This is a genomic window from Citrobacter sp. CK188, assembly GCF_030333525.1.
GTDB lineage: Bacteria > Pseudomonadota > Gammaproteobacteria > Enterobacterales > Enterobacteriaceae > Citrobacter_B > Citrobacter_B koseri.
The window spans coordinates 1-57671 of record NZ_JAOWFU010000032.1 but is presented as its reverse complement, the minus strand read 5'-3'; the positions used below and the strand labels follow the sequence as shown (position 1 = coordinate 57671).

44 protein-coding genes, 1 tRNA gene and 1 CRISPR repeat array (1 of these 46 running past the window's edge) are annotated in these 57671 nt (G+C 54.3%); of the genes, 28 read left to right on the top strand and 17 right to left on the bottom strand.

The window, feature by feature from the left end; all coding sequences use genetic code 11:
• The 7 genes from gspK to OGV67_RS11245 all read left to right on the top strand — a co-directional run.
• Nucleotides 1-380, top strand: the end of a protein-coding gene (gene gspK, locus OGV67_RS11275) for a type II secretion system minor pseudopilin GspK (protein ID WP_286465544.1). Its footprint begins 637 nt before the window's first position; 380 of the gene's 1017 nt are visible here — the last part of the coding sequence; its start codon lies beyond the left edge, outside the window; its stop codon occupies nt 378-380.
• A gap of 15 nt (nt 381-395) precedes the next feature.
• Entirely contained in the window at nt 396-1541 is a 1146-nt protein-coding gene (gene gspL / locus OGV67_RS11270; protein WP_115614908.1) for a type II secretion system protein GspL, read from the top strand.
• A complete protein-coding gene (locus OGV67_RS11265; RefSeq protein WP_115609441.1) occupies nt 1538-2023 on the top strand; it encodes a type II secretion system protein M in 486 nt (161 codons plus the stop codon). Before gspL ends, OGV67_RS11265 begins: the two co-directional genes overlap by 4 nt.
• Nucleotides 2020-2817, top strand: a complete 798-nt coding sequence (locus OGV67_RS11260) for a prepilin peptidase (protein WP_286465543.1) — start codon at nt 2020-2022, stop codon at nt 2815-2817. The genes OGV67_RS11265 and OGV67_RS11260 overlap by 4 nt, the downstream gene beginning before the upstream one ends.
• Nucleotides 2818-3081: 264 nt before the next feature.
• The gene (locus tag OGV67_RS11255) at nt 3082-5790 is read left to right on the top strand and encodes a glycosyl hydrolase family 18 protein (RefSeq protein ID WP_286465542.1); all 2709 of its coding nucleotides are present in this window, start codon (nt 3082-3084) and stop codon (nt 5788-5790) included.
• A 133-nt stretch (nt 5791-5923) separates the two neighbouring features.
• Nucleotides 5924-6367, top strand: coding sequence for a type III secretion system invasion protein IagB (iagB, locus tag OGV67_RS11250; protein WP_012133066.1), 444 nt, complete (start codon nt 5924-5926; stop codon nt 6365-6367).
• A 145-nt stretch (nt 6368-6512) separates the two neighbouring features.
• Nucleotides 6513-8333 carry a glycoside hydrolase family 19 protein gene (locus OGV67_RS11245; RefSeq protein WP_286465541.1) on the top strand — a complete coding sequence of 607 codons (1821 nt, stop codon included), beginning with the start codon at nt 6513-6515 and terminating at the stop codon, nt 8331-8333.
• A gap of 150 nt (nt 8334-8483) precedes the next feature.
• Here the strand turns inward: OGV67_RS11245 and OGV67_RS11240 are convergent, their stop codons facing one another.
• The 4 genes from OGV67_RS11240 to poxB all read right to left on the bottom strand — a co-directional run bounded on the left by OGV67_RS11240 (nt 8484) and on the right by poxB (nt 13795).
• Nucleotides 8484-9497 carry a 3-beta-hydroxysteroid dehydrogenase gene (locus tag OGV67_RS11240; RefSeq protein WP_012133064.1) on the bottom strand — a complete coding sequence of 338 codons (1014 nt, stop codon included), beginning with the start codon at nt 9495-9497 and terminating at the stop codon, nt 8484-8486.
• A gap of 98 nt (nt 9498-9595) precedes the next feature.
• On the bottom strand, nt 9596-11026 hold the full coding sequence (locus tag OGV67_RS11235) for an SDR family oxidoreductase (protein ID WP_049009768.1): 1431 nt from the start codon (nt 11024-11026) through the stop codon (nt 9596-9598).
• A gap of 10 nt (nt 11027-11036) precedes the next feature.
• Complete coding sequence (ltaE, locus tag OGV67_RS11230) at nt 11037-12038, bottom strand: low-specificity L-threonine aldolase (RefSeq protein ID WP_024130490.1); 1002 nt, start codon at nt 12036-12038, stop codon at nt 11037-11039.
• Between the two features lie 38 nt (nt 12039-12076).
• Entirely contained in the window at nt 12077-13795 is a 1719-nt protein-coding gene (poxB, locus tag OGV67_RS11225; RefSeq protein ID WP_115614905.1) for a ubiquinone-dependent pyruvate dehydrogenase, read from the bottom strand.
• Nucleotides 13796-13948: 153 nt separating this feature from the next.
• Between poxB and OGV67_RS11220 the strand changes: the two genes are divergently transcribed.
• The gene (locus OGV67_RS11220) at nt 13949-14383 is read left to right on the top strand and encodes a DoxX family protein (RefSeq protein ID WP_024130489.1); all 435 of its coding nucleotides are present in this window, start codon (nt 13949-13951) and stop codon (nt 14381-14383) included.
• Nucleotides 14384-14472: 89 nt separating this feature from the next.
• Here OGV67_RS11220 and hcr read toward each other — a convergent pair whose 3' ends face one another.
• From hcr to aqpZ, 4 genes are all read right to left on the bottom strand, one after another.
• Nucleotides 14473-15441: an NADH oxidoreductase gene (hcr, locus tag OGV67_RS11215; protein WP_115614904.1), complete on the bottom strand. Its 969-nt coding sequence runs from the start codon at nt 15439-15441 to the stop codon at nt 14473-14475.
• Nucleotides 15442-15452: 11 nt separating this feature from the next.
• Complete coding sequence (hcp, locus tag OGV67_RS11210; protein WP_115615342.1) at nt 15453-17105, bottom strand: hydroxylamine reductase; 1653 nt, start codon at nt 17103-17105, stop codon at nt 15453-15455.
• A gap of 145 nt (nt 17106-17250) precedes the next feature.
• Nucleotides 17251-18150, bottom strand: coding sequence for a LysO family transporter (locus OGV67_RS11205; protein ID WP_012133055.1), 900 nt, complete (start codon nt 18148-18150; stop codon nt 17251-17253).
• A gap of 175 nt (nt 18151-18325) precedes the next feature.
• Entirely contained in the window at nt 18326-19021 is a 696-nt protein-coding gene (gene aqpZ / locus OGV67_RS11200) for an aquaporin Z (protein ID WP_024130486.1), read from the bottom strand.
• 290 nt (nt 19022-19311) lie between these two features.
• Between aqpZ and OGV67_RS11195 the strand changes: the two genes are divergently transcribed.
• The 3 genes from OGV67_RS11195 to macB all read left to right on the top strand — a co-directional run bounded on the left by OGV67_RS11195 (nt 19312) and on the right by macB (nt 24177).
• Nucleotides 19312-20970, top strand: a complete 1659-nt coding sequence (locus tag OGV67_RS11195) for an ATP-dependent endonuclease (RefSeq protein WP_115181774.1) — start codon at nt 19312-19314, stop codon at nt 20968-20970.
• Nucleotides 20971-21136: 166 nt separating this feature from the next.
• Entirely contained in the window at nt 21137-22234 is a 1098-nt protein-coding gene (macA, locus tag OGV67_RS11190) for a macrolide transporter subunit MacA (protein ID WP_371417097.1), read from the top strand.
• Entirely contained in the window at nt 22231-24177 is a 1947-nt protein-coding gene (gene macB / locus OGV67_RS11185) for a macrolide ABC transporter ATP-binding protein/permease MacB (RefSeq protein ID WP_115614903.1), read from the top strand. The genes macA and macB overlap by 4 nt, the downstream gene beginning before the upstream one ends.
• 136 nt (nt 24178-24313) lie before the next feature.
• Here the strand turns inward: macB and cspD are convergent, their stop codons facing one another.
• Nucleotides 24314-24535, bottom strand: a complete 222-nt coding sequence (cspD, locus tag OGV67_RS11180; protein WP_000447499.1) for a cold shock-like protein CspD — start codon at nt 24533-24535, stop codon at nt 24314-24316.
• A gap of 150 nt (nt 24536-24685) precedes the next feature.
• Between cspD and OGV67_RS11175 the strand changes: the two genes are divergently transcribed.
• The 9 genes from OGV67_RS11175 to cas6f all read left to right on the top strand — a co-directional run bounded on the left by OGV67_RS11175 (nt 24686) and on the right by cas6f (nt 36454).
• Nucleotides 24686-24760, top strand: coding sequence for a hypothetical protein (locus tag OGV67_RS11175; protein WP_213164981.1), 75 nt, complete (start codon nt 24686-24688; stop codon nt 24758-24760).
• Between the two features lie 98 nt (nt 24761-24858).
• Nucleotides 24859-25179: an ATP-dependent Clp protease adapter ClpS gene (gene clpS, locus OGV67_RS11170; protein WP_012133050.1), complete on the top strand. Its 321-nt coding sequence runs from the start codon at nt 24859-24861 to the stop codon at nt 25177-25179.
• Nucleotides 25180-25209: 30 nt separating this feature from the next.
• Nucleotides 25210-27486 carry an ATP-dependent Clp protease ATP-binding subunit ClpA gene (gene clpA, locus OGV67_RS11165; protein ID WP_012133049.1) on the top strand — a complete coding sequence of 759 codons (2277 nt, stop codon included), beginning with the start codon at nt 25210-25212 and terminating at the stop codon, nt 27484-27486.
• Nucleotides 27487-27728: 242 nt separating this feature from the next.
• A CRISPR array of direct repeats spans nt 27729-28297; the repeat unit is 28 nt; unit sequence GTTCACTGCCGTACAGGCAGCTTAGAAA.
• Between the two features lie 113 nt (nt 28298-28410).
• Entirely contained in the window at nt 28411-29388 is a 978-nt protein-coding gene (cas1f, locus tag OGV67_RS11160) for a type I-F CRISPR-associated endonuclease Cas1f (RefSeq protein WP_114848458.1), read from the top strand.
• On the top strand, nt 29385-32615 hold the full coding sequence (cas3f, locus tag OGV67_RS11155) for a type I-F CRISPR-associated helicase Cas3f (protein WP_115614902.1): 3231 nt from the start codon (nt 29385-29387) through the stop codon (nt 32613-32615). Before cas1f ends, cas3f begins: the two co-directional genes overlap by 4 nt.
• Nucleotides 32616-32632: 17 nt before the next feature.
• Nucleotides 32633-33955: a type I-F CRISPR-associated protein Csy1 gene (csy1, locus tag OGV67_RS11150; RefSeq protein ID WP_115614901.1), complete on the top strand. Its 1323-nt coding sequence runs from the start codon at nt 32633-32635 to the stop codon at nt 33953-33955.
• Nucleotides 33943-34878, top strand: a complete 936-nt coding sequence (gene csy2, locus OGV67_RS11145) for a type I-F CRISPR-associated protein Csy2 (RefSeq protein ID WP_286465534.1) — start codon at nt 33943-33945, stop codon at nt 34876-34878. Before csy1 ends, csy2 begins: the two co-directional genes overlap by 13 nt.
• 10 nt (nt 34879-34888) lie before the next feature.
• Nucleotides 34889-35890 carry a type I-F CRISPR-associated protein Csy3 gene (csy3, locus tag OGV67_RS11140; RefSeq protein ID WP_049011448.1) on the top strand — a complete coding sequence of 334 codons (1002 nt, stop codon included), beginning with the start codon at nt 34889-34891 and terminating at the stop codon, nt 35888-35890.
• Between the two features lie 9 nt (nt 35891-35899).
• Complete coding sequence (cas6f, locus tag OGV67_RS11135; RefSeq protein ID WP_115614899.1) at nt 35900-36454, top strand: type I-F CRISPR-associated endoribonuclease Cas6/Csy4; 555 nt, start codon at nt 35900-35902, stop codon at nt 36452-36454.
• A gap of 261 nt (nt 36455-36715) precedes the next feature.
• Here the strand turns inward: cas6f and OGV67_RS11130 are convergent.
• The 3 genes from OGV67_RS11130 to OGV67_RS11120 form a co-directional block, all read right to left on the bottom strand.
• Nucleotides 36716-36803 (bottom strand) — tRNA-Ser (locus OGV67_RS11130).
• A 147-nt stretch (nt 36804-36950) separates the two neighbouring features.
• Entirely contained in the window at nt 36951-37628 is a 678-nt protein-coding gene (locus OGV67_RS11125) for an isochorismatase family protein (RefSeq protein WP_012133047.1), read from the bottom strand.
• Nucleotides 37629-37649: 21 nt separating this feature from the next.
• Nucleotides 37650-38516, bottom strand: a complete 867-nt coding sequence (locus OGV67_RS11120; protein ID WP_058668951.1) for a pirin family protein — start codon at nt 38514-38516, stop codon at nt 37650-37652.
• 108 nt (nt 38517-38624) lie between these two features.
• Between OGV67_RS11120 and OGV67_RS11115 the strand changes: the two genes are divergently transcribed.
• Entirely contained in the window at nt 38625-39536 is a 912-nt protein-coding gene (locus tag OGV67_RS11115; protein WP_012133045.1) for a LysR family transcriptional regulator, read from the top strand.
• Nucleotides 39537-39969: 433 nt separating this feature from the next.
• On the opposite strand, the gene infA is transcribed toward OGV67_RS11115, so the two are convergent.
• The 5 genes from infA to trxB all read right to left on the bottom strand — a co-directional run bounded on the left by infA (nt 39970) and on the right by trxB (nt 45792).
• Nucleotides 39970-40188, bottom strand: coding sequence for a translation initiation factor IF-1 (gene infA, locus OGV67_RS11110; protein ID WP_001040187.1), 219 nt, complete (start codon nt 40186-40188; stop codon nt 39970-39972).
• Nucleotides 40189-40472: 284 nt separating this feature from the next.
• The gene (gene aat / locus OGV67_RS11100; protein ID WP_071259513.1) at nt 40473-41177 is read right to left on the bottom strand and encodes a leucyl/phenylalanyl-tRNA--protein transferase; all 705 of its coding nucleotides are present in this window, start codon (nt 41175-41177) and stop codon (nt 40473-40475) included.
• 44 nt (nt 41178-41221) lie between these two features.
• Complete coding sequence (gene cydC / locus OGV67_RS11095) at nt 41222-42943, bottom strand: heme ABC transporter ATP-binding protein/permease CydC (protein WP_115614898.1); 1722 nt, start codon at nt 42941-42943, stop codon at nt 41222-41224.
• Complete coding sequence (gene cydD, locus OGV67_RS11090) at nt 42944-44710, bottom strand: heme ABC transporter permease/ATP-binding protein CydD (protein ID WP_112002309.1); 1767 nt, start codon at nt 44708-44710, stop codon at nt 42944-42946. It abuts the gene before it with no gap.
• Nucleotides 44711-44823: 113 nt separating this feature from the next.
• Nucleotides 44824-45792, bottom strand: a complete 969-nt coding sequence (gene trxB, locus OGV67_RS11085) for a thioredoxin-disulfide reductase (RefSeq protein WP_012133038.1) — start codon at nt 45790-45792, stop codon at nt 44824-44826.
• Nucleotides 45793-46339: 547 nt separating this feature from the next.
• Between trxB and lrp the strand changes: the two genes are divergently transcribed.
• The 7 genes from lrp to OGV67_RS11050 all read left to right on the top strand — a co-directional run.
• Nucleotides 46340-46834, top strand: a complete 495-nt coding sequence (gene lrp, locus OGV67_RS11080) for a leucine-responsive transcriptional regulator Lrp (RefSeq protein ID WP_000228469.1) — start codon at nt 46340-46342, stop codon at nt 46832-46834.
• A 134-nt stretch (nt 46835-46968) separates the two neighbouring features.
• A complete protein-coding gene (ftsK, locus tag OGV67_RS11075) occupies nt 46969-50889 on the top strand; it encodes a DNA translocase FtsK (protein WP_115614897.1) in 3921 nt (1306 codons plus the stop codon).
• A gap of 122 nt (nt 50890-51011) precedes the next feature.
• Entirely contained in the window at nt 51012-51623 is a 612-nt protein-coding gene (gene lolA, locus OGV67_RS11070) for an outer membrane lipoprotein periplasmic chaperone LolA (protein WP_047457794.1), read from the top strand.
• 10 nt (nt 51624-51633) lie between these two features.
• Nucleotides 51634-52977 carry a replication-associated recombination protein RarA gene (gene rarA, locus OGV67_RS11065; RefSeq protein WP_115614896.1) on the top strand — a complete coding sequence of 448 codons (1344 nt, stop codon included), beginning with the start codon at nt 51634-51636 and terminating at the stop codon, nt 52975-52977.
• Nucleotides 52978-53068: 91 nt separating this feature from the next.
• Nucleotides 53069-54361, top strand: coding sequence for a serine--tRNA ligase (gene serS, locus OGV67_RS11060; RefSeq protein ID WP_012133033.1), 1293 nt, complete (start codon nt 53069-53071; stop codon nt 54359-54361).
• Nucleotides 54362-54602: 241 nt separating this feature from the next.
• Nucleotides 54603-57047, top strand: coding sequence for a dimethylsulfoxide reductase subunit A (gene dmsA / locus OGV67_RS11055; protein ID WP_047457787.1), 2445 nt, complete (start codon nt 54603-54605; stop codon nt 57045-57047).
• Between the two features lie 10 nt (nt 57048-57057).
• Nucleotides 57058-57671: dimethylsulfoxide reductase iron-sulfur subunit DmsB (locus OGV67_RS11050; RefSeq protein ID WP_012132456.1), on the top strand; the 614-nt coding region annotated here is incomplete at its 3' end.

The window sequence follows — 57671 nt, the reverse complement described above, 5'->3', positions numbered from 1 at the left end:
GCAAGGTGCTGTGCGCGCTGCCTGATACGGAGAGCAAAGTGGATGTGAATACCCTGAAGCCCGGGCAGGCACCGCTGTTGTCTGCGCTGTCTGCGGGGACGTTAAGTGAGGATGACGCAGCACGGCTGATTGCCTCGCGCCCGGAAGAAGGGTGGGCGTCGGTTGATGCGTTCAGTAAAACGCTCGAAACAAACTATCCGCAGAGCAAAGCGATCCTCGCGCAGATGCAGGCGTTTGTTGCGGTGAACAGTCACTATTTCCGGGTCGAGAGTACCGGTAATACTGATGATTTAACGCTGCGCGTTGTCAGCCAGATTCATGTCGATCGTGACTCTGGCGAGGTGAGAACCTGGCAACGCCGTTACCGAATGATTGAATAAGAAAAGTCATAGTCTATGAAACAGGTACTTTTTATTCGTCCCGATGCAAACGTGGACGGGAAAATCGAGTGGTGCGTCTCCGGTAGCCAGCAGGTGGCAACGCTGGAAAGTCGGGATGCGCTGAAAACGCTTGCCGTAAATCCCCTGGCGACACGCGTTTGTTTGCTGTTGCCCGCCAGTGAGATGGTGTTCCGTCATTTTACCCTGCCCAAAAAAGGGTTATCGACGGCCTCCACACCGTTTTCATGGCTGGCGGAAGAGACGCTGATCGGCGATGTGGACTCGCTGCACTGGACGGTATTGCGGAAAAAAGGGCGGGAAGTGGATGCCGTGGCTATTGACGCCACCTGCTTTGAGCGCTGGCTTGCGCTGTGCGAAGAGGCCGGACTGAAGGTGATTCAGGTATTGCCGGACGCCATTCTGCTGCCGGTAAACGAAGGCGGCAGTACGCTGGTTTCCTGTGACGAAAGCTGGTGGCTGCGCTTTCCGCCGTTCGGCGCCTGCGAAGCGGATGCTACGCTGCTGCCGCTGTTGCTGGCGCAAGGCGGCGATGGCGAAGTGCGCTGCTATGGCGAAGCGCCTGCGGGTATCAATGTCGCTGAACAACTGCCGTGGCAGCATCCGCTGGTGTTGATTCAGCCGCAATGGAAAGCGTGTCGTGCCAATATGCTGCATGGCGCATTTGCCGCCTGCGGCAAAGAGGTGGGGCGATTTCGTCATCTGAGGACAGCAATGGCGGTGTCTGCGCTGCTGTCGATGGGGTTGTTGATTGGCCCACGCGTGGCAATGGCATGGATGTTGGTTCAGCAGGAAAATCAGGTACAGGCCGAGATTGCCCAGGTCGCTCAACACTATTTCCCGAGTCTGCGGCAGAAAACCAATATCAAATACCATTTTGGTCAGAATATTAAAAAACAGAGCAAAGGTATTTTTCTGCAACTTGAGGCGCTGGGACAGGTTAAACAGTCTGTGCCTGCTATTGAGATAAATGAAGTGGAATATGACAACGCGCAGAATGTGTTGACGCTGAACGCGGCCTCGCCGAACGCGCAGGCGCTACAGGATTTCGTTACACAGGCCACTCCCCATTTTGACTTTGCGTTACAACCGGTTTCGGACCAGTCACCCTATACGGCGATCGTGACGGGGAAATATAAATGAAAGAGCGAATTGCACAATTAAAAGCGCGCTATCAAAACTACAGCGATCGCGAGCGTGGTCTTATTACGCTATGTGCGGCGGCGATGTGCTGCGCGGTAATTTATTACGGCGGCATTATTCCGCTGGATCATATGATTCAAAACAGTCAGTCCACGTTAATGCGGCAAAAAGAGACGCTGCGCTGGATGCGGGACGAAATCGATAAAAATCATTTACAGGCGAAAGTCTTAAAAACGAACAACCCGCGAACGGTTATTGAAGAGAGCGCGAAAGAGATCCATCTCGCGTTGTCTGATATTCGTCAGGATGAACGCTCACTCTCTTTTGTTGTTGAACAGGTCAATATTTATGAACTGAAAAACTGGCTACGTGAAGTGAATGTTACGTCCGGCGTTCAGTTGCAAAAAATGGATTTGCAGCCGGTCGATCGTCAAAGCGACGTGAAAGCCAATATTACGCTGAGCTGGAATAAAAACGCATGAATACGATCATGTTGTTTCGGGAAAGCTGGCCGATTGGGTTTTGCATAATGAGCGCCTGCCTGGGCGGAATCCTCGGCAGTTTTCTTGGCGTAGTCAGCGAGCGCGTTCCCGCAATAGTGATGGAAAAGGAAGGGGCGGGGAATTTACTTTTTCCTGCCTCGCACTGCGCGGACTGCGGGCATCAACTGGCCTGGTGGGAAAATATTCCGTTATTGAGCTGGTGCTGCCTGCGCGGTCGCTGCCGTCATTGCCAGTCTGTGATTCCCCTGCGCTTGCTGTTGGTGGAGTTAGCCAGTGCGCTTTTTTTTGCGGCAACGGCGGCGGCGCTCCCTTCCTTTGTCACGCTGATCGCGCTGTGGGTTTTATGGTGCGGTTTGCTGCCGCTCACGATGATTGATGCGAAATATATGCTGTTGCCGGATTGTCTCACGCAGCCGCTGCTGTGGGCTGGGCTGCTGCTGCATTGCGTTTTCCACACGATGCCGTTGGCGAGCGCGTTATATGGCGCCGTTGCAGGGTATCTCATTCTGTGGCTGGTGTACTGGAGTTTTCGCCTGCTGACGGGGCGGGAAGGGCTTGGACAGGGCGATTTTAAGCTACTGGCGGCGCAGGGGGCGTGGTGCGGCTGGCAGGCGTTACCGTTATTAATTCTGGTTGCGGCATTAAGCGGTATTGTGCTGTATGGCCTTTTTTACTCTGGCGTAAATAAAGCGGGGCAAATTCCTTTTGGTCCCTGTCTGGCCTTTTCGGGAATGGCGATGTTTATCTTCCAGACATTGCAATTCACATTCTGACGCGGCTGGTCAAGTGTTTTTTTAAATTCTTTCGCCGAGGGAATAAAGGGAACTTATTTATTTTCCAGATTATCATTGTCGCATAAGTTAATAGAATTAATGCTTATGCCATTTTAGGGAGGAGCGTAAAGCGAAATAGATTATTTCATTTTTATAATGGGTTGGTTTCCGTTGTCTTAAATAAATTACTGTTTGAAATTCGTCCATGCTCTAAGGAATGCATGGCTGTTAAATATTCACGAATAAAATTATCAGGAATTAATAATGAAATTTATGAAGCCTAAATATCTGGCACTTTTTGTGGCAGCAGCGACAAGTCCGGTTTTTGCCGCTGCGCCGGGTACGCCGTCTATTACCAGCGGCAATGATAAATTCGCCATTGTGGAAGTGGATCAGGCTGCGCAGGATTATAACAACCTGGTGAAAGTTCATAACGATGGCGTGGACGTCAAGGTGGAATGGAACGTCTGGAGCGGCGATGCGCCGACCTCCGCGAAAGTGCTGTTGGATGGTAAGACCGTATGGTCTGGCGCAGGTAGCGCTGCCGGTTCTGCGACCTTCAAAGTCAAAAAAGGCGGTCGTTATCAGGAGCAGGTTGAATTATGTAATACCAGCGGGTGTACGAAAAGCGCCAGCAAGCTGATTATTGTGGCGGATACCGACGGTAGCCATCTGCTGCCGCTGAATACCACCATAAAGGAAAACAATAAAACGTTTGCTCAGCATACCGATAAAGTGGTGGGCGCGTACTTCCCGGAATGGGGCGTGTATGGCCGTAATTTCCCGGTGGATAAAATCCCGGCGGCTAACCTGAACCATATCCTGTACGGCTTTATTCCCATTTGCGGCGGCGACGGTATCAATGACAGCCTGAAATCCATCGAAGGTGGCAACAGTTTTGAAGCGCTGAAACGCGCCTGTAATGGCCGACAGGACTATACCGTGGCGATCCACGATCCGTGGGCGGCGCTGCAAAAACCGCAGGCTGGCGTCTCTAACTGGGATGACCCGTATAAAGGCAACTTCGGTCAATTGATGGCGCTGAAAAAAGCGCACCCGGATCTGAAAATCCTGCCATCGGTTGGGGGATGGACGCTTTCCGATCCGTTCTTCCAGATGCATGACAGCGCGATTCGCGCGCGGTTTGTTGCTTCCGTTAAGGATTTCCTGAAGACCTGGAAATTCTTCGACGGCGTAGATATTGACTGGGAATTCCCGGGCGGCGGCGGTCAGAATGAAACGCTGGGCAACCCACAGCAGGATAAAGCGACCTACACGGCACTGATGCACGATCTGCGCACCATGCTCAACGAACTGTCTGCCGAAACCGGTCGGACTTACGAGTTGACTTCCGCTATCGGTTCCGGTCAGGACAAAATCGAAGACGTGGACTACGCCCAGGCGCAGCAGTATATGGATCACATCTTCCTGATGAGCTACGACTTCTACGGCGGCTGGAGCAACACCGATCTGGGGCACCAGGCGGCGCTGCACGGCGCAGAGTGGAAACCGGACACCAAATACACCACGGAAAATGGCGTCAATGCGTTGCTGGCGCAGGGCGTGCAGCCAGGCAAGATCGTGGTGGGCGCGGGGATGTATGGCCGTGGCTGGACTGGCGTGCATGGCTATACCGGCGACAATCCGTTTACCGGTACGGCTACCGGCCCGGTGAAAGGCACCTGGGAGCCGGGCGTGGTTGATTATCGTCAGATTGTTAATGAATACAAAGGCAAACCAGGCTGGGAATATCGTTACGACGCTGCGGCGGAAGCGCCGTATATTTTCAATAAATCCACCGGCGACCTGATTACCTATGAAGACGCCCGCTCTGCGGCGGCGAAAGGTAAATACGTCCTGGCTAACAACCTCGGCGGCCTGTTCTCCTGGTCTATCGACTCTGATAACGGCGACATTCTGAACGCGATGAACGAAAGCTTGCTGGGTGGGGGGTCTACGCCGGTTGAGCCGGTTGTAACCAACCATGCGCCAGTCGCGACCGCAGTTGACCAGGTCGTAACCGGCCCGGCGACGGTCACGCTGGACGGTTCTGCCTCTACCGACCCGGATGGCGATGCGATCACCTATAAGTGGACGCAGATCTCCGGTCCGTCCGTAACGCTGAACAAGAGCACCAGCGCGAAAGCGAGCTTTAACGTCGCCGCTGTCTCCAGCAATCAGAATCTGGCGTTCCGTCTGACCGTTACCGATGCGAAAGGTCTGAGTAACGCCATTGACGTTCAGGTCGTGAACAAAGCGCCAAAAGCGAACCAGGCCCCGGTTGTGAATCCGCTGGAAACGGTGTCGCTTGAAGCAGGCGCAACCTACACGCTGAATGCGCAGGCTGCCGATCCTGATGGCGACGCGTTGACCTACGCCTGGAGCGTGCCGGGCGACATGAACGCGACGGGGACGGACACCTCCAGCGTGACCATCACCGCGCCGGAAGTGAGCTCCGCCTCGACTTACACCGTCAGCGTCGTGGTCAGCGATGGTAAAACCAGCGTGCAGTCCAACGTGCAGATTAACGTTACGCCAAAAGCGGGGCCGGTGCCGTCCGACGAAGGGACAACACCGTCTGATGAAGGCACCACGCCAGCCGATGAGGGGACGACGCCGTCTGATGAAGGCGCGGCAACCGGCGGTTGCGACAGCCCGGTTGATGCCAATGCCAGCCACTACGCGGCATGGGACGCCAGCAAAATCTACAACAATGGCGATACCGTCAGTTTTGATCACCTGGTGTGGAAAGCGAAGTACTGGACGCAGGGCAATCAGCCAGGCTTTGGCGTGGACGCGTGGGAACTGGTCAGCCAGGTGAAATTCAACTGGCGTTCCGATGTGGTTTACAACGGCGGTGAGACTACCACCTATCAGGGGTCTGTATACCGCGCCAAATGGTGGACGCAGGGTGATAAACCCGGCAACAGCGATGTGTGGGTGAAAGAAGGCGCCGCCGCAGACTGTCAATAATTCTCTTACCTTAATAATGCGGATACGTTATCTATCCGCGAAGGGTAGCCGCCCCTGTCTGGGGGCGGCCATCTCTAAAAAATAATGTGCATAACGAACAAGGAGCAGATCACCCCGACAACCGGATGAAAATATGAAACGTTTAATTTTGTTGTTATTGATGTTAAGCCAAAGCGCGTTTGCCAACTGCTGGGACAGAGCCGCAAATTATTATCATGTTGACCCTTATTTATTATTTGCCATTGCGCAAGTCGAGTCTGGCATGAATCCCTATGCGGTAGGACGAAATCACGACGGGACGAGAGATGTCGGGTTGATGCAAATAAATAGTTCGCATTTTTCAGCGCTGGAACGCCGTGGCATTGATGAGTATCGACTGATGCTGGAACCCTGTACATCTATTATGGTCGGCGCGTCGATCTTATCCGATATGATCAAAGTATATGGTTATAACTGGGAGGCGGTAGGCGCATATAACGCCGGGGTTAAAAAAGAGAATTACCCGCAGCGCATGATTTACGCGCATAAAGTCTGGGAAACATACCAGCGTATAAAAATGACCACGCAATATAAATAAATCCAGCCGCTTTTATTTTTTGAAGAATTCCTGCTGGTGTTCTTCGAAAAGTAAAACCCCAGGTTCTGACGTTTGTTTATTCGTGTTGTTAATGGACAACGCAGAATTTGAATTAATCACTATTGTACATAAAGGAAAAATTGAAATGAGCAAAAGGACATTATTGAGTGTACTCATTGCGGGTGCCTGTGCGGTGCCGTTTATGGCGCAAGCAAATACATTGCAGGCCAGCAGCAGTGAGCCTTACACCATAAAAGCCAGCGATCTGGCGAAAAAGGAGCAGGAGCTGACAAATTTCCCGTTGATGGCTTCGGTGAAAGAGACGATCCAGACGCTGGATAATGCCCAGGTAGAACTCATTGAACCCGGTCGCGCCGCCAACCCGGAAAACGTCAAACGCGTTGAGGGGATCATCAAAGCCAGCGACTGGGAATATCTTTTCCCGCTGCGTGCTAAAGAATATACCTACAGCAATTTCCTGAAAGCAGTCGGTAAATTCCCGGCGCTGTGTAAGACCTATAACGATGGTCGCGACAGTGATGCGATTTGTCGCAAAGAGCTGGCAACAATGTTCGCCCACTTTGCGCAGGAAACCGGCGGCCATGAGAGCTGGCGTCCAGAGGCCGAATGGCGTCAGGCGCTGGTATATGTGCGTGAAATGGGCTGGAGCGAAGGGCAGAAAGGCGGCTATAACGGCGAATGTAACCCGAGCGTCTGGCAGGGGCAAACCTGGCCGTGCGGCAAAGACAAAGATGGCGAATTCCTGAGTTACTTTGGCCGCGGTGCGAAACAGTTGTCCTATAACTACAACTACAACTACGGGCCGTTCTCCGAAGCGATGTATGGCGACGTTCGCACGCTGCTGGATAAACCGGAACTGGTTGCCGATACCTGGCTGAACCTGGCGAGCGCTATTTTCTTCTTCGCCTACCCGCAGCCGCCGAAACCTAGCATGTTGCAGGTCATCGATGGCACCTGGCAGCCGAACGCGCATGATAAGGCTAACGGTCTGGTGCCCGGCTTTGGCGTCACCACCCAGATTATCAACGGCGGCGTTGAATGCGGCGGCCCGACGGAAATCGCGCAGTCGCAGAATCGTATCAAATACTACAAAGAGTTCGCTAACTACCTGAAAGTACCGGTTCCGGCAGATGAAGTGCTGGGCTGCGCCAACATGAAGCAGTTCGATGAAGGCGGCGCGGGCGCATTGAAGATCTACTGGGAACAAGATTGGGGATGGAGTTCGGATACGCCGGACGGCAAAACCTATGCCTGCCAACTGGTGGGTTATCAGACGCCATTCAGCGCGTTTAAAGGGGGGGATTACACGAAATGTGTACAGCATTTCTACAATGTGAACATCATTAATGATGACGGTTCTTCGACTAAACCGGATGAAGAGCCCGTAACGCCAATACCGGCTGATGATACGCCTGTGCCAGTGCCGGATGAAACGCCAGCAGAGCCGACCACCGTTAACCATGCGCCGGTAGCCCATATTGCAGGGCCGATTGGCGCGGTAGATGCGGGGGCGCAGGTCTCTTTGAGCGCGGAGGGGTCGACTGACGAAGACGGTAACAAACTGACCTACACCTGGCGTGCTCAGGATGGTCAGACCGTGTCTGGCGAAGACAAAGCGGTCGTAACCTTCGCCGCGCCGGAAGCGGCGACCGCTCAGCAGTACGAGGTGAGCCTGACCGTCAGTGATGGTGAGCTGAGCAGCACCACCTCTTATCTGCTCAACGTGAAAGCGAAAGCGGCAACGCCATCTCAGGACGACGGCGCTTCGGGTTCGTATCCGGCATGGAGCGCGAACAGTAAGTACAATGCGGGCGATATCGTGAATAACCACGGTAAGCTGTTCCAGTGCAAACCATTCCCGTATAGCGGCTGGTGTAATACGGCGCCGGCCTATTATGAACCCGGCGCGGGTCTGGCATGGTCTGACGCGTGGAGCGCGCTGTAATGACAATATAAAACGATAACGCCTGAAATGCCCGATGGCGAAGGCTTATCGGGCCTGCGGCGGGTGAGTCGTATCTATTGTGCCATCCGGTACAACAACGATCTGACGGCAACCTGATGGTTGCCGTTTTTTGTGTTCACTGTGCGCCGGTCAGCGCGGTAGCTTGCCGTGATCGCGCAGCCAGGCGGCGGTACGCTCAATGCCTTCATCCAGCGTGACGATGGGCTGATAGCCCAGTTCTTCCTGGGCGCGCGTGGTGTCCAGCGTAAAATCGAAATTCAGCTTGGAAACGCCGTAGTGCGTCAGCGTCGGCTCTTTCGCCGATTTATTGCCGAAACGCTCCATGCTGCGGGCGATCATATCCAGCATCGGATACGGAACCGAACGGATTCGGCAATCAATGTTTAATTCATCAATCAGCTTCTGCACAATGCTGCGCAGCGTTCGGTGTTCGCCATTTGTGATGTTATAGACCCGACCAGAAGGCAGCTTGTCACTGCTTTCCTGGCTTGCCAGCCACATCGCGTGGACGGCATTTTCATAATAAGTCATATCCACCAGCGCGCTGCCGCCGTGCGGCAACAGAACGCTGCCGTAGTGGTGCATCATATGCGCCAGACGCGGAATAAAGACTTTATCGTGTGGGCCAAACAGACTTTGCGGGCGCAGGACGGTAAAACGCGTCTGCGGGTTGGCCTGCGCCAGCAGGTTAATCACCTCTTCACCGGCCGCTTTGCTGCGTGCAAATTCATTGGCGAAGCGGTGCGGACGAAAATCCTCTTTGATATCGCGATGGTGGTGATAATCAAAATAGAGTGACGGAGAGGAGATATGAATAAAGTTACGTACGCCCCAGGCGACGGCCCATTCGCCAAGGCGTCGGGTGGCGCGAACGTTCGCCAGATCGAAGGCTTCCTGGGTTCCCCACGGCGAGGTGAAACTGGAGCAGTGCCACAGCGTATCAATGCCTGCGAGCATCACTTTTGCCTGCGAAGAGACCAGCTCGGTCAAATCCGCATGGACAAATTCCGCTCCCATTTTTTGCAGCAGCTTGCCCATCGCTTCATTGCGACCGGTAGCTCTGACGCTGATGCCTTTATTGCGCAAAAACTCAACCGCGTTTCGACCTAAGCCGCTGGTGGCGCCGGTAACCAGTACCTTCATATCAATCCACTGTGGTTAATAGAACTTCGTGCGCATTCTTCCGTGAATTACGTCGGTATGCAATGGGAAACATGAAAGAATACAGTATGTTTTTATGATTAATCTGTGATTTGTTCTGCAAGCCGGGCGATTCGCTTTGCCATGCCCCGGAAAATAAAGAGATGCGCCGGGATCATCAGCAGCCAGTAGAAAAGGCCGGGCATCCCGTGCGGGTGCCACCAGGCGCGCACGTCAATTTGCCGGTGATCGCCTTTATCTTCAAGGGTAAAGCTCAGACGGCCAAGGCCCGGCGCTTTCATGCCAAACAGTAAGGTCAGCTGCTTTTCCGGCTCGACAATGATGACTTTCCAGCTGTCCACCGTGTCGCCGGTCTGAAGAAGCGCGTGTTCAGGCCGGCCTTTTGCCAGTCGATGCCCCACCAGCAGATCCATTGCCGCACGCGTCTTCCAGAGAATATTGCCAAAGAAATAGCCTTCTTTGCCGCCGAGACGGTTGATCACCTGCCACAGGGCTTTCCGGCTGGCGGAGGTTTTAACCGTGAATCCGGCCTGTTTGGCAAAATAGCCATACTCTGGTCGCCAGCGGGCAAACGCCTGGGCGTCGTATCCCCAGTCGCTGGAGTTGACCAGTTTTTCTTCCTCCTTCAGCGTGCGACGCACGGCATCGTCAAAGGAGATGAGCGTCTGGGGGACCAACGCCCGCAGTTCGGTATCATCGGCCAGCAGGTCATGTTTCAGCCCCTGGATCAGCGCTTTTGCCGTGGTCGGCGGAACGGACGTAATGACATTTAAAAACCAGACTGAAATCCAGCGGGTCGGAAAAGGGATGGGGATCAGCAGGCGATGTTTGCCGCTGACGGCCATAAAGTGCTTGAACTGCTCCTGATAGCTTAAGACCTGCGGCCCGGCGGCTTCGAGAACCCGGTGCTCGCAGGCAGGGTGATCCAGCAACGCCACCAGATAGTGCAGCAAATTTTCCAGCGCGATGGGCGTGGTTCGGGAGCGCACCCAGCGAGGCGGCGTCAGCACTGGCAGGTTGTAGACCATATCGCGCATCACTTCGAAGGCGGCTGAACCTGCGCCGACGATAATGCCGGCGCGCAGTTCAGTCACCGGCACGCCGGATTCGCGCAGCGTCTCCGCAGTTAACTGCCGGGCGCGCAAATGGTCAGACTGCTCATGTTTCGGCGCCTGCAACGAGCTGAGGAATATGAGCTGTTTGACCGGTACTTCACGCAGCGCATCGCGCACGTTCATCGCAACCTGGCGCTCATGGGCAATAAAATCGCCGCCTTCGCCCATGCCATGCACCAGATAATAGACGGTGTCGACTTCGCGGAGCAGCGCGGGCAGATTATCCGGCCAGTTGAGATCGACTTTATGACAACTGACGTTAGCCAGTTGCTGTTTTTCCAGCCGTTCGATGCGACGTGCCGCCGCCAGAATCTGATGCCCTTGCGCGCTGAGCGCCCGCACCAGATGTTGACCAATGTAACCACTGGCGCCAAGAACCAAAATACGTTGCGGCACGTCCGTCTCCTTAGCGGGTTAAAAAGGCGCGCCAGTGGGCGGCGACTTCAGCAAGCTGTTCACGCGATACGTCCAGATGCGTCACCAGACGCACGATCGGCGACGCGTTGATCAGCACGTCATGTGCCTTCATGTATTCGCCCAGCGCCGCCGCGTTCTCTTCACCAACGCGGACAAACAGCATATTGGTGTCGTGACGCATAACATCCGCGCCGGCTTCACGCAGTTGCTCCGCCATCCAGGCCGCGTTGTCGTGATCGTCCTGTAAACGTGCTACGTTATTTTTCAACGCGTACAGCCCGGCCGCCGCCAGAATACCCGCCTGACGCATACCGCCGCCGGTCATTTTGCGCCAGCGGATGGCGCGCTTAATGTAGTCCTGGTTGCCGACTAACAGTGAGCCTACCGGCGTCCCCAGACCTTTTGACAGGCAAATGGTGAATGAATCGCAGTATTGAGTAATGTCTTTCAGTTCGCAGCCGTAGGCGACGACCGCGTTAAAAATACGCGCGCCGTCAACGTGTAACGCCAGACCGCGCTCGCGGGTAAATTCCCACGCCTGTTTTAAATATTCGCGCGGCAGCACTTTACCGTTGTGGGTGTTTTCCAGACTGAGTAAGCGAGTGCGGGCAAAATGGATATCATCCGCCTTGATCTTCGCGGCGACCTTATCCAGCGGCAACGTACCGTCTGCGGCGGCATCAATGGGCTGCGGTTGAATGCTGCCCAGCACCGCCGCGCCGCCTGCCTCGTACAGATAGTTATGCGCGCCCTGACCGGCGATATACTCTTCGCCGCGTTCACAGTGGCTGAGCAGAGCGACCAGGTTAGCCTGAGTGCCGGTGGGTAAAAAAATCGCCGCGTCTTTGCCGGAAAGCTCAGCGGCGTATTGCTGGAGGGCGTTGACGGTTGGGTCATCTCCGTACACGTCGTCCCCGACCGGGGCGGCCATCATTTCTTCGAGCATGGCACGACTTGGGCGGGTTACGGTATCACTACGTAAATCGATCATTGCACATCCCTATAGTTTAAAAGGCGATGTGCATTGTTTTACCTTAGCCAGTTGGTTTTCGCCAGTTCGATCACTTCATCACCGCGCCCGCTGATGATCGCGCGCAGCATATACAGGCTAAACCCTTTGGCCTGCTCCAGTTTGATTTGCGGCGGAATGGCCAGTTCTTCTTTCGCCACGACCACATCGACCAGTACCGGACCGTCGATAGACAGCGCGCGTTGCAGCGCCTCGTCGACGTCGGCGGCTTTTTCAACGCGGAGCCCTGTAATGCCGCAGGCTTCAGCAATGCGGGCGAAGTTCGTGTCGTGCAGTTCGGTGCCGTCGGTGAGGTAGCCGCCCGCTTTCATCTCCATTGCCACAAAGCCCAGCACGCTGTTGTTGAAAACAACAATTTTTACCGGCAGCTTCATCTGTACGACAGAGAGGAAATCGCCCATTAGCATACTGAATCCCCCGTCGCCGCACATGGCGATCACCTGACGGCTAGGTTCGGTGGCCTGGGCGCCTAACGCCTGCGGCATGGCATTGGCCATTGAACCGTGGTTAAACGATCCCAGCAGACGGCGCTTACCGTTCATTTTCAGATAACGCGCCGCCCATACGGTCGGCGTGCCGACGTCGCAGGTAAAGATGGCGTCATCTGCGGCGAAACGGCTGATCTGCTGCGCCAGATATTGCGGGTGAATCGCTTTCTCGCTCGGTTTGGCTAAATCATCCAGCCCTTTGCGCGCGTCGCGATAGTGCTCCAGCGCTTTATCAAGGAATTTACGATCGGTTTTTTCTTCCAGCATCGGCAATAACGCGGCGAGCGTGGAGCGAATATCGCCGACCAGCGCCATATCGACTTTACTGTGCGCGCCAATGCTTGCCGGGTTGATATCGATTTGAATGATTTTGGCGTCGGTCGGGTAAAAGGCGCGATAGGGAAACTGGGTGCCGAGCAGGATCAGGGTGTCAGCATTCATCATCGTATGGAAACCGGATGAGAAGCCGATCAATCCCGTCATGCCCACATCGTAAGGGTTGTCGTACTCTACATGCTCTTTGCCGCGCAGCGCATGAACAATTGGCGCTTTAATTTTGGCGGCAAATTCCACCAGCTCTTTATGCGCGCCCGCGCAGCCGCTGCCGCACATCAGGGCGATATTGCTGGAGTAACGTAATAGCTGTGCCAGTTTTTTCAGCTCTTCTTCGGCCGGGGTCACGACCGGCAGCGGGGCATGATACCAGTGGGTGCTGGCGCTTTCCGGCGCCGGTTTCAGCGCAACGTCGCCCGGCAGCACTACGACGGAGACGCCACGGTTAAGCACCGCTTTACGCATGGCGATCGCCAGTACCTGCGGGATCTGCTCCGGGGTGGAAACCAGCTCGCAATAGTGGCTGCATTCGCGAAACAGCTCTTGTGGGTGGGTCTCCTGAAAGTAGCCGCTGCCGATTTCGCTGGAAGGAATGTGGGCGGCGATAGCCAGAACCGGGACGTGATTACGGTGGCAATCGAACAGACCGTTAATCAAATGCAGGTTGCCAGGCCCGCATGAACCCGCGCACACCGCCAGTTCACCGGTGAGTTGCGCTTCCGCGCCAGCGGCAAAGGCGGCGACCTCTTCATGGCGCGTCGACATCCAGTCAATCGTCCCCATCCGGTTCAGGCTGTCGCTCAGGCCGTTCAGGGAGTCGCCCGTCACACCCCAGATACGTTTCACGCCAGCCTGTTCAAGTGTTTTTGCAATGTAAGCGGCAACGGTTTGTTTCATGGTTTTCCATCTCCTGTAATGTGATACCGGTTACAAGTTTAGATGAAGATAATCGTTACGCTTTGTCATCACCCCTTATTTTCAGCAGCTATATTTCAACCGACAGAACGCGTAATTTAATGGCAAACCAGCCGGAACCAGGAGTCAATTCAGATGGTTACAACGTTATTAAATGCAGTGAACCGTATGCTGACGCATGAAGATTTTGGCAAGTTTCTGTTACGCCTCGCGGTAGGGGGGCTGATGCTGTTTCACGGCCTGCATAAACTGTTCGACGGTATTGATGGCATTAGCAATATGCTGATTGCAAAAGGATTGCCCGGGTTTATCGCCTATGGCGTGCTGGTGGGCGAGGTGATTGCGCCTTGCCTGATTGTGCTGGGTATTCTTACGCGTCCTGCCGCGCTGGTGCTGGCATTGACGATGGTGGTGGCGTGGTTAATGGTCGGCACCGGGAAAACCTGGCAACTGGATGCCGTCGGCGCATGGGCGATAGAAAGTTTAGTTTATTTCTTTATTGGCGCGCTGGCGGTGGCGTTTCTGGGGGCGGGGCGGTTCTCTGTTGCAGGAAATTCGGCCTGGCGGTGAAGAATTGCCGGATGGCGGCGTAACTGCCTTATCCGGCCTGCCGAAAAATGGCAGGCCGGGTAAGCGAAGCGTCATCCGGCAATGAGAGCTTATGCCAGAACTAAATCGCCCTGCGGATGGCAGGAGCAGGCCAGCACATAACCGTCGGCGATTTCCGCATCGGTCAGCGTCATGGTGCTGCTGACCGTATATTCACCGGAAACCACTTTGGTTTTGCAGCAGCCGCACACGCCAGCACGACATGCCACAGTCACCGGAACTTTATTGCTTTCCAGCGCGTCCAGCAGCGTGGTGCCGACAGGCGCGTAAAACTCCTGCGCCGGTTGCAGTTTGGTGAACTTCAGACCCTCCATTGCCGCTTCGGCAACGGGTGTAAAGAACTTCTCTTTAAAGAAGCGCGTTACGCCGAGCGCTTTCACTTCCTGCTCAACCATGTCCATATACGGCGCCGGGCCGCAGGTCATGACGGTGCGCGATGTCAGGTCCGGCACGTTTTTCAGTAATTCAGTGGTCAGGCGACCCGCCACGAAACCGTGGGTCGCATTGTTCTCCGCCACCAGCGTGACCGGGTACTGACGCCATTCCTCAGCGAAAATCACATCCTGCGGCGAACGCACGTTGAAGATCACCTGCACATCTGCCTGCGGGCGGTATTTTGCCAGCCAGCGACGCATCGACATAATTGGCGTGACGCCGCAACCGGCCGCCAGCATCAGGAACTTGTCTTCGGCTTTATCTTCGCAGATAAAGTCGCCCATCGCATTGGACAGCCAGATATAGTCGCCGCGTTTCACCTCGCGGGTTAACCACTGTGAACCTGCGCCTTCATCAATGCGACGGATCGTCAGCGTAATGTACTCGCTCACGCCCGGCGTGGACGAAATGGTGTAGGCCCGCAGCGTATCCGCAGAGTTGCGAACGCTGACCAGCGCATACTGACCGGCACGGTACGGATAGTGATCGTGACACAGTAATGAGAGAGTCCACACATCCGGGGTTTCCTGATGGATGTGATGTACCTGCATCCGCCACGGACACTGAGTGGTTGGCATCGTCATTCTAAAACTCCTTACGCGCTCAACAGTTGCTGCATATCTTCTTCAACGGTGGTGACCTGACGCAGGCCAAATTTCTCGTTGAGGACAGCCAGCAGATCCGGGGTGAAGAAACCTGGCGCAGTCGGCCCGGTCACGATGTTTTTCACGCCCAGAGACAACAGCGTCAGCAGGATGACGATCGCTTTCTGTTCGAACCAGGAGAGCACCAGAGACAGCGGCAGGTCGTTCACGCCACAGCCCAGTTTTTCTGCCAGCGTGACGGCCAGAATGATGGCGGAGTAAGCGTCGTTACACTGACCGGCGTCAACCAGACGCGGCAGACCTTCGATGTCGCCGAATTCCAGTTTGTTGAAGCGGTATTTACCACAGGCCAGCGTCAGAATCAGGCAGTCATCCGGTACGCTGGTCGCGAAATCGGTGAAGTAGTTACGTTCGCCACGCGCGCCGTCACAGCCGCCCACCAGGAAGATGTGACGCAGTTTTTCGCGGCTGACCAAGTCGATCAGGCTGTCTGCTGCGCCCAGCAGCGTCTGGCGACCGAAACCAACGGTGATCAGATGCGGGATTTCGCTGTACGGGAAGCCTGCCATCTGCTGCGCCTGAGTGATAACCGGAGAGAAATCTTCGCCTTCCAGGTGGTTTACGCCCGGCCAACCGACGATGCTGCGCGTCCAGATACGGTCGTCATACGCGCCAACGGTCGGGTCAATGATGCAGTTAGAGGTCATCACGATAGGGCCAGGGAAGCGGGCGAATTCAACCTGCTGGTTCTGCCAGCCGCTGCCGTAGTTACCGACCAGGTGTTTGAATTTACGCAGTTCCGGGTAACCGTGCGCGGGCAGCATTTCACCGTGGGTATAGACGTTCACGCCAGTCCCTTCGGTCTGCTCCAGCAGGTTGTACAGATCTTTCAGGTCGTGACCGGAGATCAGGATGCACTTACCTTCAACCGCTTTCACGTTAACCTGAGTTGGGGTCGGGTGGCCGTATTTGGTGGTTTCACCGGCATCCAGGATGCTCATCACTTTGAAGTTCATCTGGCCGATTTCCATAGAACATTCCAGCAGAGCGTTCATATCGGAAGGCCAGGTGCCCAGCCACGCCATGATTTTGTGGTACTGCGCGTAGATGTCGTTGTCATACTGACCCAGAACGTGGGCGTGCTCCATGTACGCTGCCGCACCTTTCAGGCCATACAGGCAAAGCAGACGCAGGCCGAGGATGTTCTCGCCAATAGCGGCTTTGTCTTTGTTCGGGGTGAATTCGGCGGCCTGACGTTGCAAATCGCCCAGATCGTCGCTGACCAGTTGCAGGTCGGCCATCGGGTTGTTTACCGTGGCGCTTGCATCGATGTTCTGGCACTGCGCTTTCAGCGATTCGCGCAGGGCGATCGCTTCGCGGGCATAGCCGACGATACGCGGAGAATCGAAGTTAACGTTGGTCAGAGTGGAGAAAAATGCACGCGGGGCAAAGTTGTCAACGTCATGATCGATGATGCCATATTCACGGGCTTTAGCAGCCCATGCAGACAGACCTTGCAGGGACGCAATCAGCAGATCCTGGAGATCGGAGGTTTCCGCTGTTTTACCGCACATACCCTGCGCGTAGGAGCAGCCGTTCCCCGCCGGAGTACGGATGGTTTGTTCACATTGCACACAAAACATGGTCACACCTTTTTTAAAGTTATATTTAATATACATGTTTAAGGTTATGCCTGCGCGCAAAGGGATAAAAGTGATTTCTTACATAATTTACAGGGAGATTGATTTAGCGCAATTTTGGCGGCAGGGTTCTACCGCCAGGGAGGTATCAGGCTGAGAAAAAGGCCATCAGGATCGGCACCAGCAGGCTGAGGATAAAACCGTGAACGATGGCGGCAGGCACCATCTCCAGACCGCCTGTACGCTGAAGCACCGGCAACGTGAAGTCCATCGACGTGGCGCCGCATAACCCTAACGCGGTGGAGCGACTGCGACGAACCAGACCGGGGATCAGCATAATCGCTATCAGCTCGCGCGCCAGATCGTTAAAGAAAGCGGCGCTGCCAATTACCGGGCCGAACGATTCGGTCAATAAAATGCCGGACAGGGAATACCAGCCGAAACCCGATGCCATTGCCAGCGCGGTTTTGATCGGCAGGCCGAGAATGAGCGCATTGATGACTCCGCCGAGCATAGAGCTGGCGACCACCACCACGGCGACAATCATCCCCCGGCGATTCAGCACAATCTGTTTTAAGGTCATGCCATTGTTTCGCAACTGAATGCCGATCAGGAATAATAAGAAGATCAGCGTATATTCGCTGGCTTCCGTAGCGTGTTTGAGAAATGCCAGCCCGCTGAGGCCAAGCAGAAAACCCAGCACCACGACTCCGCATAATTTAAGTGACTCAAGCGCCATCGCGATACGTGAAGGTAATTTCTCCTGCTGGTGGTTGTGTCGCCACGGTAGCGAACGTTCCAGCCAGAATAATGCCGCGATGTTGCACAGCAAAATAACGGTAATACTGACAGCGGAATAATGAAAAATAGCGAGCAAATTACTGGCGAGATTATCCAGGAACGCCAGGCTGATCCCCATAAAAAAGAGAATGACGTAGACAATCCAGCTTAACAGCCGGTTGATCAGTTTTAATGCGGCCTGATGTTGAAGCGGAATGAGGTAGCCCACAATCAGTGGAACCAAAATGATTAAAAGTCCTGAAAACATGAACAACCGGGTCCTTTATATGCGAGACAGCGCAATGACACTACCCAATAAAGGCGGTCAGGTAAAGGAGCAAAAAAAAGCCGGGTGGCGCTAACGCTTACCCGGCCTGCTTATTGTACTGTACCGCAGGTCGGGTAAGGCGTAGTCGCCACCCGACACCACGGACTTCACTCAATTAATCGCGTTTTTCAAGCAGCGTGCGGTACAGCACGCCACCCAGAATACCGCCGATAATCGGCATCACCCAGAACAGCCACAGTTGTTGTAATGCCCAACCGCCCTGGAAGATCGCAACCGCGGTGCTGCGCGCCGGGTTCACAGAGGTGTTGGTGACCGGAATACTGATCAGGTGAATCAGGGTTAACGCCAGACCAATAGCGATCGGGGCAAAACCCGCCGGGGCGTGTTTGTCCGTCGCGCCATGAATGACCAGCAGGAAACCGGCGGTCAGCACGATTTCAATGACGATGGCGGAAAGCATGGAATAACCGCCAGGGGAATGTTCGCCGTAACCGTTAGAGGCAAAACCGCTGGCAGCGGCATCAAAGCCTGCTTTACCGCTGGCAATCAGATACAGCACCGCCGCGGCAATAATACCGCCGACAACCTGAGCGATAATATAGCCAATGACCTCTTTTGCCGGAAAACGACCGCCAGCCCATAAACCTAATGTCACTGCCGGGTTAAAATGTCCGCCGGAAATATGACCTACGGCAAATGCCATTGTCAGTACGGTCAGACCAAAAGCCAGCGCGACACCCGCAAAACCAATTCCCAGTTCAGGGAATGCCGCAGCCAGAACGGCGCTTCCGCAGCCACCGAAAACGAGCCAGAATGTACCGAAACATTCGGCTGCTAATTTTCTAAACATAACCACCTCAAATAATAAAATTAACCACATTGAATATGCGGCTGTTTTTTTATCGTCATAAAAGGGTGACGACATAATGCAGGAAACTGTATTTTAAGAACGAACGTCACCCAATCACCAGTTAAAAAAATTCAGTTAGTTTGATTTAGGGCAATGTGGTGTGAATCCTTGTTCTGATTTGTCTTAATAAAGAGTGTAGTGCACGGACTTAATGCTGCAATTATCACGCCATGCAACGGATTTTGTCGTTATACTGCGGAAAGGATAAGTTGTTCATTTCTGGAGGATACATGATTCTCGAACGCGTTGAGATTGTGGGTTTTCGCGGGATCAATCGATTATCGTTGATGCTGGAGCAAAACAACGTGCTGATTGGGGAGAACGCGTGGGGGAAATCCAGCCTGCTGGATGCCTTAACTCTGCTGCTGTCGCCAGAATCGGAACTGTATCATTTCATCCGCGAGGATTTCTGGTTTCCCCCCGGAGATATTCAGGGACGTGAACATCATCTGCATATTATCCTCACTTTCCGTGAATCTCAGCCAGGCCGCCATCGGGTGCGTCGATACCGCCCGCTGGAGGCATGCTGGTCTCCCTGTCAGGATGGCTTTCACCGTATTTTCTACCGCCTGGAGGGGGAGAGCGCGGCAGATGGCAGCGTGATGACGCTGCGCAGCTTCCTTGATGGCGACGGCCACCCGCTACCGGTCGATGATATTAATCGCCAGGCACACCATCTCATTCGTTTGATGCCGGTACTGCGCCTGCGCGATGCGCGCTTTATGCGACGCATCCGTAACGGTACGGTGCCCGATGTTCCCGATGTTGAAGTTACCGCCTGCCAGCTGGACTTTCTGGCGCGAGAGCTGGCGACCCGTCCGCAGAATTTAACGGACGGGCAGATCCGCCAGGGGCTTTCGGCGATGGTACAGCTGCTGGAGCACTACTTTTCCGAGCAAGGCGCGGGGCAATCCCGTCATCGGTTGATGCGTCGCCGTTCGAACAACGAGCAGCGTAGCTGGCGCTATCTGGACATTATTAACCGGATGATCGACAAACCCGGCGGCCGCACGCATCGCGTGATCCTGCTGGGGCTGTTCTCCACGCTGTTACAGGCGAAAGGGACGCTGCGGCTGGATAAAGATGCCCGACCATTATTATTGGTTGAAGACCCGGAAACGCGTCTGCATCCGATTATGCTGTCGGTGGCATGGCAGTTGTTGAATCTTTTACCGCTGCAACGTGTGGCAACGACCAATTCCGGCGAGCTGCTGTCGCTGACGCCTGTGGAGCACGTTGTCCGTCTGGTGCGTGAATCTTCACGGGTCGCGGCCTGGCGACTGGGGCCAGGCGGGCTGAGCGCGGAAGATGGTCGCCGCATCGCCTTTCATATTCGTTTTAACCGGGCCTCGTCGCTGTTTTCCCGCTGCTGGCTGCTGGTGGAGGGCGAAACGGAAACCTGGGTTATCAACGAACTGGCGCGCCAGTGTGGGCACCACTTCGATGCCGAAGGGATTAAAGTGATCGAATTCGCCCAGTCAGGCCTGAGACCGCTGGTAAAATTCGCCCGCCGGATGGGGATTGAGTGGCATGTGCTGGTGGATGGCGACGAAGCCGGGAAAAAATATGCCGCAACGGTGCGCGGTTTGCTGAATAACGACCGGGAAGAAGAGCGTGAGCACCTGACGGCATTGCCTGCTCTGGATATGGAACATTTTATGTATCGGTCAGGATTTGCTGATGTCTTTCATCGGGTGGCGCAAATACCGGAAAACGTTCCAATGAATATGCGGAAAATTATCTCGAAGGCGATCCACCGCTCGTCAAAGCCTGATTTAGCCATTGAAGTAGCGATGGAGGCAGGGCGACGCGGCGTTGACGCGGTGCCGACGCTGTTCAAAAAAATGTTTTCTCGCGTACTCTGGCTGGCGCGCGGGAGAGCGGATTAACGGCGAAACAGCCGCGACATCTGTGGCGGAATGCAGTCCAGCAATGGATAGCGACGGCGATATTCGGCGCGTTTTTCAGTGTTTGTTTATTTACCGTTAAGGTTTATCTTCCCACTCTGGTGGATATCTCGGGGAATGTTGGATCGTTATGAAGCTCAAGGGAAAAATGAAAAAGCGCTATCTTCTCATCGCCCTCATTATCATCGTGGCGATGTTTACGCTCTGGCGAACGTTAAATGCGCCGCTACCCCACTATCAAACGCTGATTGTCCGTCCGGGCGACCTCCAGCAGAGCGTGCTGGCGACGGGGAAACTGGATGCGCTGCGCAAAGTGGATGTCGGGGCGCAGGTCAGCGGCCAGCTTAAAACGTTGTCGGTCGCAATTGGCGACAAGGTGAAAAAAGATCAGCTGCTTGGCGTTATCGATCCTGAACAGGCGGAAAACCAGATCAAAGAGGTGGAAGCCACGCTGATGGAATTACGCGCTCAGCGCCGACAGGCTGAAGCCGAGTGGAAACTGGCGCGCGTCACCCTGTCACGCCAGCAACAGCTGGCGAAAACCCAGGCGATTTCGCGACAGGAACTGGATACGGCCGCGACGGAAATGGCCGTCAAACAGGCGCAAATCGGCACGATTGACGCGCAGATTAAACGTAATCAGGCTTCTCTTGATACGGCAAAAACCAACCTGGATTACACCCGCATTGTCGCCCCGATGGCAGGTGAGGTGACGCAAATCACCACCTTGCAGGGACAGACGGTGATTGCCGCTCAACAGGCGCCAAATATCCTGACGCTGGCGGATATGAGCACCATGCTAGTGAAGGCGCAGGTTTCCGAAGCGGACGTTATTCACCTGCGTCCCGGACAAAAAGCCTGGTTTACCGTGCTGGGCGACCCCCAGACCCGCTATGAAGGCGCGCTGAAAGATGTCCTGCCCACGCCTGAAAAAGTGAACGACGCTATTTTCTATTACGCGCGTTTTGAAGTTCCTAACCCGAAAGGGATTTTGCGCCTGGACATGACCGCACAGGTGCATATTCAGCTCACAGACATTAAAAACGTGTTGACGATTCCGCTGGCGGCGCTTGGCGACCCGGTCGGCAACAACCGCTACAAAGTCACGCTGTTGCGTAACGGCGAAACCCGTGAACGCGAGGTGTCGATTGGCGCGCGTAACGATACCGACGTGGAGATCGTCAAGGGACTGGAAGAGGGCGATGAGGTGGTGATCAGCGAGAGCAAACCTGGAGCCGCGCAATGACGGTATTGCTTGAGCTGAGCAATATTCGCCGTAGTTATCCGTCAGGTGAAGAACAGGTCGAGGTGCTGAAGGGCATCTCCCTGCAAATTCATGCCGGAGAGATGGTGGCGATTGTCGGCGCGTCCGGCTCCGGTAAATCGACCCTGATGAATATCCTCGGCTGTCTGGATAAACCCACCAGCGGCACCTATCGGATTGCGGGGCGGGATGTCTCCACGCTCGACAGCGACGCGCTGGCGCAACTCCGCCGCGAACATTTTGGTTTTATCTTCCAGCGTTATCATTTGCTCTCACATCTGACGGCGGCGCAAAACGTTGAGGTACCCGCCGTTTATGCCGGTACGGAGCGCAAACGACGGCTGGAGCGGGCCGAAGAGTTGCTGCAACGGCTGGGGCTGGGCGATCGGGTGGATTATCAGCCTTCGCAGCTCTCCGGCGGGCAACAGCAGCGGGTGAGTATTGCGCGCGCGCTGATGAACGGCGGGCAGGTGATCCTCGCCGATGAACCGACCGGGGCGCTCGACAGCCATTCCGGCGATGAAGTGATGGCGATTCTGCATCAACTGCGCGATCGGGGGCATACGGTCATTATCGTGACCCACGACCCGCAGGTTGCCGCTCAGGCCGAACGGGTGATTGAAATCCACGATGGCGAGATCGTGCGTAATCCTCCGTCGCAGAAAACGCAAGCGGGGCAAGGCATCGCAGAGCCCGTCGTCAAAACGGCCTCCGGCTGGAGCCAGTTTGTCAGCGGATTTCGTGAGGCGCTCACGATGGCGTGGCTGGCGATGGCCGCCAATAAAATGCGCACCTTGCTCACCATGCTGGGGATTATTATCGGGATTGCGTCGGTGGTGTCGATCGTGGTGGTCGGCGATGCGGCAAAACAGATGGTACTGGCGGATATTCGCGCCATTGGCACCAATACTATCGATATTTACCCCGGTAAAGACTTCGGCGACGACGATCCGCAATATCAGCAGGCGCTGAAATATGACGATCTGAACGCGATTCAGAAGCAGCCGTGGGTAACGTCCGCGACGCCTGCCGTATCGCAAAATCTGCGGCTTCGCTACGGCAACATCGACGTGGCCGCCAGCGCCAATGGCGTCAGCGGCGACTATTTTAACGTCTACGGCATGACCTTTAGCGAGGGGAACACGTTCAACAGAGAGCAGTTGAATGGCCGGGCACAGGTGGTGGTGCTCGACAGCAACACGCGGCGTCAACTTTTCCCCAATAAAGCGAAAGTGGTGGGCGAAGTGATCCTGGTCGGTAATATGCCTGCAACGGTGATCGGCGTGGCCGAAGAGAAACAGTCTATGTTCGGCAGCAGTAAGATCCTCCGCGTCTGGCTGCCGTACAGCACGATGTCCGGGCGGGTGATGGGGCAGTCATGGCTGAACTCCATCACCGTTCGGGTGAAAGAGGGATTTGACAGCGCGCAGGCTGAGCAGCAGCTTACCCGCCTGCTGACGCTGCGCCACGGGAAGAAGGATTTCTTTACCTGGAATATGGACGGCGTCTTGAAAACCGCCGAAAAGACCACACGTACTCTTCAACTGTTCCTGACGCTGGTTGCGGTGATCTCACTGGTGGTTGGGGGGATCGGCGTAATGAACATTATGCTGGTTTCCGTCACTGAACGAACCCGGGAGATTGGCATCCGTATGGCGGTAGGCGCGCGCGCCAGCGATGTGCTGCAACAGTTCTTAATTGAAGCGGTGCTGGTGTGTCTGGTCGGCGGCGCGTTGGGGATCGGGCTGTCGATGCTGATCGCCTTTACGCTACAGATGTTTTTACCCGGCTGGGAAATCGGCTTCTCGCCCGTCGCGCTCCTGACGGCGTTCTTGTGCTCGACGTTTACCGGGATACTGTTTGGCTGGTTGCCCGCACGTAATGCGGCACGACTCGATCCGGTAGATGCGCTGGCGCGGGAGTGAATCTTGCCGGATGTTTGTCCGCCGGGTAAGGCGCGTCAGCGTCGCCATCCGGCAAAAAGCAATGGCGCAGAAATAAAAATGCCAGCCGATCGGACTGGCATTTTGACTGCGGGATGTACACAATGAGACAGAAGAGCTATGCAACGGCTTCTGCTTCGATGGGCACGATGACACTGGCATGATTGCCTTTTGGCCCCTGGTGGACATCAAACCGGACAGACTGCCCGGCTTTAAGCGTTCTGTAACCATCCATTTGAATGGTGGAGTAATGGGCGAAAATATCTTCGCCGCCGCCTTCAGGGCAGATGAAACCAAACCCTTTGGCATTGTTGAACCACTTTACAGTACCCGTTTCCATGCTTCGACATCCTTCGTAAATCTTATATAAGTAAGATGGAATGAACCGGTGGCGGAGTGGGGGCTGTTCAAAACCTCGCCAACTCTCGAAACTACAATTTAGAGAAATCAGGCGGGGCGTCAAGCGCCAGGCGGGGTGGATGGGGTAAAAATGAATCAAAAATTTGAAGCAGTTAACGCTATTGCCGGTAATGTGACAGATGTCGCGGATGACAGAGATAGATGATAGTTATCTATTAATTGGGGTAGATTGATTGTGTGCATAGGCTCTTGTCAGCGGCAGTACGTTCTGCCGGTAACCGTAACCGAAGATGACGACTGACAATGGGTAAGACGAACGATTGGCTGGATTTTGACCAGCTGGCGGAAGATAAGGTGCGCGACGCGCTAAAACCGCCATCTATGTATAAAGTGATATTAGTCAATGATGATTACACTCCAATGGAGTTTGTTATTGACGTGTTACAAAAATTCTTTTCTTATGATGTAGAACGTGCAACGCAACTGATGCTTGCGGTTCACTATCAAGGTAAAGCTATCTGCGGCGTATTTACCGCCGAGGTCGCGGAGACCAAAGTGGCGATGGTGAACAAGTATGCGAGGGAGAACGAGCATCCGTTGCTGTGTACGCTGGAAAAAGCCTGAATGCAGGCGTAAAAATTGGGGGAGGTGCCTATGCTCAATCAAGAACTGGAACTCAGTTTAAACATGGCTTTCGCCAGAGCGCGCGAGCACCGACATGAGTTTATGACCGTCGAGCACTTGTTACTGGCGTTGCTCAGTAACCCATCGGCCCGCGAAGCGCTGGAAGCGTGCTCCGTGGATTTGGTGGCGCTCCGTCAGGAACTTGAAGCCTTCATTGAACAAACCACACCCGTACTGCCTGCCAGCGAAGAAGAGCGCGACACACAGCCGACGTTGAGTTTTCAGCGCGTGCTGCAACGTGCGGTCTTTCACGTTCAGTCCTCCGGGCGCAGTGAGGTAACTGGCGCGAATGTGCTGGTGGCTATCTTCAGCGAACAGGAATCCCAGGCGGCCTATCTGCTGCGTAAGCATGAAGTCAGCCGCCTCGACGTGGTGAACTTTATTTCTCATGGGACGCGAAAGGACGAGCCGAGTCAGTCTTCTGACCCCGGCAATCAGCCAAATAGCGAAGAACAAGTTGGCGGGGAGGAACGTATGGAGAACTTCACGACTAACCTTAACCAGCTTGCTCGCGTGGGCGGAATCGATCCGCTGATTGGTCGTGAAAAAGAGCTGGAGCGTGCCATTCAGGTGCTGTGTCGCCGCCGGAAAAATAACCCGCTGCTGGTGGGTGAGTCCGGCGTCGGTAAGACGGCGATTGCCGAAGGTCTGGCCTGGCGTATTGTCCAGGGCGATGTGCCGGAAGTGATGGCGGATTGCACCCTCTACTCGCTGGATATCGGCTCGCTGCTGGCGGGCACCAAGTATCGCGGCGATTTCGAAAAACGTTTTAAAGCGCTGCTCAAACAGCTGGAACAGGACACCAACAGCATCCTGTTTATTGATGAGATCCACACCATTATCGGTGCGGGTGCGGCGTCGGGCGGCCAGGTGGATGCCGCAAACCTGATTAAACCGCTGCTCTCCAGCGGTAAGATCCGCGTGATTGGTTCCACGACGTATCAGGAATTCAGCAATATTTTCGAGAAAGACCGCGCGTTAGCGCGTCGCTTCCAGAAAATTGATATCACTGAGCCGTCCGTGGATGAGACTGTGCAGATCATCAACGGCCTGAAACCGAAGTACGAAGCGCACCACGATGTTCGCTACACGGCGAAAGCGGTGCGTGCGGCGGTAGAGCTGGCGGTGAAATACATCAACGACCGTCATCTGCCGGATAAGGCGATTGACGTCATCGACGAAGCCGGTGCGCGTGCTCGTCTGATGCCGGTCAGCAAGCGCAAGAAAACCGTCAACGTGGCGGATATTGAGTCCGTGGTGGCGCGCATCGCGCGTATTCCTGAGAAGAGCGTCTCGCAGAGCGATCGCGATACGCTGAAAAACCTCGGCGACCGCCTGAAAATGCTGGTCTTCGGGCAGGATAAGGCAATTGAAGCGCTGACCGAAGCGATCAAAATGAGCCGTGCGGGTCTCGGTCATGAACATAAACCTGTCGGTTCGTTCCTGTTCGCGGGGCCTACCGGGGTAGGGAAAACCGAGGTAACGGTACAGCTCTCCAAAGCACTGGGTATTGAGCTGCTGCGGTTTGATATGTCCGAGTATATGGAACGCCACACCGTAAGCCGCCTGATCGGCGCGCCTCCGGGATATGTCGGTTTCGACCAGGGCGGTCTGCTGACCGATGCGGTTATCAAACATCCGCATGCAGTTCTGCTGCTGGATGAAATTGAGAAGGCGCATCCAGATGTCTTTAACCTGCTGTTGCAGGTGATGGACAACGGCACGCTGACGGACAACAACGGGCGTAAAGCGGATTTCCGCAACGTGGTGCTGGTGATGACCACCAACGCCGGTGTGCGTGAAACTGAGCGTAAATCGATTGGCCTCATCCATCAGGACAACAGTACGGACGCGATGGGTGAAATCAAGAAAGTGTTTACGCCGGAGTTCCGTAACCGTCTCGACAACATTATCTGGTTCGATCACCTGTCTACTGAAGTGATCCATCAGGTTGTCGATAAGTTTATTGTCGAGTTGCAGGTTCAACTGGATCAGAAAGGCGTTTCCCTGGAAGTGAGTCAGGAAGCGCGTGACTGGCTGGCTGAGAAAGGCTATGACCGCGCGATGGGCGCACGTCCAATGACGCGCGTCGTCCAGGACAACCTGAAAAAACCGTTGGCAAACGAGCTGCTGTTCGGTTCGCTGGTTGGCGGCGGCCAGGTGACCGTTGCTCTGGATAAAGAGAAAAATGAGCTGACGTATGGCTTCCAGAGTGCGCAAAAGCACAAACCGGAAGCCGCGCATTAATCTCGTAACCGGTAAAATCTGAACGCCAGTCGCGTTCAGATAAACTCGCTAAAATCCGTAATCTCTTTTGAGGTTACGGATTTTTTTTGCCGCCATACCCCGGATACCTGAAAACCCTTTTTTTGAGTGTTTTTTTAACGCTATGATTTTTATGTGTTTATATTAGGTGGCGATAAAAGGGTATTTAATCATTTCGTTGATATTTTTCTTTATTAACACCATGATAGCGACGAACAGCTTCAGTTCACTGCCGTACAGGCAGCTTAGAAATTGCCGATTATGTGCAATCCGGCGTACAGCATGTTCACTGCCGTACAGGCAGCTTAGAAAAAAGCCGGCAACGAAGAAACCAAAGTGGAGGCGTTCACTGCCGTACAGGCAGCTTAGAAAAAAAGGGTGGGCTCTTTTCCGCTCCTTTAAGGGTTCACTGCCGTACAGGCAGCTTAGAAAACACAGTGCTACCGACATCTCTTTCTTGGCTAGTTCACTGCCGTACAGGCAGCTTAGAAATCGGCGCTAACCATCCGGCCAACGGCCCGCTTGTTCACTGCCGTACAGGCAGCTTAGAAAGAAGACGTCACCGTTACGATCGGGAAGAACCTGTTCACTGCCGTACAGGCAGCTTAGAAACTCAACGTCAAGCGTACGGCCATCAGACCAGTAGTTCACTGCCGTACAGGCAGCTTAGAAACACCATTTTTCGAATATGTAACGGTCAGGCACGTTCACTGCCGTACAGGCAGCTTAGAAAGATTTGCGCCCCCGTATTGTCCAGCGCTTTATGTTCACTGCCGTACAGGCAGCTACCACACCACAAATGTAATTATTTATTTTGAAAGCTCTTTTGTTGATTTTTATCATTTCATCTGCCAGACCCTCATCAGTACTATCGATAACACATAAAATGACGGGGTTTAAATAGATATGTCTGCAAATTCAATTATGCCTTCGGATTTAAAAACCATTCTGCACTCTAAACGCGCCAATATATATTATCTTGAAAAATGCCGTGTGCAGGTAAATGGTGGGCGAGTTGAATACATTACGAGTGCAGGTAATGAATCATATTACTGGAATATTCCTGTCGCGAATACTACGGCGGTGATGCTGGGTATGGGCACGTCAGTGTCACAGGCGGCGATGCGGGAGTTCGCAAGGGCTGGCGTGATGGTTGGCTTCTGTGGCACTGATGGTACGCCGCTTTATTCCGCAAATGAAGTTGATATTGATGTGTCATGGCTGTCACCGCAAAGTGAATATCGACCGACTGAATATTTACAGCATTGGGTCTCTTTCTGGTTTAAAGAAGAAAAAAGACTGATTGCGGCAAAGATGTTTCAGAAAATAAGATTGCAGCAAATAGAAAAATATTGGTTAGCCCCATCATCGCAGAAAATATTTCAGCCAGACCGGGAACGATTAAATGATATTATCACGCGCGCGGATGCGTCTATGGCGCAAGCAGAGGATCATACTCATTTAATGCTCAAAGAGGCGCAATTAACAAAATCGCTGTATAAACTGGTGAGCCAGACCGTTGGATATGGCGATTTTACCCGAGCAAAACGGGGCGGTGGTCTGGATATGGCGAATCGGTTTCTGGATCAGGGTAATTATCTGGCATACGGATTAGCGGCTGTTGCGGCATGGGTTACAGGGCTCCCACACGGCCTGGCGGTTATGCACGGTAAAACGCGTCGCGGCGGCCTGGTCTTTGATTTGGCCGATCTTATCAAAGACGCGCTTGTCATGCCGCAAGCGTTTATCGCGGCAATGGAGGGGGAGGATGCACAGGCGTTCCGCCAGCGCTGTATTAATAGATTTCAGCAGTCTGATGCTTTAGATTTAATGATCACCACGCTTCAGGACACGGCGCGACAGTTGGCTGAGGATAGCGAATGAATGTGCTGATTATCTCTCGCTGCACCAAACGCGCTCGCGAGGAGAGTTGCCGTATACTCGATCAGTTTGCTGAGCGAACGGGAGACGCGGCCTGGCAAACCATCATCACCTTAGAAGGCGTTAACACGCTGCGCCGTTTATTACGGAAAACCGCAAGGCGTAATACTGCGGTTGCCTGCCACTGGTTGAAGAAAAACGGGCAAATGGAATTGCTATGGATTGTCGGCAATATACGTCGTTTTAATGCGCAAGGGCGTGTTCCTACCAACCGAACCACACAAACGCTTATCACGAACACCGATGAACATCGGTGGCGATGTGCGGAAAGCATTGCGCTGTTAGCAGCGATTGCGGGCTTGTTTCATGATTTTGGTAAGGCAGGGTTCTGTTTTCAGGAAAGCCTGACAAAAAAAACAGCTAAAAGTTATCAACCTTATCGCCATGAATGGGTTTCGGTACGCCTGTTTCAGGCGTTTGTCGGTGAGCAACATGATGAACAGTGGCTGGCAAAACTCGGTGAGTTGTCTGCGGATGACGACGCTGAACTTCTGGCCCGATTGCGCAAGGATAACCCCTGCTATTCTGATAGCCCTTTTCGTACGCTTCCACCGCTTGCCAGCGTCGTCGCCTGGCTGATTTTGTCTCATCACCGTCTTCCTGAAAACCTGCGCGGCGACAACGTGCTGGAGGGATGTCAGAGCTGGCTTGAAAATCAGCTTAATGCAGACTGGAACGCCGTGAATCATATAAAAGAAGGGTGGCGAGACGTCGATTTTCGTAATGTCTGGGTTTTTCCATCAGGTACGCCTGTACAAAGTCGCGTCTGGCGGGAGAAAGCACGTCAGATCTCCCGGCGCGCTAAGAATGCCGCGGCATTAAAACAGTGGGGACAGATGGATCAACTGTTCACGCTGCATATGGCGCGTTTTTGTCTGATGCTGGCCGATCACTTCTACTCTTCCAGCCATCCTCACCCAACGTGGCAAGATCCTGATTATTGTGTATGGGCAAACAGCGATCGGAAAAATGGCACGCTAAAACAACGGGTTGATGAGCATCTGACCGGTGTCGCGCATCACGCATTGCTTCTGGGGAGACAACTGGCGCGTGTGCGTTCGTCGCTTCCGGCGATTGCAAGGCATAAAGGTTTTCGTGAGCGTTCAGGTAATCCGCTTTATCACTGGCAAAATAAAGCCTGGGATGTAGCTGCCGCGCTGCGTGAGCGGAGTCGGGAAGAGGGTTTTTTCGGCGTCAATATGGCTTCGACGGGCTGCGGGAAGACGTTTGCCAATGCACGAATAATGTATGCGCTGGCTGATGAGCAGGAAGGCTGTCGCTTCACCGTGGCAATGGGGTTACGCACGCTGACGCTGCAAACCGGCGATGCGTTGCGTAATCGACTGAAGCTGGACGACGACGATCTGGCGGTACTGATTGGCTCGGGTGCGGTGAAACAGTTGTGGCAGAAGGAAAAAGAACCGGAACCAGACAGGGATAGCGCCTCGGCAAAGGCCTTGTCTGAAGAACAGCAATATGTTCATTATGAAGGCAGTGTGCAAACGGGGGCGCTGGAAAAATGGTTGAGCGGCGACAGGAAATTGTCGGCGTTAGTCAGTGCGCCTGTTTTAGTGACAACCCTCGATCATTTGATTTCGGCGACGGAAGGCGTGCGTGGCGGGAAGCAGCTACCGGCGATGTTGCGCTTGCTGACCAGCGATCTGGTGCTGGATGAACCTGATGATTTTGATATTGCCGATCTGCATGCCGTTTGCCGTCTGATGAACTGGGCCGGGATGCTGGGAACCCGCGTGCTGCTCTCGTCGGCAACGCTGCCGCCGGATCTTATCCAGGCAATGTTTGCCGCCTGGCTTGCCGGGCGCAAAGTATGGCAGGCGTCCTGCGGCGCGTCAGAGAAACCGATGAATATTTGCTGCGTATGGTTCGATGAAAAAGGCGCGAAGGTGGAGCACATCGCGGATGGACGCAGCTTTAGCATTGCGCATAAAACATTTGTTGAGCAGCGGGCGGCAATGCTGGCGGCAAAACCTCGTCTGCACTTTGGGCGTATTTCGCCCGTATCTCCGGCGTCGCCAGAGGTGAGCGATGTCATTACCTGCGTGGCCCGCGCCGTGCATACGGAAATGCAGGTTTTACATCACGCACATAAAGAGACGCATCCCGGTGGTAAGACCGTGTCATTGGGTTTAGTCCGGTTCGCGAATATCGATCCGCTGGTCGCTGTCGCAAAAGCGTTAATGGCGATCCCTTCGCCGCAGGATGTCTGTATCCATTATTGTGTCTACCATGCCCGACACCCGCTGGCGGTGCGTTCAGCCATCGAAAAATGTCTGGATAGCGCATTTACTCGCCATCAGCCCGATACGCTCTGGCAACATCCAGATATTGCAAAAGCTCTCAATCTCCGCCCGGAGAAGCATCACCTTTTTGTCGTGTTAGGGACTTCCGTCATGGAGGTTGGCAGGGACTGGGACAGCAGTTGGGGCATCATCGAACCCAGCTCTATGCGATCCATTATTCAGTTCGCCGGACGTATACAGCGCCATCGACGCGTCGTTCCAGAGAACGAAAACCTGGTGATTCTCAGCAGTAATATTAAAGCGCTGAGAAAGCGCTCTCCCGCGTTTTGTAAGCCGGGATTTGAAAATAAGGATCATCCATTAGCCAGTCACGATCTGCGTGAACTATTACCACCGCAGGATTATCAGACGATCACTGCATTGCCACGTATTTTGCCTGCAAATGGTGAAAATAAACTGGCGGAACTGGAGCACATGCGGCTCAGGGAAGAATTACTCAGCAGTAAGAGCCGGCAGATTATTGCCGCAAACTGGTGGCGTAAACCGCTCACCTGGAATGCCTGGCTACAGCGTAAGACACCGTTTCGTCAGTCGCAGCCGGAAGCCAGATTTTTTCTGCATATGGAAGAGGAAGAGAGCGAGCCTTATTTCGCATTTCATACTGAAAACGGCAACATCAAGGCTTCCGATAAATTTGTTCTTCAGGACGTTGAGTATGCAGAGGGAACAGACCGTTGGGGATGTACGGACTACCGCCAGGTGTTGCTGGCGTTGGCCGATGCCCAACAGACTGAGATTAACCGCGTAGGTGAAATTTTCGGTGAGATCAGCGTACCTGTAAATGAAGAGGATGTGACGAGCGACTGGCGTTACCACCCGTGGTTGGGTGTTTACAGGGATATTAATTAAGAACGTCGGGAGCAGTTATGACAACCGAAGCACTGACCCATTTTATTACCGATTACATTGCCTCGCGAAGGCAGCCAAAGCTGGAAGCCTTTGAAAAAGAGGCTGCAAAGCGACTGGCGCAGGGTGAAGATGCCAGTACCATCGCCCTGGAACGTCAGGCGCTTGAGGCACGCTATCAACCGCAAAATTGGTTGACGGATGCGGCAAGGCGAGCAGGGCAAATTAGCCTGGTGACGCATGCGGCTAAATTTACCCACGGGGATTCAAAAAGCAGCAGCATATATCGCGATACCGTGGGTGAAGAGGGGTATTTAAGCACTGCGTCGCTTAAGAGCCTCCCGACGGATGCCGTTGGAAACGCCGCCGCGCTTGACGTCGCGAAATTGCTGCAAACCGACGTCGAGGGTGACTCGCTGCTGGCCTGCCTGAAACGGGGTGAGCATCAACCGCTTCACGCCTTTGCTGAGAATGACGCTCAACTGACGCAGTGGGTGGAAGGGTTTAATCGTGCGTTAACGCCCACTCAGCTGGCATCGCATAAACTCGCTAAGCAGGTCTATTTCCCCGTAGGCAATGATTACCATCTGTTGTGTCCGTTGTTTGCTACCTCGCTGGCGCAGGTGTTGCATGAAAAACTCGTCGCATCTCGCTTTGGAGAAGAGGCGAAAGCGGCACGCGATGCGCACAAAGCGGGTAAATGGCATCCGCAGCCCGATGTTCGTTATCCAGACATGGCTGAAATGCATTTTGGCGGTACCAAGCCACAGAATATTTCTGCGTTGAACAGCGCGCGCGGTGGGCGTATCTGGCTGCTGCCGTCGCAGCCGCCTCAATGGCTGAATCTGGATAAAGCACCGCAAAATATGCGCAATCTCTTTGCGTTGCGCGGCGCGTTTAATCGGGCCGCGTCAGGTATTGTTTCCCGTATGGTGTTTCTGCTGAAAGAAAATACTGAGAAGAATAATCACGCTATTCGCAATGCGCGAGCAGCGTATGTTGATGAGCTTATCGACCTTCTTTTCATGCATGCCGCCACTTTCCAGCAGGCGTCCTGGCAAGGCTGGACGCGAAATAATACCGATCTCCCCCTCCATCAGCAGCTTTGGCTCGATCCCTGGCGCGGCCAGACGGATGAAACTTTCCGTCTTGAACGTGACAAAGATGACTGGCAAATAAGCGTTGCGGATGATTTCGCACGCTGGCTGAACTATCGGCTGAATAAGGCGTGTCTGGATGTGGGGCTTGTTGAGCGCCGGGAATGGCGGACGCAATCGCTGTTTCGCCAGCGGATGCGGGAAATGGAAGCGATTTTGCGGGAGGCGCTGAAATGCGTTATCTGATTTTATTGCCCCATATCCGTATTGAGAATGCGAATGCCGTTGCCGGGTTAACCTGGGGTTTTCCGGCGATAAGCCATTTCCTGGGGTACGTGCATGCGCTTTCCCGTAAAGTGCGCGCCACGCATGGCGTGCATTTTGATGGCTGCGCGGTGATCAGCCATCATTCTCATGTTCAGGCATATTCCTCAGGGCGTGACTATCAGTTTGCGCTTACGCGTAACCCTTTGACTAAAGAAGGGAAAACGGCCTCGTTCAATGAAGAAGGAAGAATGCACCTTACCGTCTCCCTGGTGATTGAGTGCAAGGGTGAAATCGTGAATGGCGAATACGGCAAAGAGGCGTTTTGTTCGCGGTTGAAAATGCTGTGTCAGAGTCAAAAGCTGGCGGGCGGAAGTATTGTCAGTCTGCGCGATCCGCAGGTATTTCCTGCGCCGGATGATGAAAAACAGCTCCGTCAGATCCTCTGGCGGCTGATGCCGGGTTTTGCTCTTTGCGACCGCAGCGAATGGCTGACAACGCATTATCACCAGCGTCGACAACAACAGCCGGAAAGCACATTACTGGATACCTGGTTAGATTTTGCCGCAATCCAGTACCGCGCTATACCACCGGAAGAGGGGGACAACGCTCAATGGGAATATCAGCCTAAGCCGATGCCTGGTTATCTGGTGCCGCTGATGTGCGGCTATCAGCGTATTTCTCCGCTTTATTCCCCCGGAGAGGTTGCCAGTGCGCGCGATAATTCGACGCCGTTTGCGTTTACCGAGGCGGTGTATGGCGTAGGAGAATGGCGTGGGTTGCATCGTGTTACGGATATTCAGCCGCTTCTCTGGCGCTACCGCACAACCGACACTGGCTACTATTGCTCTGCAATGCCTGTCGCAGACGACTTTACGTTTAACGAAGACGACGATTTAGAATAAGGACATGACTATGGCAAAGGCTCCTGTATCTGTAAAAACCGCTTCTGTACTGGCATTTGAGCGCAAACTCGCTACGTCCGATGCGATGATGTATGCGGGTAACTGGCAAAGCGATCATTGGCAACCGATTGAAATTCAGGAAAAGGCGGTTCGAGGAACGATTTCCAATCGGCTGAAAAATGCGATTTCCAGCGATCCGGCGAAGCTGGATGCGGAAATTCAAAAAGCAAACCTGCAACGTGTGGATATTGCGGCCTTACCGGCAGATGCCGACACCTTGAAAGTGGTGTTTACGCTGCGCGTATTGGGTAATTTATCTACGCCATCGGTATGTAATGATATGGCATACCAGGATGCGCTTCAGCAGGTTATTGATGGCTATATCAATGAGTATGGATTTGGTGAACTGGCACGCAGGTACGCCACGAATCTGGCGAACGGACGTTTCCTGTGGCGCAACCGCATTGGTGCTGAGCAGATCCAGGTGAATGTCGCGGCCAGTGGGCAGGAATGGATTTTTAACAGTCACAACTATTCCCTGCGTGAGTTTAAGCAGGAAGATGCTTCGCTGAGCCAACTGGCGGCGATAATCGAAAAAGGATTAAGCGGTCAGGAATGGGTCATGCTGACTGTCGAAGCGCAGGTGCGTCTGGGCGCCGGGCAGGAGGTTTTTCCTTCGCAGGAACTGGTGCTGGACAGTAACAGCAGTAAAAGCAGGGTGTTATACCAGGTCAGTGGTGTTGCGGGCATTCACTCGCAGAAAATCGGCAACGCTTTGCGTACCGTCGATACGTGGCACCCAAAAGTAGAAGAATTGGGCGCGATTGCGGTAGAACCCTATGGCTCAGTAACCAGTCGTGGCGTAGCGTGTCGCCAGCCGAAGGATAAAATGGATTTTTATACCTTACTGGATAACTGGGTCACTAAGGGTATGAAACCGGATGCCGCTCAGCAGCATTATGTGATGGCGGTACTGGTTCGCGGCGGCGTATTTGGTGAGAAAAGCGAATAAGGAGCGATGATGGATCACTATTTTGATCTCCGTGTCCTGCCAGACCCCGAATTTAATACTGAAATGCTGATGGCGGCGTTATTTGCCAAACTGCATCGTGCGTTAGGCGCAAGGGGAAAGGGGGATATTGGCGTTAGCTTCCCCCAGTTTGGCGTGACGCCAGGATCGTGCTTGCGTCTTCATGGTTCGTTATCGGCGTTACAGGAACTTGAGGCCGGTTCATGGCGTAAGGGGCTGAATGATTATTGCCAGTGTATGGCGATAACGCCTGTTCCGGCTGTAAAAGGCTGGCGCACGGTGAGTCGGGTGCAGGTGAAAAGCAGTCCGCAACGGTTATTGCGGCGTTCCGTCAGGAAGGGATGGTTGACGGAAGAGCAGGCGCAGCAGCGCCTGGTGGAGTCAACCGAACAGCATAGCGATTTGCCTTACCTGAACGTTAAAAGCTTGTCGAATCAGCAACAATTTCGGGTGTTTATTCGTCACGGCGAACTGCGTTCTGAACCTGTTAGCGGGACATTCACAAGCTATGGATTAAGTTCTACGGCGACCATTCCCTGGTTCTGAGAAGCCTGATGGCGCTTCGCTTATCAGGCCTACAGAGCGCCACTCGTAGGCCTGATAAGGCGTGTGCGCCGCCATCCGGCGATGTGCAACAGGTGAAAAAAAGCCCGTACTTTCGTACGTGCTCTTTTCTGAATATGGCGGTGAGGAGTCACTTCGTTTATCAGGCAACGTAGGCCGGATAAGGCGTGTGCGCCGCCATCCGGCGATGTGCAACAGGTGAAAAAAAAGCCCGTACTTTCGTACGAGCTCTTTTTCTGAATATGGCGGTGAGGGGGGGATTCGAACCCCCGATACGTTGCCGTATACACACTTTCCAGGCGTGCTCCTTCAGCCACTCGGACACCTCACCATATTGTATTGCTGCCTGACCGCTTGGGGGGCAACGGGGCGCTACTATAGGGAGTTGCGCCAAAACGGTCAAGCAGAATTTACGCTTTAATTATCGTTTGGTTACGCAATGAACATATTCCCTGCCCTGGGGGAGCAGGGAATACGATTAGCGCTGTGAATCCAGTATCTCACCGTTTTTCACCACTTCCTGCGCTTTGCTGTAACTCTCGATCAACAACTGATACGCCGGGAACACTTTAGTGTAAACCTCAGCCCACTCTGCTGCGTCTTCACGGTTCCAGGTGCCCTGCAACTCGGAAGCCACTGCGGCGGTATCCATCGGTACGACGCCAGCCTGAACAACGCGTGCCAGCGTGATTTCCTGGGCCATTTTGCTGTAGGTGCCGGAAGCATCAATAACAGCAAACACTTTATAACCTTCCGCGACTGCGCTAATCGCCGGGAATGCCATGCAAACGCTGGTAATCGTACCGGCGATAATCAGCGTCTTACGGCCGGTCGCTTTTACCGCCTGGACGAAATCAGCGTTATCCCAGGCGTTGATCTCGCCTTTACGGGCAATATACTGCGCGTGCGGTGCATTGGCGTGGATCTCCGGGATCAGCGGGCCGTTCGGTCCCTGCGGTACAGATGCCGTCGTAATGACCGGCATCTTCGACAAGGTTGCCATTTTGGCCAGCGCGGCCGCACGGGCGCGCAATTCAGGCATCGGCATATCGCCAACGGTCTGGAAAAGCCCGCTCTGGTGGTCGATTAACAGCATAACGGAATCGTTAACGTCAATTACCGGGCGCAAACCATTAAAATTAGCAGGACTGGACATATTGTGTACTCCTCAATGTTTTCAGATTTGGCCAAAACGGCCGGAGTTGAAATCGCGTACGGCTTCTGCGATTTCTTGTTTTGTGTTCATGACAAATGGGCCGTAACCGACAATGGGTTCATTCAGCGGCTCGCCCGACAACAGCAGAACGCTGGCATCGCTACTGGCTTCGAGATACAGGTTTTCACCTTCCTGGCTTAACACCACCAGTTGCGCTTCATTTACCGGTGTTGTGCCATTCACCGTAATACTTCCTTTCAGGACGACCAGCGCGGTGCTCCACCCTTCAGCGACGGGCAGCGTAAGATGACGATCGCGTTGCAGGCGCATATCCCAGACATTCAACGGCGAGAAGGTATGCGCCGGGCCTTTCACATCCTGATAGCGGCCCGCAATAATGCGCGCGGTTCCGGCTTCGTCAGGCAGCGTTACGGCAGGGATGAGATCGCTGCTGATGCTTTGATAACCCGGCACCGCCATTTTGTCTTTCGCGGGCAGGTTCACCCACAGTTGCACCATTTCCAGCTCGCCTCCCTGTTGGGTAAAGGCTGAAGAATGAAACTCTTCATGCAAAATGCCTGCGCCTGCGGTCATCCACTGCACATCGCCAGGGCCGATGACGCCGCCGCGGCCTGTTGAATCGCGGTGCTCAACTTCGCCGCTGTAAACAATCGTGACGGTTTCAAAGCCGCGATGCGGGTGTTCTCCCACTCCACGTTTTTCGTTTTCGGCGCCAGGGGCAAAGGTATGCGGCCCGGCATAGTCCAGCAGCAGGAACGGACTTAACTGCTCTGCATGGGACTGATAAGAGAATAGCGAACGAACCGGAAATCCATCGCCAACCCAATGCGGGCGAGGTGCGGTATAGACGCCTGTAATCTGTTTCATGGTGGTCTCCTCGGTGGCGTTGTCTTGATGTAAATAAGCTTATATCTATGACAATGATCTGAGTAGTCGCTAAAATAGACTTTACCGTTCTATAAACAGGACAATGTAATGACAAAACCGGATCTCAATGATTTTGCGTGGTTTGTTCATGTCGTCGAGGAGGGGGGATTTGCGGCGGCAGGGCGAGCGCTGGATGAACCAAAGTCAAAGCTTAGCCGACGTATTGCGCAACTGGAGGAACGGCTGGGCGTTCGCCTTATTCAACGAACCACGCGGCAATTTAATGTCACTGAAGTCGGGCAGACCTTTTATGAACATTGTAAGGCAATGCTGGTGGAAGCACAGGCGGCGCAGGATGCGATAGCCGCCTTACAGGTCGAGCCGCGCGGCATTGTAAAACTGACATGTCCAGTGACGTTGCTACATGTACATATCGGCCCAATGCTGGCGAAGTTTATGGCGCGTTATCCCGATGTGTCGTTACAACTTGAAGCAACCAACCGCCGTGTTGACGTGGTTGGCGAGGGCATTGACGTTGCAATTCGCGTCCGGCCGCGTCCTTTTGAAGACAGCGATCTGGTGATGCGCGTGCTGGCGGACAGGGGGCACCGTTTGTTTGCCAGCCCGGCGTTGGTACAGCGTATGGGGAATCCTTCTTCGCCAGCAGAACTGCATCACTGGCCCGGACTGAGCCTGGCTTCAGGTAAACATATCCACCGCTGGGAACTCTTTGGTCCGCAGGGCGCGCGCGCTGAAGTTCACTTTACACCGCGTTTGATCACCACAGACATGCTGGCGCTGCGTGAAGCGGCCGTTGCGGGCGTCGGCCTCGTTCAGTTACCTGTTTTAATGGTGAAAGACCAACTGGCTGCGGGGGAGCTGGTTGCCTTGCTGGAAGGATGGGAACCCAGAAGAGAGGTGATTCATGCGGTATTCCCGTCCCGCCGTGGATTATTGCCGTCCGTACGCGCGCTGGTGGATTTTTTGACAGAAGAGTATGCGCGGATGGTGGAAGATTAAAACAGAGCGCAATACACCCTTTTTTATTTCATGTTACTAACTTATTGATTTTATTTTATATATACAACTTGGGTGAAAAAGGGGCTGACAGGAAGACGTTGCGTTTTTCTTCAATAAATCAACGTGATTGTCTGATATTATTCCTGTTCACTGCCGTACAGGCAGCTTAGAAATCTCCGGCGTTCGTTCCGTTCCAGACGGTCAGGTTCACTGCCGTACAGGCAGCTTAGAAATCGTCGTTTGACTCGTGGCGGCTTCCGTATCTGTTCACTGCCGTACAGGCAGTTCAGTATTGAATGTAGAAGGAAGGGACGCAGCGGGGAATAAAAATAACGTTAATTCGCATCAACGGTATTCATGCAGGAAAGGGACAACAAAAAGGCCGGATAAACCGACCTTTTTTTATCTTTACGCCACCCGGGCGTGAAAACAATCAGCGACTACGGAAGACAATGCGGCCTTTGCTCAGGTCGTACGGGGTCAGTTCAACAGTCACTTTGTCGCCCGTCAGGATGCGGATGTAGTTTTTACGCATTTTACCGGAGATGTGTGCAGTAACCACGTGACCGTTTTCTAATTCTACGCGGAACATGGTATTAGGTAACGTTTCGAGAACGGTACCCTGCATTTCAATATTGTCTTCTTTGGCCATCTAATCCTCTGGGGTATCACTACCGTAATTTGAACCGGCAAGATAATGCCGAAGTTCTTTAAATAAGTAAAGATTTGCGCGTTTAAAACGCAGCAAATCAGGTTTGGCGCATTACTCCGAAAAACACGGCAAAGCCGCACTTGAAGCGCAACGTATAAGGGAGCGATGAGATAAACGATGGGCGTTACCTGACGCGAACGGTTCCTTAACGGCGGCGGGGTAATGGGCATAACCTGCTCTGCGGCACAATTATAACACCCTGACAAAAAATGTGCCGAAAACATTCACGCCTGAGGTGAAAATAACGTGCGCGGCACCCAGAAATGACCCGGTAATCGCTGTTGCCGTAATGATCCCAGATGCTCAAGGTATTGCCTGCGGGGAATTTCGACAGCGCCAAGCGATGCCGTGTGGTTATTCAGCACCTGGCAGTCGATTAATTTTCCACCCTGACGAATAAATTCAGCGCAAAAAACAAGCAGCGCGGTTTTGGAGGCGTTCTCCTGGCGACTGAACATCGATTCGCCGCAAAACAGGGTGCCTTGCGAAACGCCATACATGCCGCCGACGAGCGCGTTGTGTCGCCATACTTCGATGGAATGCGCATGCCCCAGCTCATGTAAGCGGTGATACGCTTCCACCACATCGCGCGTGATCCAGGTTCCTTCGTCACGATCGTTGGCGCAGCCTTCAATAACCTGACCAAACGCATAATTAAGCGTGACGCGATAGGGCGATCGTTTGTGAAAACGCTTCATGCTGCGGCTGATGTGTAATGTTTCAGGCTGCAAAATAGCGCGAGGATCGGGTGACCACCAAAGAATCGGGTCGCCCGGTGAAAACCACGGGAAAATACCCCGCTGATAGGCCATCAATAAGCGGGCAGGGCTGAGATCGCCACCAAGCGCCAATAAACCATTGGGTTCACGTAACGCGCCTTCCGGCGAGGGGAAGGCGATTGAGTGGCGAGAAAGCTGAACCAGGCGCATGACCGCAGAACTCCAGTACGCAAGTCGGATCGTTCAATAATAGCTTACAGACGTTGCTTAAACTGGTAATAACGACCCTGCCTGGCTAACAGATCTGCGTGATTACCTTGCTCAATAATTTGTCCGTTGTCCATCACTATTATTTGATCAAAACGTGACAGCCCGCGCAGACGGTGCGTGACCATTAAAACGGTTTTCCCGCGCATAACCTCTGCCAGCAATTCAAGCATCTGGCTTTCGGTTGTCGCGTCCAGCCCCTCAGTGGGTTCATCGAGCAGCATGAGCGGCGCATCGTGCAGCAGGGCACGGGCGATAGCCAGACGACGAAGCTCGCCGCCTGACAGCTGACGTCCGCCTTCGCCTAGCCAGCTGTTAAGTCCGCCATCCTCCAGCAGCTTTTCCAGCCCGACACGGCGCAGCATCTCTGAGAGCGTATCGTCGTTTGCGTCTGGCGCTGCCAGCAGCAGGTTGTCACGCAATGTGGCGCTGAACAGGTGTACTCGCTGCGGCACCACGCTAATGGTGCGACGCAGGGCCGCTTCATCCAGCGTTGAAATTGGTTGATCGTTAAGCAGAATATCGCCGCTCTGCGGGTCCCAGGCGCGGGTGAGCAGTTGCAGCAATGTCGATTTCCCGCAGCCGGTGCGTCCGAGAATAGCGATATGTTCTCCGGGCGCGACTTGCAGAGAAAGGGCATCCAGCGCTTTTTGCGGCTGCTCCGGGTAACTGAATGAAACGTCACGCAGCGTCAGCGTTACCTGCCGGGGAGCCGCTGCTTCGCCATCCGGGAAGGTCACTTCAGGCTGCTGCTCGGTCAGTTCGGTAATACGCAGCGCAGAGGCGATGACCTGGCCAAGATGTTGAAACGCGCCGGTAACGGGGGCAAGCGCTTCAAATGCCGCCAGTGCGCAAAAGACAAACAGCGCTATCAGCGCGCCAGGCTGGCTGTTATTGCCGACGCCGCCGGAAGCCATCCATAACATCAGCATTACCGCCAGTGCGCCAATCAGCAGCATTAAGGCCTGGGATAGCGCCGTTAATTCAGACTGACGTCGCTGGGCTTCATGCCACTGTAATTCCGTGGCTTCCATTTGCGCCCGATAGCGCGAGCTGGCGCCAAATATTGTCAGTTCCGCCTGACCCTGTAGCCAGGCGGTTAACTGCTGGCGATACTGACCGCGTAAATGGGTTAAGTTCTGCCCGGTGCTTTTTCCGGCGCGATAGAAGAGCGGCGGCATAATAAACAGCGTCAGCAGCATAATGCCGCCCAGCGTAATCGCGAGGGTGAAATCGAGAACACTCAGCCCCAGCGTGACCACCATAATCACCACAAACGCGCCAACCAGCGGAGAAATAACGCGCAGGTAGAGGTGATCCAGCGTGTCGACATCGGCGACAACGCGGTTCAGCAGCTCGCCCTGACGATAGCGGGCAAGACCAGCAGGGGAGAGCGGCAGCAGCTTGCTGAACGTATGAATACGCAAATGTTGCAATACGCGGAAGGTGGCGTCATGGCTGACCAGACGCTCGAAATACCGGCCCGCAGTACGGGTGATCGCCGCACCGCGCACGCCAGCAGCCGGCAGCATGTAGTTAAAGCTATAGATACCCGCCACACCGACTACGGCTGAGGCGGAGAGGAACCAGCCAGAGAGCGTCAGCAAACCGATACTGGCCAGTAGCGTGACGATGGCCAGGATAATACCGAGCGTTAACATCCACTTATGACGTTTATACAGCGTCAGATACGGTAGCAAGGCACGCATTTAAATGTCCTCCTGACGATGAGCCAATAGTGTCGCAAACGCGCCGTTGGCGCTGCTGAGTTGGGCATAATCACCTTGCTCGATGATTTGCCCGTCCTGCATAACCCAGATCACGTCCCAGTCGGCAAGATCTTCTAACTGATGCGTTACCATCAGCGTGGTCTGGCGTTTTGATGCGGCATTCAGCGCCTGCATTACACGCTGTTCGCTGTGGGCATCCAGACTGGCGGCGGGTTCATCCAGCAACAACAATTTGCAGGGATTCAGCAGGGCGCGGGCAACCGCAACCCGCTGCGCCTGACCGACGGAAAGGCGACCCGCGTGATCGCCAGTCGGCGTGTCTACGCCTTGCGGCAACAGAGGTAAAAACTCACTGACCCAGGCGCTGTCGAGAGCCGCCTGTAGCGCTTGTTCACTGGCATCCGGGCGGGCAAGCAGGACGTTTTCACGGAGCGTGCCAGCCGGTAATTGTGGGTTTTGCCCCACCCAGGAGAGATGTTTTCGCCAGGATTCCGGGGATAAATCACGAAGTTCAACGCCGTTAATGCACAGGGAGCCCTGATAAGAGAGAAAGCCAGACAGCGCGTTTAACAGTGAACTCTTTCCTGAACCGCTGCGACCAACCAGTACGGCGCGCTGACCTGCGGCCAGTGTGAAATTCAGCGGTCCTGCAAGCGTTTTACCTTCCGGCGAGGTAATTATCAGATCCTGCGCTTCAAGGGTTACTGGTTCTTTCCCGGAAAGTTCGACATCACCGCGTTCCGGGTGAGCGAGAGGCGTTTCCATAAAGGTTTTCAGGCTGTCAGCCGCACCTACCGCCTGTGCTTTGGCATGGTAAAAGGTGCCCAGATCGCGCAGTGGCTGGAAAAACTCCGGCGCCAGAATCAGCGCCAGGAAGCCGGCGGCAAGCGTGACGCCCGTCCCGTAATGGCCGAAATTAAGTTCGCCGAGGTAGGAGAAACCGAAATAAACCGCGACCAGCGCAATGGACAGCGACGTGAAGAACTCCAGTACCCCGGAGGATAAAAAGGCGAGACGCAGGACTTCCATTGTGCGCTGGCGAAAATCTTGTGAAGCGACACGAATGCTTTCCGTTTCTGCTTCACCGCGCCCGAAGATGCGCAGCGTCTCCATACCGCGTAAGCGGTCGAGGAAATGCCCGCTCAGGCGGGCAAGCGCCTGGAAATTACGGCGGTTAGCGTCGGCGGCGCCCATTCCCACCATCGCCATAAATAATGGGATCAGCGGTGCGGTGCCGAGCAAAATCAGCGCGGCGGCCCAGTTTGACGGGAAGATCGCCGCCACAATCAACAAGGGAACGCAGACAGCAAGCGCCATTTGCGGCAGATAGCGGGCATAGTAATCATGCATATCGTCAATCTGCTCCAGCACCAGCGTCGCCCAGCTACCAGCCGGTTTACCCTGAATCCAGGCTGGCCCTGCCTGTTGCAGGCGATCCAGCACCTGGCGGCGGATCTCAAATCGGATATGCTGCCCGGCATGAAAACCCACCCGCTCGCGCAGCCAGACCACCCAGGCGCGCAGGACAAACACCAACATCAGTACGATGAAGGGGAGCAGGAGGGCTTCGCGGGGAATATTGTCCATGATCATATGCTGGAGAATGCGAGCCATGATCCAGGCCTGAGCGACAATCAGTACGCCACTCACGAAACCCAACAGGCGTGAAATGTTCAGCCAACGTTGGGAAATTACACTTTGCTGTTTTAACCAGCGGGTCAATTCTTTTTGACGGGTTTTATTCATTGCACGCTTAGCAGGTGAGTTATCGGAATTTTTGGCACGGCAATGTTACAACGGGGCAAAAATAAAGGCGACTTATAGTCGCCTTTTTTACTTTTGTTACTGATTTGTAAAAACTATTTGCACGCGTCAGCCAGACCGTCAAGGTAGCGTTCAGCGTCCAGCGCCGCCATGCAACCTGTGCCCGCTGAGGTGATTGCCTGACGATAAATATGGTCCATCACGTCGCCTGCGGCGAACACGCCGGGAACGCTGGTCTGCGTGGCGTTACCGTGGATGCCGGACTGGACTTTGATATAGCCGTTTTCCAGTTCAAGCTGACCTTCAAAAATCGCGGTGTTCGGGCTGTGGCCGATGGCGACAAACAGGCCTGCAACGTCAAGGGATTCAATGTTGTCCGGGTTTTGCGTATCACGCAGACGCAAACCGGTAACGCCCATCTGATCGCCGGTCACCTCTTCCAGAGTGCGGTGGGTGTGCAGCACGATGTTGCCGTTTTCCACTTTATCCATCAGGCGCTTGATCAGAATTTTTTCGGCGCGGAAGCCGTCGCGACGGTGAATCAAATGCACTTCAGCGGCGATGTTCGCCAGGTATAACGCTTCTTCAACCGCCGTGTTGCCGCCGCCGATGACCGCGACCTTCTGGTTGCGGTAGAAGAAACCGTCGCAGGTGGCGCAGGCAGATACGCCACGGCCTTTAAATGCTTCTTCAGACGGCAGGCCGAGGTAGCGCGCGGAAGCGCCGGTTGCGATGATCAGCGCATCGCAGGTGTATTCGCCGCTGTCGCCGGTCAGACGGAAAGGACGGTTTTGCAGATCCACGCTATTGATGTGATCGAAGATGATTTCAGTATCAAATTTTGTCGCATGTTCGTGCATGCGCTCCATCAACAGCGGGCCGGTCAGATCGTTCGGATCGCCAGGCCAGTTTTCCACTTCCGTCGTGGTGGTCAGTTGACCGCCTTTCTCCATACCGGTAATCAGAACCGGTTGCAGGTTTGCGCGCGCAGCGTAGACCGCAGCGGTATATCCCGCCGGTCCAGAACCCAGGATAAGCAGTTTACTGTGTTTGGTCGTGCCCATGAGATCCCCATAGTTGTTGGCAGACAATGGGCAGGATTGTAGGGAATTTGCAGACGTAAAAAAAGAGTATAGCGATTTTGTTAACAATATGTGTAATAGCAGGAACCGATGAATGGGCGGATTTAGGGCTGCGATATAACGCTTTCTACTTAAAATCGGCCAGTTATAAGGTGATAAAATGACGATTTAGCGCCGCTCTTAATGAATAACTGGCATGTTGTACTAAAAATCGATGTTTTGCTTTGACAATCCCCTGCTGTTTTGCGAAAACATCTTCTGGAAGAAAAAAACAGTGTTATGTGTGTGCTGCATAATCATGCATATAAGCACCATGTTTACCGGGCTAGTGAAATCTACGCATGGCGTGGACAGACGCCATTCGTGATGTCGATAGCTGCCATCCGGCAACGGTCTTCTCACCATAGGCCCTGGCATTGCGCGCCGTTAATCCCTCTGGGTTCGGTCTATTGTGATGGGCATCGACTCTGAACAGTGATGTTAGTAGAGTCAGGCAGGAGTAGGGAAGGAATACAGAGAGACAATAATAATGGTAGATAGCAAGAAGCGCCCTGGCAAAGATCTCGACCGTATCGATCGTAACATTCTTAATGAGTTGCAAAAGGATGGGCGTATTTCTAACGTCGAGCTTTCTAAACGAGTGGGACTTTCACCGACGCCTTGCCTTGAGCGTGTCCGTCGGCTGGAAAGACAGGGTTTTATTCAGGGCTATACGGCGCTGTTAAACCCGCATTATCTGGATGCATCACTTCTGGTTTTTGTTGAGATTACTCTGAATCGTGGCGCTCCAGATGTGTTTGAACAATTTAACGCCGCAGTACAAAAACTTGAAGAAATTCAAGAGTGTCATTTAGTTTCCGGTGATTTCGACTACCTGTTGAAAACACGCGTGCCGGATATGTCAGCGTACCGTAAGCTGCTGGGTGAAACCCTGCTGCGTCTGCCTGGCGTGAATGACACACGTACTTACGTGGTAATGGAAGAAGTCAAACAGAGCAATCGTCTGGTAATTAAGACGCGCTAACACGGAACAGGTGCAAAATCGACGTAGTTTGATTACACTCCTGTTAATCCATACAGCAACAGTGCCGGGGCAACCCGGTGCTGTTGTCCGTTTTAGCATCGGGCAGGAAAAGCCCGAAACCTGGAGAGCCTTTTTTGAGCCAGGAATACACTGAAGACAAAGAAGTCACATTGAAAAAGTTAAGCAGCGGGCGCCGACTTCTGGAAGCGTTGCTGATCCTTATTGCCCTTTTTGCCGTCTGGTTGATGGCAGCCTTACTTAGCTTTAACCCTTCAGATCCCAGTTGGTCGCAAACCGCATGGCATGAGCCTATCCATAATTTGGGCGGCGCGCCGGGCGCGTGGCTGGCTGACACGCTGTTCTTTATCTTTGGCGTGATGGCCTACACCATCCCGGTGATTATCGTTGGCGGCTGCTGGTTTGCCTGGCGGCACCAGAGCAACGACGATTACATCGACTATTTTGCCGTGTCGCTGCGCATTATCGGCGTCCTGGCGTTGATTCTTACCTCCTGCGGATTAGCCGCAATTAATGCTGATGATATCTGGTACTTCGCGTCCGGCGGCGTCATTGGCAGCCTGTTAAGCACCACGCTTCAGCCTCTGCTGCACAGCAGCGGGGGAACGATTACGCTGCTGTGCGTCTGGGCAGCCGGTCTGACGCTCTTCACCGGCTGGTCCTGGGTGAGCATTGCAGAAAAACTGGGTGGCTGGCTGCTGAATATTCTCACCTTCGCCAGCAACCGTACTCGCCGCGATGACACCTGGGTCGATGACGACGAGTATGAAGATGATGACGAATACGAAGATGAAGCGGTGGGCGCACAGCGCGAATCCCGACGTGCGCGTATCCTTCGTGGCGCCCTGGCGCGCCGTAAGCGGCTGGCAGAGAAGTTCAGCAATCCGCGTGGGCGACACACGGATGCGGCGCTTTTCTCCGGCAAGCGTATGGATGATGAAGACGATATCGAATACAGCGCGCGTGGCGTGGCTGCCGATCCTGATGATGTGCTGTTCTCTGGCCATCGTGCGACGCAGCCGGAATATGAGGAATACGATCCTCTGCTGAATGGACATTCGGTCACGGAGCCTGTTGCCTCCGCCGCTGCGGCGACAACGGCAACGCAAGCCTGGGCGGCGCCTGTTGATCCGGTTATGTCTGCACCGTCGGTGCCAGGTGCTGAAGCCGCGCCTGCGCAACCGGTGGTGGAATGGCAGCCTGTGCCGGGGCCGCAAACCGGCGAACCGGTCATTGCGCCCGCGCCGGAAAGTTATCCGCCGCAACCACAATATGCGCAGCCGCAAGCGCCACATCATGAACCGTGGCAGCAGCCTGCGCCGACCGAGCCGCAAGCGCAGGAACCTGCGGCGGAACAACCCTGGCACCCTGAGCCGGTTTATCCGCAAGAGCCTGTTTATCAACACGAGCCGACTTTCGAGCCGCAGCCGGCTTACCCGCAGGAACCGGTTCAGGATACGTATTATCAGCAGCAGCCCGCTGTTGAGCCGCCGTCTGCGGTGGAGCCTGAGCCTGTAGCAGAAGAAATTAAACCCGCCCGTCCGCCGCTCTACTACTTTGAAGAAGTGGAAGAGAAACGCGCGCGTGAGCGTGAGCAACTGGCTGCATGGTATCAGCCGATTCCTGAGCCAGCGAAAGCGCCGGAGCCGGTTAAACCATCGGCACCGACAGCAGCTTCTGTGCCGCCTGTTGAATCCGTTGCCGCGGTTGCGCCGTTGGCGGCAGGCGTCAAAGATGCAACGCTGGCCGCAGGCGCGGCGGCGGCATCCGCTGCACCTGCGTTTAGCCCGGTAAGCGGTGGTGCGCCACGCCCACAGGTTAAAGAGGGGATTGGCCCGCAACTGCCTCGCCCTAACCGCGTTCGCGTTCCGACCCGCCGTGAGCTGGCCTCGTATGGCATAAAATTACCGTCTCAGCGTATCGCGGAAGAGAAAGCGCGTGCGGCGGGGCGTCATCAGTATGATGCCGAAACGCAGTATACCGATGATGAAATTGATGAGATGCAGCAGGATGAGCTGGCACGTCAGTTCGCCCAGTCTCAGCAGCATCGTTATGGTTCCGAATATCAACATGACGCTCCTCAGGCAGAAGATGAGGATGCAGCAGAAGCTGAACTGGCTCGCCAGTTTGCCTCTTCGCAGCAGCAGCGCTATGCCGGGGAACAGCCTGCGGGAGCCCATCCGTTCTCGCTGGATGATTTTGAATTCTCGCCGATGAAAGCGCTGGTGGATGAAGGCCCGCATGAGCCGTTGTTTACTCCCGGCGTGATGCCTGAGCAGCCTGTTGCGCCGCAGCAGCCCATCGCGCCACAGCAGCAGTATCAGCAGCCGGTTGCGCCGCAGCCACAGTATCAGTCGCCGCAGCAGCCCGTCGCGCCACAGCAGCAGTATCAGCAGCCGGTTGCGCCACAGCAACAGTATCAACAACCACAGCAGCCCGTCGCGCCGCAGCAACCGTATCAACAGCCGCAACAACCGGCCGCGCCACAGCCGCAGGAAAGCCTGATCCATCCGTTGTTGATGCGTAATGGCGACAGTCGTCCGTTGCAGAAACCTACCACGCCGTTGCCGTCGCTGGATCTGCTGACGCCGCCGCCGAGCGCAGTGGAACCGGTCGATACTTTCGCGCTGGAACAAATGGCGCGCCTGGTCGAAGCGCGTCTGGCGGATTTCCGCATTAAAGCTGACGTGGTGAACTATTCCCCAGGGCCTGTTATTACCCGTTTTGAGCTGAATCTGGCGCCGGGCGTGAAAGCCGCGCGTATTTCTAACCTGTCACGCGATCTCGCGCGTTCACTGTCAACCGTTGCGGTACGCGTGGTAGAAGTGATCCCTGGTAAGCCTTACGTGGGCCTCGAACTGCCGAACAAAAAACGTCAGACCGTCTACCTGCGTGAAGTGCTGGATAACGCTAAATTCCGCGAGAATCCGTCGCCGCTCACCGTGGTGCTGGGTAAAGATATCGCTGGCGATCCGGTTGTGGCCGATCTGGCGAAAATGCCTCACCTGCTGGTTGCGGGGACGACGGGTTCCGGTAAATCGGTTGGGGTCAATGCCATGATCCTCAGCATGCTGTATAAAGCGCAGCCGGAAGATGTGCGTTTCATCATGATTGACCCGAAAATGCTGGAACTTTCGGTCTATGAAGGCATTCCGCATTTGCTGACCGAAGTGGTCACCGATATGAAAGACGCCGCCAACGCACTGCGTTGGAGCGTTAATGAAATGGAACGCCGCTATAAGCTGATGTCGGCGCTTGGCGTGCGTAATCTGGCAGGCTATAACGAGAAAATTGCCGAAGCGGCACGGATGGGGCGTCCGATTCCAGACCCGTACTGGAAGCCGGGCGACAGCATGGATGCCCAGCATCCGGTGCTGGAAAAACTGCCGTATATCGTGGTTCTGGTCGATGAATTCGCCGATCTGATGATGACCGTCGGTAAGAAAGTTGAAGAGCTGATTGCGCGTCTGGCGCAGAAAGCGCGTGCCGCAGGTATTCACCTGGTGCTGGCGACTCAGCGCCCGTCGGTTGACGTTATTACCGGTCTGATTAAGGCCAATATTCCGACGCGTATCGCCTTTACCGTATCCAGTAAGATCGACTCACGCACGATCCTCGATCAGGGCGGCGCGGAATCCCTGCTGGGGATGGGGGATATGCTTTATTCCGGCCCGAACTCGACCATGCCGGTACGTGTTCATGGCGCGTTTGTCCGCGACCAGGAAGTGCATGCGGTGGTGCAGGACTGGAAAGCGCGTGGTCGCCCGCAATACATTGACGGCATCACCTCGGATAGCGAAAGCGAAGGGGGCGGCGGCGGCTTTGACGGCGGCGAGGAGCTGGACCCGTTATTCGATCAGGCGGTGAGCTTTGTGACCGAAAAACGCAAAGCGTCCATTTCTGGCGTTCAGCGTCAGTTCCGTATCGGTTACAACCGTGCGGCGCGCATTGTCGAGCAGATGGAAGCCCAGGGCATTGTCAGCGAACAAGGCCATAACGGGAACCGCGAGGTGCTGGCGCCACCGCCGTTCGAATGATTGCAAAGATCGGTAAATAAATAAGAATTCAGTATTTTCTTCTTTCCTCATGCTGATTTTTGGCCTGGAATAGAGAGCAGAGGGAACTCCCCATCGGGAGTGACGTATTTTGAGGAATAATGATGAAAAAAATCGCAATCACCTGCGCATTACTCTCCGGCTTTGTGGTGAGCAGTGTATGGGCGGATGCCGCCAGCGATCTGAAAAGCCGTCTGGATAAAGTTAGCAGCTTCCATGCCAGCTTTACACAAAAAGTGACTGACGGCAGCGGTGCCGCCGTTCAGGAAGGCCAGGGCGACTTATGGGTTAAGCGTCCTAATCTGTTTAACTGGCATATGACGCAGCCCGACGAGAGCATTCTGGTCTCTGACGGGAAAACGCTATGGTTCTTTAACCCGTTTGTTGAGCAGGCAACGGCGACCTGGTTAAAAGATGCGACGGGCAATACGCCGTTTATGCTGATAGCCCGCAACCAGACCAGCGACTGGCAGCAGTACAACATCAAACAAAATGGCGATGACTTTGTGCTGACGCCAAAAAGCAGCAGCGGTAACCTGAAGCAGTTCACCATTAATGTGGGTCGTGACGGGACTATTCATCAGTTCAGCGCAGTGGAACAAGACGATCAGCGCAGCAGCTATCAGCTGAAATCTCAGCAGAATAGCGCTGTCGATGCATCAAAATTTACCTTTACTCCGCCGCAAGGTGTAACGGTAGACGACCAACGTAAGTAGAGGCGCATGAGTGAGCAATCTGTCGCTCGATTTTTCTGATAATACCTTTCAGCCACTGGCCGCGCGTATGCGGCCAGAAAATTTAGCGCAGTATATTGGTCAGCAGCATCTGCTGGCTGCGGGTAAGCCTTTGCCTCGTGCAATTGAGGCCGGGCACCTGCACTCGATGATTTTGTGGGGGCCGCCCGGTACGGGCAAAACCACGCTGGCCGAAGTGATTGCCCGCTATGCCAATGCTGACGTCGAACGCATTTCCGCCGTGACTTCTGGCGTAAAAGAGATCCGTGAAGCCATTGAACGCGCCCGCCAGAACCGTAATGCCGGGCGCCGCACTATTCTGTTTGTCGATGAAGTCCATCGCTTCAACAAGAGCCAGCAGGATGCGTTTCTGCCGCATATCGAAGACGGCACGATTACGTTTATTGGCGCGACGACCGAAAACCCGTCCTTCGAGCTGAACTCGGCTTTGCTGTCACGCGCCCGCGTGTATCTCCTCAAATCCTTAACGACTGAAGATATTGAGCAGGTGCTGAATCAGGCGATGGATGACAAAGCGCGTGGTTATGGCGGCCAGGATATCGTTCTGCCGGACGAGACGCGCCGGGCGATCGCCGAACTGGTGAACGGAGATGCGCGTCGGGCGTTAAATACGCTGGAAATGATGGCAGACATGGCGGAAGTGGATGACAGCGGTAAGCGAGTATTATTGCCCGCATTACTGACCGAAATCGCCGGGGAGCGCAGCGCGCGCTTTGATAATAAAGGCGACCGCTTTTACGATCTCATCTCCGCATTGCATAAATCGGTGCGTGGCAGCGCCCCGGACGCGGCGCTTTACTGGTATGCCCGGATCATTACCGCTGGCGGCGACCCGCTGTATGTCGCCCGACGTTGCCTGGCGATTGCTTCTGAAGACGTCGGCAATGCCGATCCTCGCGCAATGCAGGTGGCGATTTCTGCGTGGGATTGCTTTACCCGCGTCGGCCCTGCGGAAGGGGAACGGGCGATAGCCCAGGCGATTGTTTATCTGGCCTGTGCGCCGAAAAGTAACGCGGTTTATACCGCGTTCAAAGCGGCGCTGGCCGATGCCCGTGAACGCCCGGATTATAACGTGCCTGTGCATCTGCGCAATGCGCCGACGAAACTGATGAAAGAAATGGGCTATGGCCAGGAATACCGCTACGCGCATGATGAGCCAAACGCCTACGCCGCAGGCGAGGTTTATTTCCCGCCGGAAATAGCGCAAACACGCTATTATCATCCCACAAACAGGGGTCTTGAAGGCAAGATTGGCGAAAAGCTCGCCTGGCTGGCTGAACAGGATCAAAATAGCCCCACAAAACGCTACCGTTAGCGCGATCGTTGCGGTAATGTTGGCACTGTATCCCTGTGACTGCAGGCTGTGGTCACGTTTCCTATTTTAATTCGATAAGCACAGGATAAGCATGCTCGATCCCAATCTGCTGCGTAATGAGCCAGACGCAGTCGCTGAAAAACTGGCACGCCGGGGCTTTAAGCTGGATGTAGATAAGCTGCGCGCTCTTGAAGAGCGTCGTAAAGTTTTGCAGGTCAACACGGAAAACCTGCAAGCAGAGCGTAACTCTCGATCGAAATCCATCGGCCAGGCGAAAGCGCGCGGGGAAGATATCGAGCCTTTACGTCTGGAAGTGAACAAGCTGGGCGAAGAGCTGGATGCGGCAAAAGCCGAGCTGGAGAGCTTACAGGCTGAAATTCGCGATATCGCGCTGACCATTCCTAACTTACCGGCTGATGATGTACCGGTAGGTAAAGATGAAAACGACAACGTTGAAGTCAGCCGTTGGGGAACCCCGCGTGAGTTTGATTTCGACGTCCGCGATCATGTGACGCTGGGTGAAATGCACGCCGGTCTCGACTTCGCGGCTGCGGTTAAACTGACCGGTTCTCGTTTTGTGGTAATGAAAGGGCAGATTGCCCGTATGCACCGCGCGCTGTCGCAGTTCATGCTGGATCTGCACACTGAACAGCATGGTTACAGTGAAAACTACGTGCCGTATCTGGTGAACCACGACACGCTGTACGGTACAGGGCAGTTGCCGAAATTTGCGGGCGATCTGTTCCATACTCGCCCGCTGGAAGAAGAGGCTGACAGCAGCAACTATGCGCTGATCCCGACGGCGGAAGTGCCGCTGACTAACCTGGTGCGTGATGAAATCATCGACGAAGATGCGCTGCCGATCAAAATGACTGCGCATACGCCATGCTTCCGTTCTGAAGCGGGTTCTTACGGTCGTGACACGCGCGGTCTGATCCGTATGCACCAGTTCGATAAAGTTGAGATGGTGCAGATTGTGCGTCCAGAAGAGTCAATGGATGCGCTGGAAGAGATGACCGGCCATGCTGAGAAAGTGCTTCAGTTGCTGGGTCTGCCGTACCGTAAAATCGTTCTGTGTACCGGTGACATGGGCTTTGGCGCATGTAAAACCTACGATCTCGAAGTATGGATCCCGGCGCAGAACACTTACCGTGAAATCTCTTCCTGCTCGAACGTATGGGATTTCCAGGCGCGTCGTATGCAGGCACGCTGCCGCAGTAAGTCCGACAAGAAAACCCGTCTGGTTCATACTCTGAACGGTTCCGGTCTGGCGGTTGGGCGTACTTTAGTTGCCGTGATGGAAAACTACCAGCAGGCTGATGGCCGCATCGAAGTTCCAGAAGTATTACGTCCGTATATGAACGGACTGGAATATATCGGCTAATCCCCGCTTCTCTCTGCTTAAAAAGCGCCTCCGGGCGCTTTTTTTTATGCCTGTTTGACACCGGACAAGAATGGTTACCCCTTTGGAGGTAATACTACCTTCGAATGAAGATTAGCATTTATCGCTGATTTTTCTCATATTCATTATATACAAAACTATATAGCGATTTATTCGTTATATAAATAACTACATAACGAAGTGTCTGGCTTTTATCAATCGTGAGCAAGCAAAGTGAGTCATCATGAAAACGAATATCCCCGATGCTGTACTGGCAGCTGAGGTAACTCGTCGAGGCCTGGTAAAAACGACAGCAATAGGCGGGCTGGCAATCGCCAGTAGCGCATTGACTCTGCCATTTACCCGGATCGCCAATGCGGCTGACGCTATCAGCCCCAGCGCATCCAGCGAAAAAATTATCTGGAGCGCTTGCACCGTTAACTGCGGAAGCCGCTGCCCGCTGCGCATGCATGTGGTGGACGGTGAAATCAAATATGTTGAAACGGACAATACGGGCGATGATAACTATGACGGTCTGCATCAGATTCGCGCCTGTCTGCGCGGGCGTTCTATGCGCCGCCGGGTTTATAACCCCGATCGTCTGAAATATCCAATGAAGCGCGTTGGCAAACGTGGTGAAGGTAAGTTTGAGCGCATCAGCTGGGACGAAGCCTATGACATTATCACCACCAATATGCAGCGTCTTATCAAAGACTATGGCAACGAATCCATCTATTTAAACTATGGTACGGGGACGCTTGGCGGCACGATGACGCGCTCCTGGCCGCCAGGAAAAACACTGGTTGCCCGGCTGATGAACTGCTGCGGCGGTTACCTCAACCACTACGGCGATTACTCATCCGCGCAAATTGCCGCCGGGTTAAATTACACCTACGGCGGCTGGGCGGACGGTAATAGTCCTTCCGACATTGAAAATAGTAAGCTGGTTGTGCTGTTTGGTAACAATCCGGGGGAAACCCGTATGAGCGGCGGCGGGGTAACCTATTACCTCGAACAGGCACGGCAAAAATCAAATGCGCGGATGATTATTATCGATCCGCGTTATACCGATACCGGCGCGGGTCGTGAGGATGAGTGGATTCCGATTCGCCCGGGTACGGATGCGGCGCTGGTAAATGCGCTGGCATACGTCATGATCACCGAAGATATGGTCGATCAGCCGTTCCTCGACAAATACTGTGTGGGTTATGACGAAAAAACCTTACCCGCCAGCGCGCCGAAAAATGGTCACTACAAAGCCTATATTCTGGGACAGGGTAGAGACGGTATTGCGAAGACGCCGGAGTGGGCGTCGCAGATCACCGGTATCCCGGCGGCGCGCATTGTAAAACTGGCGCGTGAAATCGGTAGCGCCAAACCCGCTTACATCAGCCAGGGCTGGGGGCCGCAGCGTCATGCCAACGGCGAAATCGTTACTCGCGCAATCTCTATGCTGGCGATACTGACCGGCAACGTCGGCATTAACGGCGGCAACAGCGGTGCGCGTGAGGGATCTTACGATTTGCCGTTTGAGCGTATGCCAACGCTGGAAAACCCGGTCGAGACCAGCATTTCGATGTTCTTATGGACCGATGCCATTGAGCGCGGGCCGGAAATGACGGCGCTGCGTGATGGGGTTCGCGGCAAAGATAAACTCGACGTTCCCATCAAGATGATCTGGAACTATGCCGGTAACTGCCTGATTAACCAGCATTCCGAAATTAACCGCACGCATGAAATTTTGCAGGATGACAAGAAGTGCGAAATGATCGTCGTTATCGACTGTCATATGACCTCTTCAGCGAAATATGCTGATATTCTGCTGCCGGACTGCACCGCTTCTGAGCAGATGGACTTCGCGCTGGATGCCTCCTGCGGGAACATGTCCTACGTTATTTTCACCGACCAGGCCATTAAACCGCGCTTTGAGTGCAAGACTATCTATCAGATGACCAGCGAGCTGGCGAAGCGTCTCGGCGTGGAGCAGCAGTTTACCGAAGGGCGTACGCAAGAAGAGTGGATGCGTCATCTGTACGAACAGTCGCGTCAGGCGATTCCCGAACTGCCGACATTCGAAGCATTCCGCAAGCAGGGCATCTTTAAGCAGCGCGATCCTGAAGGTCATCACGTTGCCTATAAAGCGTTCCGTGACGATCCGCAGGCTAATCCGCTGACAACGCCGTCGGGCAAAATCGAGATCTATTCGCAGGCGCTGGCAGAGATTGCGGCAACCTGGGAACTGCCGGAAGGCGATGTGATCGATCCGTTGCCGATCTATACGCCTGGCTTCGAAAACTACAGCGATCCGTTGACTAAAGACTATCCGTTGCAATTAACGGGCTTCCACTACAAATCTCGCGTGCACTCTACCTATGGCAACGTGGACGTTCTGAAAGCTTCCTGCCGCCAGGAGATGTGGATTAACCCGATGGACGCGCAAAAACGCGGCATCAGCAACGGCGACAAAGTGCGTATCTTCAACGGTCGCGGCGAGTTGCATATTGAGGCGAAAGTGACGCCGCGCATGATGCCGGGCGTCGTTGCGTTGGGCGAAGGCGCCTGGTATGACCCAGATGCAAAACGCGTGGATCAGGGGGGATGTATTAACGTCCTGACGACCCAGCGTCCTTCTCCTCTCGCTAAGGGGAATCCGTCCCATACGAACCTCGTTCAGGTTGAGAAGGTATAAGGAGTAACCGATGACAACCCAATATGGATTTTTTATTGACTCCAGTCGTTGCACCGGTTGCAAAACCTGCGAACTGGCCTGCAAAGACTACAAAGATTTAACCCCGGACGTCAGCTTCCGCCGCATCTATGAATATGCGGGCGGCGACTGGCAGGAGGATAACGGCGTCTGGCACCAGAATGTCTTTGCCTACTATCTTTCCATCTCCTGCAACCACTGCGAAGACCCGGCCTGCACGAAAGTGTGCCCGAGCGGCGCGATGCACAAACGCGAGGACGGTTTTGTGGTGGTGGATGAGGATGTCTGCATCGGCTGTCGCTACTGCCATATGGCCTGCCCGTACGGTGCGCCGCAGTACAACGCCGCCAAAGGCCACATGACCAAATGCGACGGCTGTCATGACCGCGTTGCCGACGGCAAAAAGCCGATCTGCGTCGAGTCCTGCCCGCTGCGCGCGCTGGACTTTGGCCCGATAGAAGAGCTGCGGAAGAAACATGGCACGCTGGCGGCCGTTGCGCCGCTGCCGGGCGCGCACTTCACCAGACCGAACATTGTGATTAAACCCAACGCCAACAGCCGCCCGACCGGGGATACCACGGGTTATCTGGCAAATCCGAAGGAGGT

Coding starts and splice junctions, on each gene's coding strand:
- gspL (WP_115614908.1), top strand. CDS start 396: ATGAAACAGGTACTTTTTATTCGTCCCGATGCAAACGTGGACGGGAAA.
- OGV67_RS11265 (WP_115609441.1), top strand. CDS start 1,538: ATGAAAGAGCGAATTGCACAATTAAAAGCGCGCTATCAAAACTACAGC.
- OGV67_RS11260 (WP_286465543.1), top strand. CDS start 2,020: ATGAATACGATCATGTTGTTTCGGGAAAGCTGGCCGATTGGGTTTTGC.
- OGV67_RS11255 (WP_286465542.1), top strand. CDS start 3,082: ATGAAATTTATGAAGCCTAAATATCTGGCACTTTTTGTGGCAGCAGCG.
- iagB (WP_012133066.1), top strand. CDS start 5,924: ATGAAACGTTTAATTTTGTTGTTATTGATGTTAAGCCAAAGCGCGTTT.
- OGV67_RS11245 (WP_286465541.1), top strand. CDS start 6,513: ATGAGCAAAAGGACATTATTGAGTGTACTCATTGCGGGTGCCTGTGCG.
- OGV67_RS11240 (WP_012133064.1), bottom strand. CDS start 9,497: ATGAAGGTACTGGTTACCGGCGCCACCAGCGGCTTAGGTCGAAACGCG.
- ltaE (WP_024130490.1), bottom strand. CDS start 12,038: ATGATCGATTTACGTAGTGATACCGTAACCCGCCCAAGTCGTGCCATG.
- poxB (WP_115614905.1), bottom strand. CDS start 13,795: ATGAAACAAACCGTTGCCGCTTACATTGCAAAAACACTTGAACAGGCT.
- OGV67_RS11220 (WP_024130489.1), top strand. CDS start 13,949: ATGGTTACAACGTTATTAAATGCAGTGAACCGTATGCTGACGCATGAA.
- hcr (WP_115614904.1), bottom strand. CDS start 15,441: ATGACGATGCCAACCACTCAGTGTCCGTGGCGGATGCAGGTACATCAC.
- hcp (WP_115615342.1), bottom strand. CDS start 17,105: ATGTTTTGTGTGCAATGTGAACAAACCATCCGTACTCCGGCGGGGAAC.
- OGV67_RS11205 (WP_012133055.1), bottom strand. CDS start 18,150: ATGTTTTCAGGACTTTTAATCATTTTGGTTCCACTGATTGTGGGCTAC.
- aqpZ (WP_024130486.1), bottom strand. CDS start 19,021: ATGTTTAGAAAATTAGCAGCCGAATGTTTCGGTACATTCTGGCTCGTT.
- OGV67_RS11195 (WP_115181774.1), top strand. CDS start 19,312: ATGATTCTCGAACGCGTTGAGATTGTGGGTTTTCGCGGGATCAATCGA.
- macA (WP_371417097.1), top strand. CDS start 21,137: ATGAAAAAGCGCTATCTTCTCATCGCCCTCATTATCATCGTGGCGATG.
- macB (WP_115614903.1), top strand. CDS start 22,231: ATGACGGTATTGCTTGAGCTGAGCAATATTCGCCGTAGTTATCCGTCA.
- cspD (WP_000447499.1), bottom strand. CDS start 24,535: ATGGAAACGGGTACTGTAAAGTGGTTCAACAATGCCAAAGGGTTTGGT.
- clpS (WP_012133050.1), top strand. CDS start 24,859: ATGGGTAAGACGAACGATTGGCTGGATTTTGACCAGCTGGCGGAAGAT.
- clpA (WP_012133049.1), top strand. CDS start 25,210: ATGCTCAATCAAGAACTGGAACTCAGTTTAAACATGGCTTTCGCCAGA.
- cas1f (WP_114848458.1), top strand. CDS start 28,411: ATGTCTGCAAATTCAATTATGCCTTCGGATTTAAAAACCATTCTGCAC.
- cas3f (WP_115614902.1), top strand. CDS start 29,385: ATGAATGTGCTGATTATCTCTCGCTGCACCAAACGCGCTCGCGAGGAG.
- csy1 (WP_115614901.1), top strand. CDS start 32,633: ATGACAACCGAAGCACTGACCCATTTTATTACCGATTACATTGCCTCG.
- csy2 (WP_286465534.1), top strand. CDS start 33,943: ATGCGTTATCTGATTTTATTGCCCCATATCCGTATTGAGAATGCGAAT.
- csy3 (WP_049011448.1), top strand. CDS start 34,889: ATGGCAAAGGCTCCTGTATCTGTAAAAACCGCTTCTGTACTGGCATTT.
- cas6f (WP_115614899.1), top strand. CDS start 35,900: ATGGATCACTATTTTGATCTCCGTGTCCTGCCAGACCCCGAATTTAAT.
- OGV67_RS11125 (WP_012133047.1), bottom strand. CDS start 37,628: ATGTCCAGTCCTGCTAATTTTAATGGTTTGCGCCCGGTAATTGACGTT.
- OGV67_RS11120 (WP_058668951.1), bottom strand. CDS start 38,516: ATGAAACAGATTACAGGCGTCTATACCGCACCTCGCCCGCATTGGGTT.
- OGV67_RS11115 (WP_012133045.1), top strand. CDS start 38,625: ATGACAAAACCGGATCTCAATGATTTTGCGTGGTTTGTTCATGTCGTC.
- infA (WP_001040187.1), bottom strand. CDS start 40,188: ATGGCCAAAGAAGACAATATTGAAATGCAGGGTACCGTTCTCGAAACG.
- aat (WP_071259513.1), bottom strand. CDS start 41,177: ATGCGCCTGGTTCAGCTTTCTCGCCACTCAATCGCCTTCCCCTCGCCG.
- cydC (WP_115614898.1), bottom strand. CDS start 42,943: ATGCGTGCCTTGCTACCGTATCTGACGCTGTATAAACGTCATAAGTGG.
- cydD (WP_112002309.1), bottom strand. CDS start 44,710: ATGAATAAAACCCGTCAAAAAGAATTGACCCGCTGGTTAAAACAGCAA.
- trxB (WP_012133038.1), bottom strand. CDS start 45,792: ATGGGCACGACCAAACACAGTAAACTGCTTATCCTGGGTTCTGGACCG.
- lrp (WP_000228469.1), top strand. CDS start 46,340: ATGGTAGATAGCAAGAAGCGCCCTGGCAAAGATCTCGACCGTATCGAT.
- lolA (WP_047457794.1), top strand. CDS start 51,012: ATGAAAAAAATCGCAATCACCTGCGCATTACTCTCCGGCTTTGTGGTG.
- serS (WP_012133033.1), top strand. CDS start 53,069: ATGCTCGATCCCAATCTGCTGCGTAATGAGCCAGACGCAGTCGCTGAA.
- dmsA (WP_047457787.1), top strand. CDS start 54,603: ATGAAAACGAATATCCCCGATGCTGTACTGGCAGCTGAGGTAACTCGT.